General features: G+C 54.2%; 57 protein-coding genes and 2 pseudogenes (2 of these 59 only partly in view). 25 read left to right on the top strand and 34 right to left on the bottom strand.

The features are described 5' to 3' along the window. The 4 genes and pseudogenes from GOV89_RS18085 to GOV89_RS18070 all read left to right on the top strand — a co-directional run. Positions 1 to 697, top strand: partial view of an FMN-binding glutamate synthase family protein gene (locus GOV89_RS18085; protein WP_171238773.1) — the 3' portion only. Its footprint begins 632 nt before the window's first position; only the last 697 of its 1329 coding nucleotides appear in the window; its start codon lies beyond the left edge, outside the window; it ends in the stop codon at positions 695 to 697. A gap of 78 nt (positions 698 to 775) precedes the next feature. Then, on the top strand, positions 776 to 2104 hold the full coding sequence (gene glnT, locus GOV89_RS18080) for a type III glutamate--ammonia ligase (protein WP_171238762.1): 1329 nt from the start codon (positions 776 to 778) through the stop codon (positions 2102 to 2104). Positions 2105 to 2107: 3 nt separating this feature from the next. Further along, positions 2108 to 2254: pseudogene (locus GOV89_RS18075) on the top strand (IS6 family transposase); the annotation flags it as partial. 140 nt (positions 2255 to 2394) lie between these two features. After that, the gene (locus GOV89_RS18070) at positions 2395 to 3045 is read left to right on the top strand and encodes a hemerythrin domain-containing protein (protein WP_256368557.1); all 651 of its coding nucleotides are present in this window, start codon (positions 2395 to 2397) and stop codon (positions 3043 to 3045) included. Between the two features lie 89 nt (positions 3046 to 3134). Here GOV89_RS18070 and tcuB read toward each other — a convergent pair whose 3' ends face one another. Genes tcuB through GOV89_RS18055 form a run of 3 tightly spaced genes read right to left on the bottom strand, consistent with a single transcriptional unit; the run spans position 3135 to position 6290 of the window. Continuing rightward, a complete protein-coding gene (gene tcuB / locus GOV89_RS18065; RefSeq protein ID WP_171180446.1) occupies positions 3135 to 4214 on the bottom strand; it encodes a tricarballylate utilization 4Fe-4S protein TcuB in 1080 nt (359 codons plus the stop codon). After that, positions 4204 to 5598, bottom strand: a complete 1395-nt coding sequence (tcuA, locus tag GOV89_RS18060) for an FAD-dependent tricarballylate dehydrogenase TcuA (RefSeq protein WP_171238760.1) — start codon at positions 5596 to 5598, stop codon at positions 4204 to 4206. The genes tcuB and tcuA overlap by 11 nt, the downstream gene beginning before the upstream one ends. A gap of 11 nt (positions 5599 to 5609) precedes the next feature. After that, positions 5610 to 6290 carry a GntR family transcriptional regulator gene (locus GOV89_RS18055; RefSeq protein ID WP_171180450.1) on the bottom strand — a complete coding sequence of 227 codons (681 nt, stop codon included), beginning with the start codon at positions 6288 to 6290 and terminating at the stop codon, positions 5610 to 5612. A 78-nt stretch (positions 6291 to 6368) separates the two neighbouring features. Here GOV89_RS18055 and GOV89_RS18050 point away from each other — a divergent pair, with 78 nt between their 5' ends. After that, positions 6369 to 7433 (top strand): AbrB family transcriptional regulator, encoded by a 1065-nt coding sequence (locus GOV89_RS18050; RefSeq protein ID WP_216599091.1) that lies wholly within the window; start codon positions 6369 to 6371, stop codon positions 7431 to 7433. On the opposite strand, the gene GOV89_RS18045 is transcribed toward GOV89_RS18050, so the two are convergent. The 5 genes from GOV89_RS18045 to GOV89_RS18025 form a co-directional block, all read right to left on the bottom strand. Beyond that, positions 7402 to 8382 carry a D-2-hydroxyacid dehydrogenase family protein gene (locus GOV89_RS18045; protein WP_171180452.1) on the bottom strand — a complete coding sequence of 327 codons (981 nt, stop codon included), beginning with the start codon at positions 8380 to 8382 and terminating at the stop codon, positions 7402 to 7404. The genes GOV89_RS18050 and GOV89_RS18045 overlap by 32 nt on opposite strands. Beyond that, positions 8379 to 8615 carry a hypothetical protein gene (locus tag GOV89_RS18040; RefSeq protein WP_171180454.1) on the bottom strand — a complete coding sequence of 79 codons (237 nt, stop codon included), beginning with the start codon at positions 8613 to 8615 and terminating at the stop codon, positions 8379 to 8381. The genes GOV89_RS18045 and GOV89_RS18040 overlap by 4 nt, the downstream gene beginning before the upstream one ends. Positions 8616 to 8666: 51 nt before the next feature. Further along, complete coding sequence (locus GOV89_RS18035) at positions 8667 to 9755, bottom strand: 4-oxalomesaconate tautomerase (RefSeq protein ID WP_171180456.1); 1089 nt, start codon at positions 9753 to 9755, stop codon at positions 8667 to 8669. Positions 9756 to 9843: 88 nt separating this feature from the next. After that, positions 9844 to 11874, bottom strand: a complete 2031-nt coding sequence (locus GOV89_RS18030) for a tripartite tricarboxylate transporter permease (RefSeq protein WP_171180458.1) — start codon at positions 11872 to 11874, stop codon at positions 9844 to 9846. A 79-nt stretch (positions 11875 to 11953) separates the two neighbouring features. Next, positions 11954 to 13042 (bottom strand): tricarboxylate transporter, encoded by a 1089-nt coding sequence (locus GOV89_RS18025; RefSeq protein ID WP_171238759.1) that lies wholly within the window; start codon positions 13040 to 13042, stop codon positions 11954 to 11956. A gap of 139 nt (positions 13043 to 13181) precedes the next feature. On the opposite strand from GOV89_RS18025, the gene GOV89_RS18020 reads away from it, so the two are divergent. Further along, entirely contained in the window at positions 13182 to 13850 is a 669-nt protein-coding gene (locus GOV89_RS18020; RefSeq protein WP_171180462.1) for a response regulator transcription factor, read from the top strand. Next, complete coding sequence (locus GOV89_RS18015; RefSeq protein ID WP_348540124.1) at positions 13847 to 15214, top strand: sensor histidine kinase; 1368 nt, start codon at positions 13847 to 13849, stop codon at positions 15212 to 15214. Before GOV89_RS18020 ends, GOV89_RS18015 begins: the two co-directional genes overlap by 4 nt. 370 nt (positions 15215 to 15584) lie before the next feature. Here the strand turns inward: GOV89_RS18015 and GOV89_RS18010 are convergent, their stop codons facing one another. From GOV89_RS18010 to GOV89_RS17965, 10 genes are all read right to left on the bottom strand, one after another. After that, a complete protein-coding gene (locus tag GOV89_RS18010; protein WP_171180464.1) occupies positions 15585 to 16739 on the bottom strand; it encodes a Gfo/Idh/MocA family protein in 1155 nt (384 codons plus the stop codon). Continuing rightward, positions 16739 to 17794 (bottom strand): sugar phosphate isomerase/epimerase, encoded by a 1056-nt coding sequence (locus GOV89_RS18005; RefSeq protein ID WP_171180466.1) that lies wholly within the window; start codon positions 17792 to 17794, stop codon positions 16739 to 16741. Before GOV89_RS18005 ends, GOV89_RS18010 begins: the two co-directional genes overlap by 1 nt. Positions 17795 to 17821: 27 nt before the next feature. Further along, complete coding sequence (locus GOV89_RS18000) at positions 17822 to 18850, bottom strand: LacI family DNA-binding transcriptional regulator (RefSeq protein WP_348540123.1); 1029 nt, start codon at positions 18848 to 18850, stop codon at positions 17822 to 17824. 37 nt (positions 18851 to 18887) lie between these two features. Continuing rightward, the gene (locus GOV89_RS17995; RefSeq protein ID WP_171180470.1) at positions 18888 to 20510 is read right to left on the bottom strand and encodes a dihydroxyacetone kinase subunit DhaK; all 1623 of its coding nucleotides are present in this window, start codon (positions 20508 to 20510) and stop codon (positions 18888 to 18890) included. A gap of 11 nt (positions 20511 to 20521) precedes the next feature. Further along, entirely contained in the window at positions 20522 to 21514 is a 993-nt protein-coding gene (locus tag GOV89_RS17990) for an ABC transporter ATP-binding protein (protein ID WP_171238758.1), read from the bottom strand. Next, positions 21507 to 22604, bottom strand: coding sequence for an ABC transporter ATP-binding protein (locus GOV89_RS17985; RefSeq protein ID WP_171180474.1), 1098 nt, complete (start codon positions 22602 to 22604; stop codon positions 21507 to 21509). Before GOV89_RS17985 ends, GOV89_RS17990 begins: the two co-directional genes overlap by 8 nt. A 2-nt stretch (positions 22605 to 22606) precedes the next feature. Next, on the bottom strand, positions 22607 to 22795 hold the full coding sequence (locus GOV89_RS17980) for a hypothetical protein (RefSeq protein WP_171180476.1): 189 nt from the start codon (positions 22793 to 22795) through the stop codon (positions 22607 to 22609). Beyond that, the gene (locus tag GOV89_RS17975; protein WP_171180478.1) at positions 22792 to 23730 is read right to left on the bottom strand and encodes a carbohydrate ABC transporter permease; all 939 of its coding nucleotides are present in this window, start codon (positions 23728 to 23730) and stop codon (positions 22792 to 22794) included. The genes GOV89_RS17980 and GOV89_RS17975 overlap by 4 nt, the downstream gene beginning before the upstream one ends. Further along, on the bottom strand, positions 23727 to 24674 hold the full coding sequence (locus GOV89_RS17970) for a carbohydrate ABC transporter permease (protein WP_171180480.1): 948 nt from the start codon (positions 24672 to 24674) through the stop codon (positions 23727 to 23729). The genes GOV89_RS17975 and GOV89_RS17970 overlap by 4 nt, the downstream gene beginning before the upstream one ends. A 79-nt stretch (positions 24675 to 24753) precedes the next feature. After that, the gene (locus GOV89_RS17965; RefSeq protein WP_171180483.1) at positions 24754 to 26073 is read right to left on the bottom strand and encodes an ABC transporter substrate-binding protein; all 1320 of its coding nucleotides are present in this window, start codon (positions 26071 to 26073) and stop codon (positions 24754 to 24756) included. Between the two features lie 399 nt (positions 26074 to 26472). Between GOV89_RS17965 and GOV89_RS17960 the strand changes: the two genes are divergently transcribed. After that, the gene (locus GOV89_RS17960) at positions 26473 to 27252 is read left to right on the top strand and encodes an MOSC domain-containing protein (protein WP_171180484.1); all 780 of its coding nucleotides are present in this window, start codon (positions 26473 to 26475) and stop codon (positions 27250 to 27252) included. A 228-nt stretch (positions 27253 to 27480) separates the two neighbouring features. Beyond that, positions 27481 to 28239 (top strand): DMT family transporter, encoded by a 759-nt coding sequence (locus GOV89_RS17955; RefSeq protein ID WP_245223252.1) that lies wholly within the window; start codon positions 27481 to 27483, stop codon positions 28237 to 28239. Here GOV89_RS17955 and GOV89_RS17950 read toward each other — a convergent pair. Continuing rightward, complete coding sequence (locus GOV89_RS17950; RefSeq protein ID WP_171180486.1) at positions 28221 to 28928, bottom strand: IS6 family transposase; 708 nt, start codon at positions 28926 to 28928, stop codon at positions 28221 to 28223. The two genes, GOV89_RS17955 and GOV89_RS17950, sit on opposite strands and share 19 nt — an antisense overlap. A gap of 326 nt (positions 28929 to 29254) precedes the next feature. Beyond that, positions 29255 to 30928: an alkaline phosphatase family protein gene (locus GOV89_RS17945; RefSeq protein WP_171176824.1), complete on the bottom strand. Its 1674-nt coding sequence runs from the start codon at positions 30926 to 30928 to the stop codon at positions 29255 to 29257. Between the two features lie 488 nt (positions 30929 to 31416). On the opposite strand from GOV89_RS17945, the pseudogene GOV89_RS23120 reads away from it, so the two are divergent. Continuing rightward, a pseudogene (locus GOV89_RS23120) lies at positions 31417 to 32364 on the top strand (formylglycine-generating enzyme family protein). A gap of 45 nt (positions 32365 to 32409) precedes the next feature. Here the strand turns inward: GOV89_RS23120 and GOV89_RS17935 are convergent. Continuing rightward, a complete protein-coding gene (locus GOV89_RS17935; RefSeq protein WP_171238757.1) occupies positions 32410 to 33768 on the bottom strand; it encodes a tetratricopeptide repeat protein in 1359 nt (452 codons plus the stop codon). 138 nt (positions 33769 to 33906) lie between these two features. Here GOV89_RS17935 and GOV89_RS17930 point away from each other — a divergent pair, with 138 nt between their 5' ends. The 7 genes from GOV89_RS17930 (at position 33907) to GOV89_RS17900 (ending at position 39114) form a co-directional block, all read left to right on the top strand. Beyond that, the gene (locus GOV89_RS17930; protein ID WP_171176828.1) at positions 33907 to 34158 is read left to right on the top strand and encodes a hypothetical protein; all 252 of its coding nucleotides are present in this window, start codon (positions 33907 to 33909) and stop codon (positions 34156 to 34158) included. A gap of 20 nt (positions 34159 to 34178) precedes the next feature. Then, positions 34179 to 35945: a sulfatase-like hydrolase/transferase gene (locus GOV89_RS17925; protein WP_171238756.1), complete on the top strand. Its 1767-nt coding sequence runs from the start codon at positions 34179 to 34181 to the stop codon at positions 35943 to 35945. 55 nt (positions 35946 to 36000) lie between these two features. Next, on the top strand, positions 36001 to 36192 hold the full coding sequence (locus tag GOV89_RS17920; protein ID WP_171176832.1) for a hypothetical protein: 192 nt from the start codon (positions 36001 to 36003) through the stop codon (positions 36190 to 36192). After that, on the top strand, positions 36189 to 37037 hold the full coding sequence (locus tag GOV89_RS17915; protein WP_171238755.1) for an ABC transporter substrate-binding protein: 849 nt from the start codon (positions 36189 to 36191) through the stop codon (positions 37035 to 37037). Before GOV89_RS17920 ends, GOV89_RS17915 begins: the two co-directional genes overlap by 4 nt. Positions 37038 to 37214: 177 nt before the next feature. Beyond that, the gene (locus GOV89_RS17910; RefSeq protein WP_254451546.1) at positions 37215 to 37970 is read left to right on the top strand and encodes a transporter; all 756 of its coding nucleotides are present in this window, start codon (positions 37215 to 37217) and stop codon (positions 37968 to 37970) included. Positions 37971 to 38005: 35 nt separating this feature from the next. Further along, the gene (locus GOV89_RS17905; RefSeq protein ID WP_171238754.1) at positions 38006 to 38830 is read left to right on the top strand and encodes an HlyD family secretion protein; all 825 of its coding nucleotides are present in this window, start codon (positions 38006 to 38008) and stop codon (positions 38828 to 38830) included. A gap of 134 nt (positions 38831 to 38964) precedes the next feature. Beyond that, complete coding sequence (locus GOV89_RS17900; protein ID WP_171238753.1) at positions 38965 to 39114, top strand: hypothetical protein; 150 nt, start codon at positions 38965 to 38967, stop codon at positions 39112 to 39114. Between the two features lie 202 nt (positions 39115 to 39316). Here GOV89_RS17900 and GOV89_RS22705 read toward each other — a convergent pair whose 3' ends face one another. From GOV89_RS22705 to GOV89_RS17885, 4 genes are all read right to left on the bottom strand, one after another. Beyond that, a complete protein-coding gene (locus tag GOV89_RS22705; RefSeq protein WP_371809147.1) occupies positions 39317 to 39559 on the bottom strand; it encodes a DUF1214 domain-containing protein in 243 nt (80 codons plus the stop codon). Then, positions 39490 to 40353, bottom strand: a complete 864-nt coding sequence (locus tag GOV89_RS17895) for a DUF1254 domain-containing protein (RefSeq protein WP_217352179.1) — start codon at positions 40351 to 40353, stop codon at positions 39490 to 39492. The genes GOV89_RS22705 and GOV89_RS17895 overlap by 70 nt, the downstream gene beginning before the upstream one ends. Positions 40354 to 40682: 329 nt before the next feature. Next, positions 40683 to 40865: an SH3 domain-containing protein gene (locus tag GOV89_RS23115; protein WP_371809170.1), complete on the bottom strand. Its 183-nt coding sequence runs from the start codon at positions 40863 to 40865 to the stop codon at positions 40683 to 40685. Positions 40866 to 41386: 521 nt separating this feature from the next. After that, a complete protein-coding gene (locus GOV89_RS17885; RefSeq protein WP_171180517.1) occupies positions 41387 to 42289 on the bottom strand; it encodes a LysR substrate-binding domain-containing protein in 903 nt (300 codons plus the stop codon). A gap of 180 nt (positions 42290 to 42469) precedes the next feature. Here GOV89_RS17885 and ugpB point away from each other — a divergent pair, with 180 nt between their 5' ends. From ugpB to GOV89_RS17855, 6 genes are all read left to right on the top strand, one after another. Continuing rightward, on the top strand, positions 42470 to 43780 hold the full coding sequence (gene ugpB, locus GOV89_RS17880; protein ID WP_171180519.1) for a sn-glycerol-3-phosphate ABC transporter substrate-binding protein UgpB: 1311 nt from the start codon (positions 42470 to 42472) through the stop codon (positions 43778 to 43780). A 61-nt stretch (positions 43781 to 43841) separates the two neighbouring features. After that, positions 43842 to 44723, top strand: coding sequence for a sn-glycerol-3-phosphate ABC transporter permease UgpA (gene ugpA, locus GOV89_RS17875; protein ID WP_155150415.1), 882 nt, complete (start codon positions 43842 to 43844; stop codon positions 44721 to 44723). 20 nt (positions 44724 to 44743) lie between these two features. Next, on the top strand, positions 44744 to 45580 hold the full coding sequence (gene ugpE / locus GOV89_RS17870) for a sn-glycerol-3-phosphate ABC transporter permease UgpE (RefSeq protein WP_170353922.1): 837 nt from the start codon (positions 44744 to 44746) through the stop codon (positions 45578 to 45580). A 3-nt stretch (positions 45581 to 45583) separates the two neighbouring features. Further along, entirely contained in the window at positions 45584 to 46639 is a 1056-nt protein-coding gene (gene ugpC / locus GOV89_RS17865) for a sn-glycerol-3-phosphate ABC transporter ATP-binding protein UgpC (RefSeq protein WP_171238751.1), read from the top strand. Next, entirely contained in the window at positions 46639 to 47586 is a 948-nt protein-coding gene (locus GOV89_RS17860) for a glycerophosphodiester phosphodiesterase family protein (protein ID WP_171238750.1), read from the top strand. The genes ugpC and GOV89_RS17860 overlap by 1 nt, the downstream gene beginning before the upstream one ends. Positions 47587 to 47692: 106 nt before the next feature. Then, a complete protein-coding gene (locus GOV89_RS17855) occupies positions 47693 to 48142 on the top strand; it encodes an NUDIX hydrolase (RefSeq protein WP_171238749.1) in 450 nt (149 codons plus the stop codon). 147 nt (positions 48143 to 48289) lie between these two features. Here the strand turns inward: GOV89_RS17855 and GOV89_RS17850 are convergent, their stop codons facing one another. Next, complete coding sequence (locus GOV89_RS17850; protein ID WP_171180525.1) at positions 48290 to 48952, bottom strand: histidine phosphatase family protein; 663 nt, start codon at positions 48950 to 48952, stop codon at positions 48290 to 48292. A 421-nt stretch (positions 48953 to 49373) separates the two neighbouring features. On the opposite strand from GOV89_RS17850, the gene GOV89_RS17845 reads away from it, so the two are divergent. Both GOV89_RS17845 and GOV89_RS17840 read left to right on the top strand, forming a co-directional pair. Beyond that, positions 49374 to 49670: a hypothetical protein gene (locus GOV89_RS17845; RefSeq protein ID WP_171180527.1), complete on the top strand. Its 297-nt coding sequence runs from the start codon at positions 49374 to 49376 to the stop codon at positions 49668 to 49670. Between the two features lie 45 nt (positions 49671 to 49715). Continuing rightward, the gene (locus GOV89_RS17840) at positions 49716 to 50462 is read left to right on the top strand and encodes a sulfite exporter TauE/SafE family protein (protein ID WP_371809148.1); all 747 of its coding nucleotides are present in this window, start codon (positions 49716 to 49718) and stop codon (positions 50460 to 50462) included. A gap of 391 nt (positions 50463 to 50853) precedes the next feature. Here the strand turns inward: GOV89_RS17840 and GOV89_RS17835 are convergent, their stop codons facing one another. The 8 genes from GOV89_RS17835 to GOV89_RS17800 form a co-directional block, all read right to left on the bottom strand. Then, entirely contained in the window at positions 50854 to 51522 is a 669-nt protein-coding gene (locus GOV89_RS17835) for a fumarate hydratase C-terminal domain-containing protein (RefSeq protein ID WP_171180529.1), read from the bottom strand. Continuing rightward, complete coding sequence (locus GOV89_RS17830; protein WP_171180531.1) at positions 51519 to 52475, bottom strand: fumarate hydratase; 957 nt, start codon at positions 52473 to 52475, stop codon at positions 51519 to 51521. The genes GOV89_RS17835 and GOV89_RS17830 overlap by 4 nt, the downstream gene beginning before the upstream one ends. Further along, entirely contained in the window at positions 52472 to 54229 is a 1758-nt protein-coding gene (locus GOV89_RS17825; protein WP_171238748.1) for an L-aspartate oxidase, read from the bottom strand. The genes GOV89_RS17830 and GOV89_RS17825 overlap by 4 nt, the downstream gene beginning before the upstream one ends. Before the next feature lies 1 nt (position 54230). Next, entirely contained in the window at positions 54231 to 54584 is a 354-nt protein-coding gene (locus GOV89_RS17820; protein WP_171209831.1) for a succinate dehydrogenase, read from the bottom strand. Further along, a complete protein-coding gene (locus GOV89_RS17815) occupies positions 54581 to 54928 on the bottom strand; it encodes a succinate dehydrogenase (protein ID WP_171238747.1) in 348 nt (115 codons plus the stop codon). Before GOV89_RS17815 ends, GOV89_RS17820 begins: the two co-directional genes overlap by 4 nt. Then, complete coding sequence (locus GOV89_RS17810) at positions 54928 to 55641, bottom strand: succinate dehydrogenase/fumarate reductase iron-sulfur subunit (RefSeq protein ID WP_171180539.1); 714 nt, start codon at positions 55639 to 55641, stop codon at positions 54928 to 54930. The genes GOV89_RS17815 and GOV89_RS17810 overlap by 1 nt, the downstream gene beginning before the upstream one ends. Then, complete coding sequence (locus GOV89_RS17805; protein ID WP_171238746.1) at positions 55638 to 56672, bottom strand: zinc-binding dehydrogenase; 1035 nt, start codon at positions 56670 to 56672, stop codon at positions 55638 to 55640. Before GOV89_RS17805 ends, GOV89_RS17810 begins: the two co-directional genes overlap by 4 nt. A 69-nt stretch (positions 56673 to 56741) precedes the next feature. Continuing rightward, positions 56742 to 56775 carry the 3' portion of an NAD-dependent succinate-semialdehyde dehydrogenase gene (locus GOV89_RS17800; RefSeq protein WP_171238770.1) on the bottom strand. Its footprint extends 1403 nt past the window's final position, so only the last 34 of its 1437 coding nucleotides appear in the window; the start codon falls outside the window, past its right edge; it ends in the stop codon at positions 56742 to 56744.

Below are 56775 nucleotides of genomic sequence, written 5' to 3'. Positions count from 1 at the left end.
GGAGATCAAGATCCTCGAACTGCGTGAGATCACCGGCTGGCAGGTGCCGATCTATGTGAAGGTCGGCGCGACGCGGCCCTATTATGACACTGCGCTGGCGGTGAAAGCCGGGGCCGATGTCGTGGTGATGGACGGGATGCAGGGCGGCACCGCAGCCACGCAGGACGTGTTCATCGAACATGTCGGCATTCCGACGCTGGCCTGTATCCGCCCTGCTGTTCAGGCGTTGCAGGACCTGGGTGTGCACCGTGAGGTGCAACTGGTGATCTCGGGCGGTATCCGCACCGGGGCCGATGTGGCCAAGGCGATGGCATTGGGCGCGGACGCGGTGGCCATCGGTACTGCAGCCCTGATCGCTTTGGGCGACAATGACCCGAAATGGGAGGCCGAGTATCAGAAGCTGGGCACCACAACCGGGGCCTATGACGATTGGCACGAAGGGAAGGACCCTGCGGGCATCACCACGCAGGATCCGGAACTGGCTGCGCGTCTGGATCCGGTCGAGGCCGGTCGTCGCCTGCGCAACTATCTGAAGGTGATGACCTTGGAGGCGCAGACCATCGCACGCGCCTGCGGTCACAATCACCTGCACAATCTGGAGCCCGAGGACCTCTGCGCCTTGACGATGGAGGCGGCTGCGATGGCCAAAGTGCCGTTGGCGGGCACCGACTGGTATCCGGGCAAAGCTGTGTTCTGAACTGCAAACAATACGAAGGCGCGGCCCAAAAGGGCGGCGCCTTTCTTCTTTGAACCAACTGGGAAAGGGAAGGTGACCATGACAACAGATCTGGCAGCTTTCGCTAAGGAAAAAGGCGTCAAGTATTTCATGATTTCGTTCACCGATCTGTTCGGTGGGCAGCGGGCCAAATTGGTTCCTGCGCAAGCGATTGCCGACATGCAACAGGAAGGGGCGGGTTTCGCGGGCTTCGCCACCTATCTCGACATGACCCCGGCGCATCCCGACATGCTGGCTGTGCCTGACCCGTCTTCGGTCATCCAACTGCCGTGGAAACCCGAGGTCGCCTGGGTTGCGGGCAATTGCGTTATGGAGGGCGAGGATGTCGCCCAAGCACCCCGCAACGTCTTGCGCCGCCTGATCTACGAGGCCGCCGCCGAGGGTATGCATGTGAAAACCGGTATCGAGGCCGAATTCTTCCTACTGACCCCGGATGGTGAACAGATCAGCGACCCGTTCGATACCGCCGAAAAGCCCTGTTACGACCAGCAGGCGGTGATGCGCCGCTATGACGTGGTGCGCGAGATTTGCGACTATATGTTGGAACTGGGCTGGGGTCCGTATCAGAACGACCACGAGGACGCCAACGGTCAGTTCGAGATGAACTGGGAGTTTGATGATGTTCTGAAGACCGCCGACAAACACTCCTTCTTCAAGTTCATGACCAAATCGGTGGCCGAGAAGCACGGCTTCCGCGCTACTTTTATGCCTAAGCCGGTCGAAGGTCTGACGGGCAATGGCTGCCATGCCCATATCTCGGTTTGGGATGCGCCCGGTGCGGATGCCACAACCAATGTGTTTGCCGGTAAAGGTGACGGTCCAACGGGCGAGGTTGGCCTGAGCGAGAAGGGCAAGCATTTCCTCGGCGGGATCATGAAGCACGCCAGTGCGCTGGCGGCGATCACCAACCCGACCGTGAACTCCTACAAACGCATCAACGCGCCGCGCACGATGTCAGGTGCCACGTGGGCTCCGAATACCGTAACATGGACGGGCAACAACCGCACCCATATGGTTCGCGTTCCCGGGCCGGGCCGTTTCGAGCTGCGCCTGGCCGATGGCGCGACTAACCCGTATCTGCTGCAGGCGGTGGTCATTGCGGCAGGTCTGTCGGGCATTCGGTCAAAGGCCGATCCGGGCCGTCGCTATGACATCGACATGTATGCAGAAGGCCACACCGTGGACGATGCACCGAAACTGCCGCTGAACATGCTGGATGCGCTGCGTGAATATGACAAGGATGGCGCATTGAAAGAGGCGATGGGCCTGGAATTCTCCGCAGCCTACCTGAAAATGAAACATCAGGAGTGGAACTCTTTCGTCAGTCATTTCTCACGCTGGGAAAAAGAGCACACGTTGGATGTCTAGGGGCAGGCTCAGAGGATTTTGTCTACGCATGACCAGATCAACAAGATCTTCCGCCCCCGCCATTGTCAACTCACAGCAACTTCATACCGCCACGCCTGTTCCGATGCATTCAGCCTATTGGCCGGCTACACCGATGAAATGGTGGCGTGAACCAGCCTCCGCCAAAGAAGCACAATCTGCCGCCAACAACTTGGCAATACCCTCTAAACTGACTGACTGTAGAATAGAGAGAGTATCCCCGCAAAGGCTGGGAAGAACATCCAGGCTTTGAAGGACTCGTCCGCTTTTGGCTGGACCGCCACATGATGTTCCGTCGGCTTTTGGAAATGCTGACGACTGAAACCAAGAAACATTTGGACCAAAAAACGGACCGGATGGTCTTCAAGGCGCACGTAGCAAAGCTTGGCTCGATGTTGGTTGGAGAACTGAACGGTCATCACAATATAGAGGACGCACACTACTTCCCTTTATTGGCGAAGAAAGACTTCCGGATTAAGCGCGGCTTCGAAATCCTTGACCGTGATAACCACGCTTTGGATGATGTCTTGCATCGGTACGTTAAAGCGGCGAACGCCGCGATAAATGCAAAACTCCAATCTTCTCGAGAGATCCGCAAGTTTCTCGAAGAGACGAATAGACTTGAGAGTATGTTGTCTCTCCATTTGATTGACGAGGAAGAACTTGTAGTTCCGGTGATCCTTAAGCATGGCGCGGGCGGTTATGCCAACGCTCACCACCAACTTCTGATTGAGCATCCAGCAACTGTATATTGGAAACTTATGGCCGCAAACAACGCTGCTTTTGGTCAGCTAGGATTAACGCCCGCAAAGGGCTCAGAGCAGCCGTTTGCTGGGCTCTGTTCGAGTGACCCCTACGCGGACAAAGCTGCCTTTCGTGTCGATGTTGTCAATCACAGTAAACAGACCCAATCCGGAAGTTGACCGCCACCCGGGGTGCTGGAACGAAGCGAGAAAGGGCATCAAAATGCGCTTGAATTGCGACTTTTTACTCCCTCGGCGTTGGACGTTTGCTAGCAACCAACTGACAATTCTCTCTTACGCTGCGCGTCTCTGATCAAAGCTGCAAGTCGATAGAAGCCATGAACCATCTTGGTGTATGGCATGAGCAGGAAGAACGTCAGAACCGATCCAAGGTGGATGGCAAGCAGCGCGGGCATCAGATCAGTTGAACCGAGGACGTAAAGGACCAGCCCGCTCAGCCCGACAAATCCGAGCAACAGGACAAACCCGATTTCGCCGCCCCATGCGGACGGGTCACCAAGCTCGCGATCAGACTTTTGCTTGAGAAAAACCATAGCTCCGCAACCCACTGTCAGCAGAATACCGCCTGAAACCCCAAAGAGTTTTGGCAGGGACCAGAACCCGTAGGGCGCGTGTAACGCGAACCCATAGTGCATAATCGTCGCCACCGAGGTCGAGGCAAAGCACAGCAGGAAGCCGTACATGATGGCGTGGTGAATGTGGCGTCGGCCCTGACTGAACCGGTCTTCGTCCTCGAAGTTGCAACCCTCGCCGTGGCCTGCGGCCAAGTCCTGCATCTTGCCAGCGCGTTTGAACGCAGCAGTCAGATCAGACAATTGGATGGGTTTGCCACCTACCTCCGCCCAATAGCGCCTCAGGCTGATAGCCAAGCTAAAGAGTGGCAACAAGAATGCCGGCGCGAAAATTGCGACCATCGCATTATGGGACAGGACGGCATAGAACCCTTCACCTCCGCTGGAACCAACAGCGCGAATTGCCCAGAACATCACGGCAAAACCGATGACGAGGGCCAGCGCGATCGCGCCACCGTGAGTATGGAACCGCCGCGCCAGAGGTTGGGGCCAGGCGAAGCTCTCCCAAGTGTCCCGCCGCACTTCGGCCAGAGCTTTCGGCAGGTTCAGATCGAACTCGTGCGGTGCCGTGTACTGACACGCATAGTAGCAACCTCGACAGTTGTGGCACAAATTAGCCAGTTGCGTGATGTCTCCATCCGAGAACGCGCGTTCCGCGTGCAGCGACGGGAAGACTGAGCAGTAGCCCTCGCAGTACCGGCAGGCGTTGCATATCTCAGCCTGTCGGCGAGCTTCTTGAAAAAGATCAGTTTGCATAGGCTGCAGCCTCACGTCCTGCGATGCGTCCAAAAACGGTCCCGATGGTCATGCCGAAACCGGCCAGATACCCCTGCCCAAGGATCGAACCCGCCATCGTCTCGCCCGCGGCCCACAGGTTTTTGATCTTGCCGTCTGGTGTCGAACACTGGGCCGTATCGTCGACCTTTAGCCCCAGATAGGTGAAGGTCACGCCAGTACGCAGCGAGTAGCCATAGAAGGGCGGATCGGTGATCGGACGAGCCCAGTTGGTTTTGGGTGGCGTCAGACCCGAGGTTGTGACCCCGTCCAACTCGGTTGGATGAAATCCGCTGGTGTCGCCGCAAGCTTCGTTGAATTCACTAACGGTTGCCTTCAACTTGTCGGCGGGTAGGTCCATCATGCCAGCCAGTTCCTCCAAGGTGTCCGCCTTTAGCGGAGGGAACACCGAGGGCATGAACAGGTTCAGCGACTTCGCATAGATGATCACATAGCCCACCTGATCCGGCTGCGCGGCGACCAGACGCCCCCAAATCGCATAACGTTTGGGCCAGACGTCTTCGCCCTCGTCATAAAACCGCTCGGCATTTTTGTTCACGACGATCGAAAACGGCACGCAATCCAAACGAGTGACGATACCGCCGTCAAACTTCGGCGCGCGCCCGTCGATGGCAACGGCGTGACACTGGGTCGGGTCCCCAACACTTTCGACGCTTTGATCCAGCAGATCAGCCAGCACCACGCCCCGGTTATAGGGCGTTCCCCGGATCAGGAAGTTCTTCGCAGGCGCGCCCCATGCGCGAGTGAGCCAATCGGTATCTGCCTGAAACCCGCCCGCAGCAACGATGACGGCCTTGGGCGTGATGCGATGAGACTGGCCTTCATAGGTATAGTCTACCCACTCAATCTGATCGCCGTTCAGTTCAAGATGCGTCACGGCAGCTTCGTATAGCACGTCAACGCCCAAAGCTGCCGCGGTGCGGTAGTAGGCGTTCACCAGAGACTTCCCGCCCCCCATGAAGAAGGCGTTGGTCCGCGCCAGTGACAGTGTCCCGGACAGGGATGGTTGAAACCTCACGCCGTGTTCTTCCATCCACGTAAGGCATTCCTCGGAGGTTCGGATCGCGAGGCGAGCAAGACGTTCGTCGGTTTTGCCGCCAGTGACCTTGAGCAGATCTTCAAGATACTCATCTTCGCTGTATTTTTCGATCAGCGGACCCAGAGGTGCACCATGCATACAACGAAAATTGCGCGTATGACGGGAGTTTCCACCACGATAGGGTTTTGGCGCTGTCTCGAGAATCAGAACACGGGCGCCTGCCTCGGCAGCAGTCATTGCAGCGCATAGAGCAGCATTCCCGCCGCCGATCACAGCGATGTCATAAGCTTCCTTTTGGGTGGTCATATCCTGTCTACCTAATGGTTTTCGTCGGTTGTCCGGTCGCGTTCTTGCAACGCTCGAATACGCATCCGTTGTGCGGCCTGAATATGCGCGCGCATTTCTTTTTCAGCCGCAGCGCCATCGCGGGCCTTTAAGGCAGCCATGACGCGCTTATGCTCGGCCACTGCTGTCTCGGCCCGGTCACCCTCCAGCAATTGTGATGGCCCAAGGATCAACAGCGCTTTTTGCAAAGACAACATAGACTTGGAAAGAAACCGATTCTTTGCTGCGTCCAAAAGTGTGGCGTGAAAAATCCGGTTGATCCGAGCCGCTTCCGAGCCTGTGCCAGCCTCGGCCAAGCGATCATTCAAAACGCACAGCTCGTCCAATTCGACATCCGACGCTGCACGTGCCGCTAGTCGTGCCGCGGTTCCCTCGAGCACCGCGCGCATCTCATAAAGCTCCATTACTTCGGCATAATCGAGGCTGCGTACGGTTGCGCCCTGCCGTGGCACATGAGTTACCAGCCCGTCGGACTCCAACTGCCGGATAGCTTCGCGCACAGGGGTGCGACTGACGCCTAATCGTTCTGACAACTCAATCTCGCGTAGGCGTTCGCCAGGCTGAAGTGTGCCATCCCGAATCTCATCCAGCAGGTGTTGATACGCTGAATTGCCTTGTGGGCCAGTCTGATAGGGGTCGTCTTGAATGGTCATCGAGCGCTCACTTGTATTCTTGCGTCCACTTGTATACATTTGGATACGATATGAGTCAATATTATCGAAAGCCGTGCCTTGTCCACCCAAAACAAAACACCCTCTTTCCTGACAAAGCGGGCCGTAACACTGGTCCTTGCGCTGCTGGGCACCGGAGTATTTTGGGCGTTGAACCTGCCACTGCCCTTTCTATTCGGCCCAATGAGTGCGTGTCTGATCGCCGCCCTAGCGCATGCCCCTATGGAAGGTTTTGGTCAGATATCGGTTGCAGCGCGCACCATACTCGGCGTTGCAGTTGGGGCTTCGATTACCCCTGCACTTTTTGTCGGATTGCCGAAGATGGCCGCGTCTATAGCACTGGTCCCGTTCTTCATCCTGCTGATCGCGCTGGTAGGCGTACCATTCTTTCGTAAGATTTGGGGTTTTGACTCCACGACCGCGTTTTATGCTGCCATGCCAGGCGGATTGCAGGACATGATCATCTTTGGCGCCGAAGCAGGCGCCAACCCGCGTACGCTATCCCTGATCCACGGTACGCGCGTGCTGATCATCGTGGCACTGGCCCCACTGTTTCTGACAGTGTTCTACGATGCCCAGCTCACCAACCCAATCGGAGAGCCTGCGCGCGACCTGCCAATACATGAGTTGGCGCTGATGGTACTGGCCGCCCTTGTAGGCTGGAAAGGCGGTGAGAGGATCGGCCTGTTCGGAGCATCTATCCTCGGTCCAATGATCCTGACAGCGGCTCTGTCACTGGGTGATTTTATTCATACTCGACCGCCTCGCGAGGCCATACTTGCAGCGCAATTCTTTATTGGTTGCGGGATCGGCGTGAAATTCGTGGGCGTCACTTGGGTCGAACTCCGCCGGGTGGTTGCAGCGGGCTTCGCCTATGTCATCGTCCTTGCGATCCTCGCAGCCGCTTTCACCGCCGTTGTCACTACGTTGGGCTTCGGTCAGCCGGTTGAGGCTTTCTTGGCCTTTGCCCCCGGCGGACAGGCAGAGATGACGGTCTTGGCCATCGTTTCTGGCGCGGATCTGGGCTTTGTGATCACGCACCACCTGACAAGGATCGTGCTGGTAATCATCGGCGCGCCCATAGCAGCCAACCTTATTCTGCGCTGGTCCAAACCTCGGAGTTGATCATGTGAATAGGGGCACCTTCAGCAAAGGCATTCACCTGATCGAAAATGTCTGCAAATTGCAGGTCGAATTCGTCCTCAGTCACAAAACCTATATGTGGTGTCGCAATCAGGTTTGGGTGCGATAGCAAGGGGTCATTCGGGTCGGTGAGCGGCTCGGTATCGAAGACATCAATTGCGGCCTTCCCAGGGCGACCAGCGTTCAGCGCGTCCAACAAAGCACCCGGAGCGATCAGCCCGGCCCGGGAGGTGTTCACAAACATCGCGCCCGGTTGCATCTGCGAAAAATCTGACGCTGTGATGATACCGTTCGTGTTGGGCTTCAGGCGAACATGGACCGAGACAACATCACTGTTGGCAAAGAACGCTTCGCGGCTTGTAGCAATCTGCACGCCGTCGGCCTGCGCGCGTGCCCGACCTTCATCCGAAGACCACCAAACCACATTCATCTTGAATGCCTCGGCATAGCCAGCAACAGCGCGGGCGATACGCCCATATCCATACAGTCCCAACTGTCGCCCTCTCAGAGTCTTGCCAACTCCGGCCTGCCAACGCCCCGTTTTGACCGAAGCCATCTGCGCAGGCAAATCGCGCATCCCGACCATGATCAGTGCCCATGTCAGTTCGGCTGCGGCATATGAAGGCGTCCCACCATGCATGTTCGAACACAGCAGCACGCCATTATCCGAGCATGCCTGCAAATCGACATGCGGATACACGCTGCGCTGACTGATCAATTTCAGGTTTGGAAGTTTTTCAATCAAATCCCGGGTGATCTTGGTGCGCTCGCGAAACAAAACCAGCGCCTCAGCCTCCTGCAAGCGTGCGGCCAATTCGCCGGTATCCTCGACATGATCTGTCCAGACCTTCACGTGATGGTCGGACAGTTTTCCGAAGCAGGGAAGGTCCTGCAGTGTATCGAACCAATCATCCAGAATGTGAACTTTCATCGACTTTCTATACCCTGACTTTTGTTCAGTTTTCTTGGCGTCGGCACAAAATCAAGTTTATCGAGTGCTTCAAGCGCATTGCGAACCCGTTCGCGTTGATCCAACAGATGGTTGAATTGCTCATCGCAACCGGCAATCGGTGTTGGGTATTCCGCGATATCCTTCCGCAGAGCCGACTGCGCCAGCCTGAGTTCCTGACGCGCGATATCAAGGCATTCGGAATAGTCGTCCATCGTGGTATCCTTATTAGGTATACCATAGTATACTTAATGAGGATTGCTACTTCAACTGCCGTTCCACTCAGATTCCGGTACATAAACATGTCCATCTGCCAATTTACGCGCAGTCCTCACCAGACCGGCAGAAATAACGTTGAACTCCCCGACGTTCGAGAAGTCCACCAGAACGTCGATCTTGCCTGAAGCGTGCTCCAACACAACTTCAGCCGGGCTTGAATTCGGGCGATCAAGCAAACCGTCGGCGACGGTACCGGGCGTCAAAGCGCAAGACGCCATGCATTGCGCACCTGTAACGGCCAGTGTCGGGTGAGTTTTCCATGGCATGAAATACCGAACCGCAAGAGTTCCACCCTCTCTGGCGGGTGCGATCAACCCGAATTTCGGAGTTACCGATTTCGAGACGTCCCCCATACCCATCAGTTCTCCGGCTTCGATCCGCACGGCCTCCATCCGATCAAAAAAAGCACGGTTGGCATCCAGCTCTTCGACGCTTTCATATCCTGTCAGTCCGAAATCCTCAGCTCGGGCTATCGCCATCGGCACAGCGACATCCATGCAAGTTAGCTCGACCCCCTGCACTGTATCGCGCAAATTTCCAGTGGGTAGAAATGCACCAGTTGCCGAACCCACAACGCCCATGAAACTCAGCTGCACCGGTGCAGAATGGCCGGGGACTCCGGCGATTTCCACATCGCCGTCGTACACCAACTCACCGCCCGGGGTCTGCACTTTGGTAACGACACGGGCGCCTGTATTGACAGCGCGAATACGGATTTCGGTTTCATCGCCGTTGGGCTGGAACAATCCCATTTCGATCGCAGCTGGACCAACTCCTGAGAGGATGTTCCCGCAGGTGGGTTTGAAATCGACCCGCTTTTCATCAACAGAAACCTGCGCGAAGAAATAGTCGATATCGGCCCATTCGTCCTCGCTGACTGAAAGCATCGCCACTTTGGTCGTCACTGCGTTACCACCACCGATCCCGTCGATGTTGAGCGCTTGTCCAGCCCCGATGGCAGCGACCAGAACATCGGCCAAAGTGTCCAAATCTTCGGGCAGATCAGAGCGTCGAAAATAAGGTCCTCGGGAAGTGCCGCCGCGCATGAAAACATATGGGATTGCTGTCTGGGTCATCGCGAACCCTCCTTTACAAACCGTTGATATTTCGAATTTCAGCGCTGCCCAGCCCGCCAGATTGGCCGGCCGGGCAACCGTGGAGCGCTTAATTGAGCGGCCATGGCAGGTTCACCATGTCTTGCAGCAGACCCGGCGGGAAATCCCTGTTCAAAGCGCCGGCCATGAAGCACATGAAACCGATGCCACAAGCCGTCAGGAGCAGCGTCATCTGCCAGCTGGACCCGGCGCGAATGCGGAAAAATGCGATCAGGAACCCGATCAGGGCTAGGATAAAACCCACTACCCAAGTGGCCGCGATCAAACCTGCAAACCAGGCGAGCGTTGACCAAAGTCCATGTGGCGCGCTCGCATCTTCGCCGGCGAGTTCCTTGTCAGCAAAGATCGCATCCCCCTCGGGTCGCCGCATCATCTGGATCAACAGAATGACGCAGCAGAACAGCGACACGCTGCCGATCACAAGCGGGATGATCTTGTCGGTCATGTTGTAGTCAGGGATCATGTTGGCATTGACCAACGCCACGATCAGATAGGCCATGATCACTAGCAAAAAGATCAGCGGCGCGCGCTTGCTTCCGGATTTGACCTCACCTTCGGCCATGATCATCTTGGCCTGCCGAATGCCCAGAATGACCGAAACCACAGTGACCACGATAAGGACGATCACGATCGGGCTAAAGACATATTCCATGCCTTCTGCAAAGCTTTTGCGGAAGCGGAACGAAGCGATCTGGAACGCCTGGTTGGTGAATTTCTCAACCGGGTTCGACAGAACGAAGCCGATCAGAAAGGCCGGGCGCGACCAGTCAAAGCGGCGCAGGAAGATACCGATCAAGCCGATGACAAACAGGGCCAGAAGGTCTTCGAAGTTTTGTCCGGACTGGAACGCTGCGAAGCTGATCAGCATGAATAGGAATGGCGCCAGATAAGTGAAGCGGATCGTCGTGAGCTTGGCGATACCGCCGGAGGCCGCGATGCATAGGATGGTGCCGACCACGTTGGCCAATGCCAGCAGCCAGACGATCGAATACGTAATATCGAGGTTGTCCTTGAGCATGCTTGGGCCGACCTCGATATCGCCGGACCCCAACAGGGCGACCGCACCGATGAAGATTGCCATAGAGCCGGAACCGGGAATGCCGAACAGCAGGGTTGGAACCAGCCCTCCACCTTCTTTGGCGTTGTTCGAACTTTCCGGTCCAATGACACCCCGCACTTCACCCTTGCCGAAGTTGCTTTTATCTTTAGTCGATTGAACCGAATGGCCATAAGCGATCCAGTCAACAACCGAGCCACCAAGGCCGGGAATGACACCGACAACCACGCCAATGATTGAACAGCGGACTGACAACCAGATGTTTGCAGCCCAGTCTTTGACGCCATCAAGCCAGCCCGCGCCCAGTGAGGCACCCTTAGCAATGGATCGGTCTTGACGCAGCAGCGAGACGATTTCCGGCACCGCAAAAATACCCAAGCCAACGATGACCAACTTCAAACCATCGGTCAGGTAGGGAATGTCATAAGTCGCCATACGCAGCGACCCGCCTGCGTCCGCCTCGCCAATCGTACCGACCATCAAACCCAGCCCTGCGGCCGCGACACCCTTCAGTGGGATACGTCCGGCTAAGATAGCGACCATCGACAAGCCAAGAATGGTGATCATCAGCATCTCGGGCAGACCAAATGCCAGAACGATGGGCCGCGCGACCAGGATGAACATGGTCAAAAAAGTTGCACCGACCAAACCGCCGAAAAGCGATGAAGCAAAGGCCGCTGACAATGCCCGCGCGGCTTCGCCTTTCTTCGCCATCGGGAAACCATCCAACACCGTAGCCTGCGAGGCAGAGCTACCTGGGATGCCCATAAGAACTGACGCGAAGGTGTCAGAGGTCGGCACAACGGCGACCATCCCGATCATCAACGCCAATCCAAGGATCGGGTCCATACCGAACATGAAAGGCAGCAATAGCGACAGACCAGCAATACCGCCAAGCCCAGGGAAAACACCTACGGCCAGTCCCATAACGACACCGAGAACAAGATATCCCAGAACGATAGGTTGCAGGATCAGACCCCACGCGTCACTAAGCGCAGGAACAGCTGTGGCGAAAACCTCCATAGCGGCCGCCTTTCATAAATTGTCTTGTGTTTGGAAAAGCGCGCGCCCGACATTGGGGCACGCGCGGTGGTGTTTGGGCTTAGTTCAGCTCGACACCATAGGCTTCTTTGAGCCAGTTCAGAACGTAGGCTTTGGCGTTGTCGTCGACGTTTGTCGCGGTTTGCAATGCCGCTTTAGAGCCGTCACCTACGAACACTGGGTATTTGCCCACGCGCTTTGAGGAGATGTCGGCAAAGTCGCCGCGCTCCGTCACAGCCTGGAACGCTGCTGTGTATGCGTCGACCACTTCCTGAGGTGTATCACCCGGCAGGAACGCCAGCTTCTGAACCGGGAACCCGGCTACAAAGAACGCTTTCCACGCATCCCATGCCTCACCGCTGGTTTCACAACCATCGGTGGCTTCACATACTTCCTTAAATGTCGGGATATCTGGGAAGGTCGGGTCACGGACGATATTACCATCCGCATCCAGCGCCCCCCAGGTCATCATCGGCACGGCCTGACCGGATTCAACCAGCGGGGCCGATCCACCCAGATAGCCGGACGAGGTCTGATAATCGATGTTGGCTTCACCTCGCTCGAACATCAGACGACCATCGCCACGGCCTTTGATGCCAAAAACAGGCTCAACACTCATGCCCAGCATTTGCCATGCCAGCAGCGGCACAAGGTCAAGGCGTGTCGCGCCCTGCGATCCGTAAATGAAGTTTGTGTCTTTCAGTGCGTTCGCGGAACCATCAAACTTTGCTCCGTCTTCGGCATTCAGATAGGCAACACCACCGGTTCCCGACGCCATAACCGGGATCCAGTCGTTGTATTCATAGCGCACGCGAGGATCGCTCAGCAGATATGGGAATTGAGTTGAACCGGAGGTGCCAAACAGCAGCGTGCCGTCATCATGGCTCTGCTCCTGGAACCAGTTTGCGCCTTTGGTTGAACCAGCGCCCGGCATAAATTTCACAACAACAGTGGGTTGGCCCGGCAGGGCTTCGGACAGAAGTGGCGCAAAGAAGTTGGCCCATTTGGCGGAGCCACCCGTTTCCGAGAACGGGATGACCCATTCAATGGTCTTGCCCGAGAAATCGACCTCGGCAGCGGCAGGTGCGGCGATACCGGCCGCGGCGATCAGCCCCACGACGGCGCGACGGGTGAAGTTGGAAATGGTCATTGGTTCCTCCCTGTTGACCAGACAACCACGCTAGCGCCCTCTGCGCCACCGTGATCGCAAATAGAACTGTGGGGTTGATTCCCCCTCCCATCTGGCAATCATGGAGCGCCAACCTTGCGCGAAACTTGCAGGAGCCCGAATGCGGATCGTCATAATCGAGGATAACGAGACCCTCGCCAACGCTATTGCGTATCGTCTGCGTGACCGCGGTCATGCGGCAGAAGTGCTTGCGGACGGCGACGAGGCTGACTTGTATCTTGCGCAAGAAGGCGCAGACTTGGTTGTTCTGGATATAAATTTGCCCGGACAATCTGGGCTGGAGATCCTGAAATCTCTTCGCAATCGTGGCGATGGCGTACCGGTGATCTTGCTTACAGCACGTGCCGAAACAAGCGACCGGGTTTCAGGTTTGGATATGGGTGCAGATGATTATCTGGTTAAGCCGTTCGAAATGGACGAGCTGGAAGCACGCATCCGGGCGCTTTCTCGACGCAAAGATCTCGACTACGGAGCTAAGGAGAGCATCGGAGGCCTAGAGTTCGACCGCGCCGCACGTCAGGTCAGTGTCCGAGGCGAAGTTATGGATATACCGCGGCGGGAAATCGCGGTGCTTGAATGCCTGTTGGAGCGCAGGGGCAGAATTGTTCCCAAAAGCCAGCTTACAGATTACGTCTATGGCGTGGGTGCCGATGTCGAGGCCTCGGCAGTTGAGCCTCATGTATCTCGGCTGAGAAAACGTCTTCAAGATCTCGGTATTGGAATTAAAACAGCCCGTGGTCTCGGGTATCTGCTTGAGGTGCAGAAGTGATCAATCACGGCTCGCTCAGGTTAAGACTGTTCATTCTTATCCTAACCCCCTTGATACTAATTGCCGCTCTGCTTGGTCTTTGGCGCTTTATGATTGCGCAGAAAACGGCTCAGGAATTGTTCGACGACAGCCTGTTATCTGCTGGTCTCGCAATATCGCGAGATGTTGCGATTTCAGGCGGTGACGCACTGTCACCAACGACACGCAGCATGATCCGTGACGCGTCAGGCGGAGAGATTTTTTACCACGTGACGGGACCCGGCGGCATCTATGTGACAGGCTATGCCTACCCTCCGGCAGCCACCAACCCGACTGCTGAAGAGGTGTACAAGCCGCAGTTTTTCGAAGCACTTTACCGCCAAGAACCGGTCCGCGTTCTTAAGATGACGGAACGAGTGACCATAGAAAATCTAATCGGAGATGCGACAGTTACAGTCTGGCATCGTATGGCGGATCGCAATGCGTTTGCGAATGAACTGTCAATCCGCGCTGGAATTCTCATGGGAATTCTGCTGGCCACGCTCGCCATTGTAGTTTGGTTCGGCGTCGCTCGTGGCCTGAGGCCTTTGCTGGATTTGCAGGACGCAATTGACCTGCGTTCACCAGATGACCTCAGTGAGATTAAGCGCCCTGTCCCGATCGAAGTTCAGGGTGTTGTTAGAACCCTGAACCGGCTTTTTGGTCAGGTGGAAAAAAGTATCAACGCCCATCAAGTGTTTATATCCGAAGCTGCACATCAGCTGCGGAACCCAGCGGCCGCGGTGCAATCGATGGCCGAAGCGCTGCAGGACGCGAAAACGGATGGCGACCGAGAAAAACGCATCTCCGAGCTTGTTGCGGCTGCAAAAAACTCAGCGACAGTGGCGGAACAGCTGTTATCACTTGAAAGGCTCAGGCAGCCGACGCACCAAGACCAAATGGATAAAATTGACTTCCGCTCGGTCGTTGAGGAGGCCTGCGCGGAGATGGGAGTTCACATCCTAGCAAAGGGTATCGAGTTCGACGTCACGATACCTGAAACGGCGGTCCCGGTAACCGGTGACCGGGTCTTTCTGATTGAGGCTCTAAAGAACCTGTTGGACAACGCAATCAAACACGGTGGCACAATGTTGAGCCAAATTTCAGTGGTGCTGCGGTGTGACGGCAAATACGTCAATCTAACCGTGGCCGATGACGGTGCTGGCCTGTCGCCAGACCAAAGCGAAGCGGCATTTAATCGGTTTTCTCAGTTGGAATATTCGGAGGGCAGCGGATTGGGGTTGTCAATCGTATCCGCAGTGGCGGAGCGCCACGGAGGAATGATCGAAATCAACCAAGTCGAAAGAGGAGCGAGCATTACGCTTGAGATTCCCATGGTCCTGTAAGCTGTTTCTAATTTCACTCGGAACCCAAAACCAGTCAAAGTCAACGCGAGTTTCTTCGATTGCTGCTAAATTCAGGTATTCGCCCTGAGCGAAGAACGCAGCTCTCAAAATCTATATCTATGTCGTCTTTGGGCTCGCTGCAGACGTTCGGCAGAATTCATTCAACCTTTGCTGCGCGCACAAAGCGGACATTCCCATCTAGTAGACTCGGATGGAAGTCGATTGGTTCTTCGGGTCACAAAAAACCTCTTCAAAGACGTTCGCGGTTCGTTGTACCGGAGCGTGCACCTATAGGTTGCGCGCGCTTCGGTTTTTTTGCAGATACGCTCGATGCCTCCCAAGATTTCTGCCTTATGCCAACAACCAGATTTTACGTTAAGCTGACCCAAGCTGCATTCCTTGAAGAGCTTTGCACGCACGCGGCAACAAATTTTACGCCATTAAGCCCGTCATGAACCGTTGGATAAACAACGGACGCGTCGGTTGAAATCCCATTTCGGAAAGCTTGGATCGCCTCAGCAGCCTCTCCATAGATATTGGCGAAACCTTCAAGATACCCCTCGGGATGGCCCGGAGGGACCCTGCTCAACCGATTTGCAGCGTCACCAGCTCCAGCTCCATTTCGTGTGATCAGACGCTTGGGTTCGTTGTAGGGCGTGAACCACAGGTAATTGGGATCTTCCTGAGACCACTCCAACCCACCTTTTTCGCCATAGACGCGCAAACGAAGTGCGTTTTCATTGCCGGGGGCCACCTGAGAAGACCACAGCATACCACGCGCTCCGCCTTCGAAGCGAAGCAAGACGTGCGCATTGTCATCGACTTTGCGCCCCGGCACAAAGGCCTGCAAGTCTGCCGCCAGGCTTTCCGCATTAAGCCCGGTTACAAAGCATGCGAGGTTGTAAGCATGGGTTCCGATGTCACCGGTTGATCCACCCGCGCCCGAGCGTTCTGGATCGGTTCGCCACTCCGCCTGTTTGAAATCCTGCTGCTCGGTCAGCCAATCCTGCGGGTACTCAACCTGAACTACGCGGATCTTGCCAATATCGCCGTTGGCAACCATTTCACGCGCCTGCCGAACCATTGAATAACCTGTGTAATTGTGGGTCAAAATGAATAGAGCATTCGCGCTTTCTGCTGCTTTGACCAGCTTTTTTGCATCGGCAAGTGTCGAGGTGAGTGGCTTGTCACAAATGACGTGAATACCGCGTTTCAGGAACTCACGCGCAGCTGCATAGTGAACGTTATTTGGCGTGACAATTGAGACGGCCTCGATCCCAGATTTCAGCCGAGCTTCCCTGATTGCCATTTGTTTGAAGTCTTCATAGACCCGTTCAAGCCCCAATGCTTGCCCACTTTCAAGAGATTTCTCTGGCGTTGAAGACAAAGCACCGGCTACCAGCTCGAACTTGTCGTCCAGTCGCGCGGCTATGCGATGAACGCCGCCTATGAAGGCGTCGTTTCCGCCACCAACCATGCCAAGGCGAATACGACCCGAGGTTTCTTCACTGCGTCCTGTGACCATCACTCAATCCCCAGCATTTTACGATTGGCGGCTTCGTCTGCGCCACCATCAGCGAAATCATCAAAGGCTTTCTCGGTCACACGGATGATGTGATCTGACACAAACTGAGCGCCCTCGCGCGCTCCATCTTCGGGGTGTTTGAGACAGCACTCCCATTCGACCACAGCCCAGCCATCAAAGTCATTCGCGGCCATTTTTGAGAACACAGCCCCGAAATCCACCTGACCATCGCCCAGTGAGCGGAACCGCCCGGCCCGATCTACCCAGCTTTGATACCCGGAATAAACACCCTGCCGGCCGGTTGGATTGAACTCGGCATCTTTGACATGGAACATCCGGATCCGATCTTTGTAGATGTCGATATTGTCCAGATAGTCGAGGCATTGCAGCACGTAATGCGACGGGTCGTATAGCATGCAGGCCCGTGGGTGATTGCCTGTCCGCTCGAGAAACATCTCGTACGTAACACCATCGTGGAGGTCCTCTCCGGGGTGGATTTCATAGCAGACATCGACACCGCATTCATCAGCGTGATTCAGGATGGGCACCCAGCGACGCGCAAGCTCATCAAATGCCGTTTCAATCAAGCCGGCAGGGCGCTGCGGCCAAGGATAGACATATGGCCATGCCAGCGCGCCTGAGAATGTCGCATGTGCCGAAATGCCCAAATTTTTCGAAGCGGACAGCGCTTTTTTGACCTGGTCCACGGCCCATTCTTGTCGGGCTTTCGGGTTCCCCCGGACGCTTTCGGCCGCAAAGCCATCAAACGCACTGTCATAGGCTGGGTGAACAGCCACAAGCTGGCCCTGAAGGTGTGTTGAAAGTTCCGTGACTTCGACACCATTTTCCCTGGCTTTGCCTTTGAAGTCATCGCAATAACCTCTGCTGGAAGCGGCCTGTTCTAAGTCGAACAACCGTCCATCCCAACTGGGAACCTGAACGCCTTTGTATCCACAATCAGCCGCCCATTTTGTGATCGCGTCCCACGAATTGAACGGCGCTTCGTCCCCCGCAAACTGTGCAAGAAACAAAGCTGGACCTTTGATCGTTTTCATAAAATTTCCTCCCCAAAACCTAAGCCTCTATGGCGGTAAATTTTCCTTTAGATAGATATCGATACGGATACGTTCCTGAGCTTTGTTGAACGGGACTTTGTCCGAAGTCGCACGCAACAGGCGAACGGCCGAACGAACAATGTGCCCAGTGTCTTGCGAGATTAAGGCGTCAAATGTGCCAAGCCTAAGCGCCTCACGACTGAGTGGAGTAAGCTCATGAGCTATAATCACCAGATCTTTGCTGAGCTTGTTCTCTGAAAGAAATTGAATCAGGCCTGCGTTGCCCGCTGCTGACGAGTATATTCCGACCAGATCCGGATAGGTTTCAAAGATTTCGGGCATCATCTTGTAAATCAGATCCGGGTCATCCCGGCCCTCGACAGACGCTACGACTTGGAGGTGCGGAAATTCCTCAGCCACAACAAGGTCAAAGCCTTGGCGACGCTCGAGATGGTCACGCGCCAATCGGGATCCTGTGAGAACCAAGACCTTGCCTTCGCGATGGACAAATCTACCCATCAGCTGAGCGGCGGTTCGTCCTGCCGAAACGTTATCAATTCCCACAAAGTGGTCTCGCTCAGAACTGGGCAAGTCAGACACCAAGGCGACCACCGGAACGCCTTTGTCCCTGAGCCTTTTTACGGCATCCCGGACAGAAGGCGTTTCGGGTCCGAAAACTGCGACTCCGTCTACATCCAAACTGTCGACAGCATCCAGAATGTTGACGATATCTTGCGGCTCGAACGGCGCGACCTTCTTTATCGCAATGCGGGTCCGCTCGATAAATTGGTCAGGGGATTGATCTGCGATCTGGCTGCTGATTGCCTCTACAAACTCGTTGTCCGTGTCCGGCAGAACAAAGAGGAAGTTGTAAACTCGGTTTCGTGCAAGGTTGGCCGCAGCGGTATCGCGAACATATCCCAGCTCATCAATTGCCTTTTGCACTTTCTGTACGGTTACGGCCCGAACGCCGGGACGTCTGTTCAAGACCCGGTCAACAGTCGCTAGGCTAACACCCGCAACGCGCGCGATGTCATTAACGGTTGGCTTTTTCACCAATTCTAATCTTTGTTTTTGGTCTTCCACGTGTTCTTCAGCCCTCAATCTCCCGCGCTAAGCCTTCAAACAACAAAGCAACAGCCTCAGCGCCGGGATCGTTATGTCCAACAAGGTTTTCTTCGGGAACATAGGCCGCGCGGCCTGCCTTCGCACGACGAATATTCGCGGTGTTGTTCGCGCCTTCGCGGGCAGCCTCGGCCGCATGCGTCAGACCAGATGGCAGTGCCGCAAGCGCCGGTGCCAGAGCGTCAATCATTGTCCTGTCACCGACCTTGGCGCCCCCAACCTGGCTGACGCGATTCAGACCTTCAACCAGAGACTTCGATACCGAAGCCCCGCTCGCACAGGCATCTCCAGCTGCGTTGAAGAAAATTGCAAGTATCACGCCGGAAGAACCACCCATTGTCTGGCTTAACTCATTGCCCAACGCCGGAAACAGTTGTGTCAAATCGGCAAGCGGCATGCGGTCAAGACTTCCTTGCAATGCTCTTGCGGCAGTCGCCAATGTGCTTCCTGTATCGCCATCCCCAGATTTCGCGTCTAGCTCGTTTAGATTCTTCTCTGCGTTGATGAGCAATTCAGACAGCCGGGTGATCGTTTCCCTTGTGGTGGGATTGTGCGAGGGGATTGGATCGATCGGAGTCAGGCCATCAGGCAATGGTGCAACTTTGATCGGGTCGATGGAATTCACCCCGGGCCACGCGGCCAGATCAACGGGTGCTTCAAGGGCTGACAAATCGTCCTGATCTACAGGCAGAATGGAAACCGAAAACCCGTGCATATCCAGCGATGTCATCATTGGTGCCGGGCCAATTATATGATGGGCAATACCAGTCTCGAACAAGGCATGTGTGAGGACAGCCATTTCCAGCGGAGTTGTAGAGCCTAGGTTGTTGACCAACGCCACACAGTCCCCGGTGCCCACCCTTTGCTTCAGCTTCTCCACTACTGTGGACATAGCCGATACGGCATTTGAGAACTCGACTTGCTGTACACCAGGTTCGCCATGGATGCCCAATCCAAGCTCTGCTTTGCCAGGGGCAATCCGGTCTTCTTTTGGAGAACCCGGAACGGTACAGGTGTCCAAGCTCATTCCGATGCTGACAACCTTTGCTATGGTGTTTCTTGCTGCGGTGGTAACGGTATCTAGGTCAGCACCGCTTTCAGCAAGCGCTCCGGCTATTTTGTGAACGAACAACGTACCCGCCACGCCACGTGGTTGCGGAAGGTCGGGTAGGGCGATGTCATCATCGACAACGACCATTTCAACCTTGCGGCCCAATGCGCGGGCGCGTTCCGCTGCCAGTCCAAAATTCAATCGATCTCCAGTGTAATTCTTGACGATAAGCAGGCACCCTGCCTCACCTGTGACCGCAAGAATACCTGCCAGAACCGCTTCGACTGACGGGGACGCAAACACTTCCCCACATACTGCAGCTGTCAGCATACCGGCGCCAACAAAGCCCGCATGGGCGGGTTCGTGACCAGACCCTCCGCCGGACACCAAAGCGACTTTCGACTTGTCCCAATCTGACCTCAAGACAACCTTGATGTGCGGGTAGCCGTCCAACCGGATAAGTTGTCCTCCGGAGGAGGTCAGAAGGCCGTCTATCGCCTCGGTTACCAGGGTTTCTTTTGTGTTGAGGAACTGGGCCATGCTTTTGCTCCTTAATTCACACGCGCGCCGGACGCGTCAAAATACAACGGGTTGTGGGGGCGGATTTTTATAATCCTTCCAGATGGGTAGTCCTGATGGACATCGATCAGGGTCACCACCGGGTGACCATTCAGATCCAAATGCAGCCGTGTTTGGTCTCCCAGATGCTCGGCGCGTATCACGCGCGCCTCGCTGCCTTCGCCTTCGATGATGTTTTCCGGGCGCAGGCCGATCTGCGGGCCTTTGTGATCGCCTCCGAACAACTCGGACGGCAGGATGTTGATCCGTGGCAGTCCCAACCGGCTGGCGACGTAAACACTGCCCGGGTTTTCATAGATGTCCCGGGGTGTTCCGTATTGAACCAGCCTGCCGTTTTCCAAAACGCCGATATGTGTCGCCATTGTCATGGCTTCGACCTGATCATGCGTCACGTACAGTAAGGTCGACCCCAGATCGGCCTGAATCCTTTTAAGCTCGACCCGCAAATCCGCCCGAAGCTTGGCGTCCAAAGAGCTGAGCGGTTCATCCATCAGGAAAATCTGTGGGTCACGCACAAGCGCACGTCCGATTGAAACGCGCTGCATTTCACCGCCGGACAGTTCAGTGGCTTTGTTGTCCAGCTTGTGCGGAATTTGCAGGATCTCAGCGACTTCGTTAACCTTCCTCGTGATCTCATCCTCTGGTGTCTTCAGGATCGGCGACCGCAAAGGGAAAGACAGGTTCTCGCGCACCGTCATATGCGGGTACAGCGAGTATTGCTGGAAGACCATCGCCACATCGCGCTGGGCAGGTGTATCTATACCGACGTCACGCCCGGCAATGCGTACTGATCCAGAGTCCAGTTTCTCAAGCCCGGATATCAATCTCAGCGTCGTTGTTTTTCCAGCGCCAGTCGGACCCAACAACACCACAAAGGCACCGTTGGGGATCGTCATCGAAATACCGTCCACCGCTTTGACGTTGCCAAATGACTTCGAGATATTCTCCAAAACGACTTCAGCCATTGCTCAGTACCTCGTCGTTCAGAGCGGACCTCAACGCGCGTCCGGTGGATCTTTCAAAAAGGGTTACAGCAGGTGAGCGGAACTCCAATCCAACGGTCTCACCGGGACTGACGACCTCGCGTGCATCAATTCGCGCTTTCAGTTCACCGTTCGGGCTTTGCAGTGTAACGATTTGGGTGGTCCCCAGGTATTCTGCTGCCAGGACTCTGGCCCGGTATTCGCTCCCATCCGACAGAAAAACATGCTCGGGGCGAACGCCAAAAACCAAGTCACCTTCCGCCCCTTCCATCAACCTCGGCACGGCTTCGTCATGGCCATTCAGCCGAACCATTTCCGAACCAGGCTCGACCTTTCCCTCAAACGGCAGGAAATTCATCGAAGGAGACCCGATAAAATCCGCAACGAACATCGTCGCTGGTTTGTCGTAGATTTCCTGGGGTGTACCGAATTGCTCGATCACAGCGTTGTTCATCACAACGATCTTGTCGCCCATTTGCATGGCTTCTAACTGATCGTGTGTGACGTAAACAGTGGTTGCGCCCATGCGATCATGAAGCGCGCGCAATTCTTCGGCCATATGCTCCCGAAACTCGGCATCCAAGGCGCCCAGCGGTTCGTCCATCATGAACGCTTTGGGTTCGCGAACGATCGCGCGGCCCAGCGCCACGCGCTGCCTGTCGCCACCTGACAGTCCACCTACGGGGCTATCGAGAATGTCGTTGATCCCCAGAATTCCCGCGACTTCCTCTACTTTGGCTTTGACCGCAGCACGCGGCATGCCCTGCGATATCAGGGGGTAGCTGATATTTTTGCGCACGTTCATGTGAGGATACAGCGCAAACATCTGGAACACGAATGCAATGTCTCGCTCTGATGGGGGCCGCTGGCTGATCTCCTCACCGTCCAGGTAGATTTCACCTGACGTTGGAAGTTCCAAGCCTGCGATCATCCGCAGTGTCGTCGTTTTTCCGCAGCCAGAGGGCCCTAGCAACATGAAAAACTCACCGTCCTCAATCGTGAACGAGCTTTCGCGAACAGCCGTGAAATCGCCGAACATCTTCTTTACGTTTTTGACTACGATCTGGGCCATTTCTACTCCGGGAAATGGCTGACGATGATGAACATGACGGTTCCGATCAGCGTGACGATGAAAGAGTAGGTGAAGGCCCAAAGGACAAAGGGCTGCATCAGCATAAAGACACCCAGCGCAATAAGGATGGTTGCGACCATCTCCCATGGGCCGCGGCGAAATCGCAACAATCCGTTAAGAAACCCGCTCATTTGCGTACGGCTCCGAATGTGATCCCACGCAGCAAGTGTTTGCGCATCAGGATGGTGAATATCATGACAGGGATCAGGAAGATCGTGGCACCTGCCGCCACAGCAGGCCAATCCAGGCCGCCAATACCGATAATGGTTGGGATGAACGGTGGTGCAGTCTGCGCGTTCGCGGATGTCAGCAGCACGGCAAACGCGTACTCATTCCAGGCGAAGATCAAGCAAAAGATAGCTGTTGAGGCTATGCCGGTCGCGGCTTGCGGCAGCACCACTTTGTAAAACGCCTGAAACCGTGTGTAGCCATCTATGAGCGCGGCTTCTTCGTACTCTCTTGGGATTTCGTCAATGAAGCCTTTTAGCAACCAGACCGCCAAGGAAATATTTACACCCGTATATAGCAGGATCATTCCAAGATGCGTGTCGCTTAATCCAAGGTTTCTGAACATCAGGAAGATTGGGATTGCGACAGCAACTGGTGGCATCATCCTTGTACTCAGGATGAAGAACAGAAGGTCGTCCTTGAGTGGGACCTTGAACCTGCTGAATGCATAGGCGGCCAGAGTGCCTAGGAAGATACTCAAGAACGTCGAGCCAAATCCGATGATAACCGAATTCATAAAGCGCTCGCCGAACTTCGATGGTCCTACAATCACCATGTCGTACTGGCGGACGATTTCATCGGTCCAGTTCTGCGGCGGGTTCGCTTCCAAAAACTCCTGCGTCTGCCGCGTGCGCGTGGTGAATAGATTTACATACCCTTCAAGCGTTGGGTCAAAGACCACTTTGGGCGGGTAGCTGATCGCATCGGCCGGAGATTTGAAACCCGTCAGCAAGATCCATACCAGTGGGATCATCGTAATCATCGCATAGCCGATGACCAGAAAGCCTGCGATCCACTTGGACCGGTTTGAAGGTTCAGTGACGGAAAAACTGCTCATCTCTGTTTCACCTTGTTCAGGGCTTTGACGTAGATCGACGCAAGGCCGAACACGGTGACGAAAAGGATAATCGCATAGGCTGACGCATAGCCCGTACGCCACTTCTCAAAGGCTTCGCGTTTCAGGTTGATCGAAGTGAGTTCCGTAACAGACCCCGGCCCCCCGCCGGTTAGCTGAACCACCAGATCGAACATCTTGAAGTTCTCGATTCCTCGAAACAGCACCGCGAGCATCAGGAACGGTAGCACCATCGGAATGGTGATTGTGAAGAACTGCCGCAGCTTGCTGGCCCTGTCGATCTCAGCCGCCTCGTAGATGTAATCGGGAATGCTGCGCAGCCCGGCCAGACAGATTAGCATCACGAAGGGGGTCCACATCCAGGTGTCGACAATCACGATCGCCCAAGGGGCCAGATTGACGGATCCGAGCATTTCAAAGCTCGATGGGTCTTTGCCTGTAAACCAGGACACGATGTAGTTAAACAGCCCGATTTGAGGTTGATACAGGAACTTCCAGAAGTTCCCGACGACTGCAGGAGACAGCATCATCGGCAGCACGATGATCGTTGTCCAAAGATCGTTGCCCTTGAATTTCTTGTTGAGCAACCAGGCCAGAGTAAACCCGATCAAGACCTGGAAAAAAATCGTCCAGAACAGGAAGTGCGCCGTCGCCTGCATATTTAGCCAGGTGTCCGAGTCTGTCAGAATACGCTCGTAATTCCTGAGCCCGACATCTTTGACTTCGCGCCCGATCCGGTTGGCCTTGTAGTTGGTAAAGCTCAGTTGGATGGTCCAGATCAACGGAAAGATGTTGATCGCCAGCAATAGGAATATCGTTGGGGAGATGAATATCCAGGCGATCGCGCGATCGGATAAACCTCGTATTTTTCGCGCAACTCGCTCGGGCGTTGCCTGCGCAACGCGATCTACGGTCCTGTCAGACATCTCTTTGCCAGTTCTTGTTGGTTTAGGACTCACGGGTGAAGGTGGAGCGGGATAGCACCCGCTCCTGCCTTTGTCCGGACTACAGCTTGCCTTCGTCTTCGAAGACTTCCGTCCAATCTTCAATCAGAAGATCAAGCGCTTCTTGAGCTGTACCTTGATCAGCAACCACGTAGTCGTGGATGCGTTTCTGCATGGCCAGCAGGAGTTCCGCGTAGGCAGGCTCTTGCCAGAAATCCTGAACTCCAGCCATTGCTTCAAGGAAGTCACCGGCAAACGGTTGGCTGTCCACGAAACCAGGATCTTGCAGCACGGAGTTATGTGCCGAATAGCCGCCTAGCTCCCACCATTTGGCCTGCACTTCTGGCTGTGCGAACCACTTGATGTATTCAAGGGCGGCGTCCTGTTTGTCAGAGTAGCTGACAACAGAAATGCCTTGTCCGCCAAGCGTTGAACCTGCCTGATTTTGTGGCGGGTTTACAAAGAAGTCGATCTTGTCACCGCCGGTATTGGGGTCGGCATAGAGACCTGGGAAGAACGCAAACCAGTTCATCGCCATGGCGACCTGACCGGACTTAAAGGCATCCAGGCTCTCACCCATGTAAGAGTTGGTATATCCCGGAGGTGTCGCCGTTTTGTAGAATTCCTTGTAAAATTCTAGAGCTTCAACAGCTTCCGGTGAGTTTACAGCACCTTCCATGTCATATGAGCCCGGGGTGTTTTCGTATTTGAAACCCCATGGATACAGCGCTCCGGTCACACCCATGGTGATCCCTTCCGAGCCGCGTTCGGTAAAGATTGCTGCACCGTAGACAGTCTTGCCGTCGATTTCACGACCCTGAAAGAACTGGGCGATCTGCAACAACTCTTTCTGAGACTGAGGTTCACGTAGGTCCTGACCAGTCGCCTCCTTGTATGCAGCTTGGATTTCGGGATTTTCGAACCAGTCCTTGCGATAGAACCAGCCGTTTGCATCGCCCATCGCAGGCAGCGCGTAGTAGTTTGGTGTACCTTTGGGCCAGGTCGAGTAAGCGTAAACAGTGGCCGGTGCGAAATCGTCCATGCTGATGCCTTCAGCATCGAAGAAGTCGTTCAGCTGGACGTAATGACCATTCTCAGCGCCGCCGCCGATCCATTGGCTGTCACCGATCAGTAGGTCGCAGAGCTTACCCCCAGAGTTCAGCTCGTTCAGCATACGGTCCGCAAAATTTGGCCACGGAACAAATTCGAAGTTCATCGTGTGGCCGGATTCTGCTTCGAATTCCTTGGATAGTTCGACAAGCGCGTTGGCCGGATCCCATGCAGCCCAACATAGCGTCAGATCTTCAGCATTTGCCTTGGTAGAAAGAGTAGTAGCGGCAAGGACTATTGCGCTGGCCGAAGCCAGTTTTGTGTAAGTCATCCATTCCTCCCTTTTTGCGCCGTCAATCGAGGATGTGCGAATCGCGGCATACTTCCAAGGCTATTTGAGGTACGCACCTCATGTCCAGAAATATTTGAGGTTCGTACCTCAGATGAGCAGGGAAGTTCGTTGAACTTGTTGTCTTAACCTATGATTTTAATAGAAATTGTTTGTTTTCTTTGATGTGCATCTATTTTCGGCAGTAAGGTTTTAAATTGCCATATCGACAAAAACTGGCGCGGCCCACTTTGGCGGCCATCATGGTTCCAACACGTTTAGCGAACCCGCTGCTGAAGCACTCACAGATTATTTAGTCGATACCTAGGAGAATTGGAGATAGCTTCAAAAAGCACGCACCACTCGGGATCGTGCATAACTCGTTTGGTCAGGTGCAAACGTATGAAAACTCTCTCTATCGTAAGATTGAACCGCTACCCAATAAAAGGCTTGAGCGCCGAGCCCATGCAAACTGTAACGCTGCGTTCAGGAGATGGCATTCCAGGTGACCGTCTGTTCGGATTTGCTCGATACAACTCCGGTTTCGACGTACATAACCCGCAGCCGCTCCCGAAAGATCGCTTTGTTGTTTTGTTGAATGAAGCTGCGCTTGCAGGCGTTAAGACAAATTTTAATGTTGAGACCCAATATCTTGAGATCAAAGCGAGCGGCAAAACACGCAGCTTTAATATGCAAGCACCAGAAGATCGGATGAATGCGGTGAGTTTCCTGTCTTCGGAGATCGACCTAAAAGACCCCGAACCACCAAATTTCGTTTCGTCCGCTCCGCATCGGTTTACAGATGTATCTGTCGTGTCACCTAAAATGATGAACGCGATATCCGTTCTAAATCTGGCGTCTGTGGAAAAGTTAGGTGAAAAACTGAACGCGGAAGTCCACCCAGCGCGCTTCCGGGCGAATATCGAGATGGACGGTTTACCCCCGTTTTCTGAGTTGGATGAAGCTGGATCAGTTTTTAGATTTGGCGATGTTGAGTTAAAGATACTCTCACGTACGAAAAGGTGTGCAGCCACTGAAGTGAACCCGGAAACGGCTAAGCGGGACCTGAAGATACCCTATCTAATTCGGAAGTTGATGGGTCATACGGACATGGGTGTCTATGTTGAGGTTGCTGTAGGCGGAACGTTGAGAGTCGGCCAAATTGGGGAGATGTTGAATTGAGTGTTACTCACCCCGCCAGAGTGGCAGTCGCAGGCGATTTGTCCCGCGTTCTCTCAAGTAATTTGTGTCTACGCTTTCGCCAGTCGTTTTCTTGCTCGCCCAGCCTAGCGAATGTGACTCCGTCAAAAAAATGCTCCAGATGAAGCATGTAATTGACCGAACCTGGAAAGTTCACAAAGGTCGTTTTTTGCGGATTTCTCTGACCTCTTCCCAGGCTTGGGAAGAAAGATGGGCTTCGACCGGCTGCCGATTGCGCTCGTTGCAGCCATCGAATTCGTCAGTACCATCGTTATTGCTCTTTTGGGCGTACGTACTGGGCGCAACTATCTTGCCTTTGCCTTCGCAATCATCGGCGTAGCCCTCCTGATTGACGTGCCGTCGCTACTGGCAGCAGATGGACCTGATCTCATTTCTGATCTTCTTGGCCTGTTCTGGGCGGTGCTGAACAGCTCGCTTTTCGTTCTCTACATCATCTTCGGCCACAAGATTTCCGAAGGTGGCGCGTCGGGCGGTGTGGAGCGCCTTGGCGCTGTCTCGACAGCGGCCTTTATATTTGTGATGCCCATAGGTTTCCCGCAAGCCCTCGACGATTTTGGTGCGCCCTCGCTGGTACTGACCGGGATCGGCGTCGGCATCTTTTCCTCGTTAATCTCCTATGTCTGCGATCAGCTCGCGATGGCCCGCTTGCCACGTGCCAGCTTCGCGTTCCTTATGGCTCATCTGCCAGCGACCGCTACGATCATCGTCGCGACGGTCTTGCGTCAGGTTCCGAGCGCTGTGGATGTCCTCGGCGTGCTCCTCGTCATGATTGGCGTAGCCGTTCACAAATCCTGTCGATGCGGTCTGCGGGTGTCGACGGCGACTAGAATCGGCCATTCGCTGCAACCTGACGAACGAGCAGGTTGGGCTCAATGCGGTGCTGTCAGACGAATTCGAACCAGTCTCAGTTTGCCGCGGAAACCGCGAACCTATCCGGAACAAAGTTGACGCCACTCGCTAAGAGCGGCGGCGCGAGTCAGCTTGAAGGTGTCTCGGCTGGCTAGCGATCTTTCCTGGTTGAAGTGGTTGTAGATGGAGGAATGGACGGCGGCGAACTTCTGCAAACTTCGCATGCGCCTGAAACGCTGCATCGCGCGTTCGCGTCGTCGAAACGGCAGGTGCGAGTTCTCGACGCGGTTGTTGAGCCACCTGCCCGTTTGCTGTTTTTCGAATGCACCCAGTTCTCTGAGCGCGGCTCTGTATGAGGCGAAGCGATCCGCGACGACATTTTCCGCTTTTCCGTGTCGCTTCATCAATTTCTTGAGGAATTTCAATGCTGCCTGCTTGTTTCGGCGTTTGGTAACAACGGCTTCCAGCACCTCGCCTTCGTGATCAACAGCCCGCCAAAGATAATTCCGCTTGCCATTTACCCTCACGAAAACCTCGTCCACGTGCCACTTCCATTTCGAGAATGCGTGCTGCTGCTGAACACGCTTTCGTCTGATCTCAGCAGTAAACATCGGGCCAAACCTGTTCCACCAATATCGGACAGTTTCGTGGCTCACGTCGATGCCTCGTGCGTGCAGCAGGTCTTCAACATTCCGAAGCGAGAGAGGGAAACGGATGTACAGCATCACCGCACGGCGGATGATCTCTGGTCTGGTTTTGAAGTACTTGAAAGAGGCCGGATTGGTCATGGGCAAAAACTACGCAACACCCCTGCCCCGCTCAACCAAAGTTCGTCTGACAAGACCCATTTTCTGAATACTAACTGCTAAGAATTTACCTTTGGTTCAAAGGCCGAATGGGCTTCAGGAGAAAAAGATTACGGCGATTTTGAGCGGTAGCTTTGGGCTCGATGCAAACGTTCGCACAGTTTCTGCGAAAGACCGCTTTGCGGACAAACCTGACGTTCGCTGAGGTCGTTCTCCAAATCTCGCCAAACTCGGGAGCCTAGGCCAAAGATCACAGTCAACCATAGCGACACGCTTAACAGACCGGTATCCGAAAAAAACAAGACCACTTATGGATCTGTGACACCAGTCTCGCTCAATGTTTCACCCGAAGCACTGCTAGGTTGGCTGATACCTAAAATAGTGCTTAGAGTGACGGCCACGTCCACCGTGGAGACAGGGCGGCTTACGCGAGTCGGCTTGATGCCTGGACCAGCAAAGATGATTGGAACATGCGTGTCATAGCGCCAAGGCGATCCGTGCATCACGGCAATTGGACCATCCTCAAAGAGAAAAGAATAAGGCGTTTGCACAACATAAATGTCGCCGGAGCGCGTTGGGTGATAATTTCGCCGGATCTGCTCCTCAAGGGTATGCCCTCGCTGTTCAGCAAGCGGTTCGGTTGGCATTGCAAGTTCAATGCCAGATGCAGCCATCAGTTTTTCGGCGATACGTTTTTCGATTACGCGCCGGTCGGTGCCCGATGCTTCAATCGCGACGTTGTCCAGATAAACGTAAGGACGAAAAAAGAATTGTATTGCGGATTCCACTCCGAACTCATCGGCGATCACCGAGTTCACATCCATCATCAATGCTTCGGTGGAGTTTCGGAGTGTCGAAAGCCCGGCTTCGGCCATCTCTTCTGGCGCTTCCGGCATCCCATGATCGGCAGAAAGCACGTAAAGCACATTCGCACGCCCAACCTCTCGATCCATAAACTCAAAGAAATCTGCCAATGTCTCATCCAAACAACGCACCATTTCTTCATTTTCTAGGCTAGATGGTCCGAAGAAATGGTTGGTTGCGTCTACACCTGAAAAACTGACGCTTAGGTAGTCGGGCCATTCGTCATCACCGAGCCCTTCCTCTTTGACCACGGTTTTCGCGAAGTCGGCCGTGATCCGGTCCCCATGCGGCGACAATAAAACCTGCGTGTAATAGAGCCCGTCGTCCGGAGTCCCATAGAAATGGGGGAAGGTGCGACCGAACGTGCCAAGGTTGGTTACAAAGGAGCGTTCCTTTCTTTCCATGAGGTAAGGCGCGTCTGAACACTCGGGCCACCACTCACTTTCGATCTTCGCGTCAGCGGGGCGTTTTGAATTCCAATCGAGAACCCAATCAGGATACGCATCGTAGTAAAATTCACTTGTTTCAAAGGCTCCTGTGGCCGCCGACAGCCAAAAAGCCTTTCCAGAATGTCCCGCCATTGCAACCGCCGAACGGTCTTTACCAGATACGGAAAAAACCTTAGATCGGCCCGCATTTGCTTTCACCAACTCGTCTCCAAACGTCGTCGCCAACAAGTTAACGGGAGAACGGCCCGAAGTCGCAGCAGCGGCTTGTGTCGGATCGACTTGATCAACGTTTCCGCCGAAGCCAGGAACTGGCAACATCGGGTAGTCCGGATCTTCAATATTATAACCCAATCGCTCTTCAGCCCTGTTGAACCAGGCATTGCCTATCATTCCATGTTCAGAGGGATGGGCTCCTGTCGCGAGGGTCGCGTGACCAACAATGGTTTCGGTGTTGGCGTGACGATGATGAGCGTCGGTATACCAGACTCCGCTTTCCATAAGTCTTTTAAAACCGGCTTCGCCGAAGGAGGCCTCATAACGAGAAATCAAGTCTCCGCGCAGCCCATCAACTGTGATTTGCACAACAAGTCTGATGTCTTCCGTCGCACTGGCTGCCGTCGTGGAAATTGATAGGATGATGGTTGAGACTAACGCCAGTGATCGCTGCATTTATTACCTCATAGGACGACCTGATGCTCTGAATACCAGCATCAACGTCCACCGGCTACCTAAGGTCAGAAAAGATGATCTTTTAAACTTCTACTTTCGGACAAAGCAGCCTGAGGCTGATACTGCGAACTTCGCTACAACGCGCCAGCCAGATCGCAGATACGAACGCAGCTATGCAGTGTGATTTACCAAAAAGCAGCCATTAACGAGCTGCTATTCTCTCATCGTCCAAGCCGCGCTTTCGCTGTGCAACCGACTGGCTCCAAAGTCGCCGATACGGGAAAGTGCATAAGTTTTTGGAGACGCCCAGTTGGATAATTGGAATCGTGCACCTTTTGTCCTTGCGCGAGAATACTAGAGGCAGTTGCGAGTTAGTTTGCGCGCAAGCAATTCGATTAATGTCGAAATTGCACAGACCTGAGTATTGTTTCAGACATTGTGCGAAATAGCTTGCGCACACACGGCGCATAGAAAGTAGATTAACACCAATGGAAAATCAGGTGTGTTGCGTTCCGAACTCTAAGGGCACGTACAGTAAGGTTGCGACGCCTAATGTGGCGAAGGCGGAGGTGCCAAGATTTGAAGCGACATCGCTGATACCAAGTGGCATTCCAATAACTGGAACTGTGCGGCCGCTGATGCCTGACGGCGGCGAGGAACTGCGCAAGGGGAAAGCAAAGCCCCTGAGAGAATTTCGGATCGGTGAAACAGCCGTCACGAACGCGCAGTTTCAAGAATTCGTCGAGGACACTGGATATGTGACCGAAGCCGAACGCATTGGTTGGTCCTTTGTTTTTTGGCTCAATGTGCCAAAGGGTATCGACAGCCCGCTTGGTGTGGAAGGCACCTAGTGGTGGCGACATATTGAAGGGGCAAACTGGCGCAATGTGAATGGACCGGGTACCTTTGAAACGGCTTGGTTCCCGGATCACCCTGTGGTTCAAGTTTCATGGAATGATGTGAGAGCGTACGCGCGCTGGGCCGGTGGCAGACTGCCGACAGAAGTCGAATGGGAACATGCGGCCCGTGGCGGCTTACAGGACGTAAAATACCCATGGGGAGACGAAGATCCAAACGATGATAACTTCTTCCCGTGCAATATATGGCAGGGAAAATTTCCGCGCCGAAATACAGTCGCCGATGGCTATGAAACAACAGCCCCAGCAGCCTCCTTTGAACCGAACGGATACGGTCTCTACAACGTCATTGGTAATGTCTGGGAATGGACTGCAGATCCTTTCCGAATTCCTTCCTTGAAGAAAAGCGTGCGCGAGAAAATGAGCCGAAAGAAAGGCTTCCGGCTTTTGAAAGGCGGATCCTTTCTTTGTCACGCGACCTATTGTTGGCGATATAGAATCGCAGCGCGTTCAGGAAACTCGCTAGATAGCGCCACGACCCACCAAGGGTTTCGTGTAGTGTTCGATGCCGGGAATTGAGAGGCAGCCGATCGCCGTTTTTATTCCCAACTGTGCCGGCAACACTTAGCCGTCGTTCGCTTCTCGCCGTTGAGCCTGTTGTTCCGTCCATCCGGCCTCGAGCAAGTGCCTGATGACCCCATTCGAAACGTTCTTATCCGGATAAAGGCGTTGCAATACAGCTCTCACAGGAAAAGCGGGAAAACCATCCCCTAATTCTGTCACATAGTTGTTTGCTTCCGCTTCTTCACCGTTGGCTTGATGCGACACAGCGAGATAAACGAGTGTCAGTGCGCTCACCGGTTCGCCTAGTCGGATGGCATTCTCAAACGCGGCAACTGCTTCTGAGTAGTTGCCATTGTGATAGCTCGCGACACCAAAAACATTAAGGTTTGCATGTTGCAGGCCTTGAGTATCTCTCTCTCGCTCGGGATCGGCGGCGCGGCGCGCTTCTTGATAATCACCTGCAAAGATTGAAATGACCCCGTGAAAATCCAGAACATTTCCGTCGTTTGGGCTCAACTCGGCCGACAGCCGCGATAGCTCGAACGCTTTTTTTATATCGCCGTCTGCAACTGCAACCCAAGCTAATCCTGACACGACCCAACCGTCTGTCGGGCTGATGGCCTGCGCTTTATCCGCCATCTGTTGAGCTTCCAAGAGCAAGTTTCTCTTTGCCGCACTATCGCCAACCAACATGGACTGCGTGGCAAGGCTGTGCGCAGCTCCTGCGTAACCGCACGCATAACCCGCATCCAAATCGACCGCCCGGTAGAACAGGCCGGTGGCCAAGTTTTGTTGCTCCGCATCCGCGATGGGAAACAGTAAGTTGCGACCCTGACGGCATAGGTTTTCAGCCTGAAGGCTAGCGCCGGAAAGATTGAGTAGCGCAACGCGTTCAGCTTCTGCTGACGAAGGCGGCGGTGATGTGACTTTGATGGCGTTCTGGATCGCATAAATGCCGATGCCCAATGTAACAGCCAAGGCAGCACCAGCCGAACCAAACTTTACGACATCTTTTCGTTGCACGATGCTGCCACCGAGGGTCTCATTGGCCGCAACCGTTGAAGTCTTATAATACTCGAATTTCGGTGCGTAACTGCCGGTGGGCATCTTAATGCGGATTTCGGCACCTGAACCTTCACCGGAATAATACTCCTCCAACAATCGTCGCAGTCGTCGGGCATCCACACGAACGACGTTTTCGCTGTAATCCTTGCTGGAGGGATCGCGCCCGTAGACATCCTGGGCGATCGTTTTTGCGCGTATGTCTTGGCCCCTACCGGAAAGTGTTTCCAAGGTGACATAGGACAGAAACGCGCTCAGCCGCTCAGATCGGCTCATTCGATCCGTTTTTAAGAATGTGGCAACCGCTCTGTTGATATCGCGGTCATCTACTGTTCTTGGGTCAGCCTTTGCCGCCATACCTTCCACCAAGCACTGGTTGACTTCCGTTTGACAGTCTCACGTTTCACCCCGTTTCACCGTGTAATGCGTAGAGTTCAATATTACTCTGTGTGAATGTGTGGCTGTCACTGCTATTGTCGTTTGAAAGGTAACTTAGTGAGCCACGACGTTATTGCAAAAACATTCTCGTTGGCCTCCGATGAATTGGCTCGGTTACGTCATGTTCATCCAGGTTTGGATGCGGCCTGCCACGACTTTGAAGAACTGACTGAACTTCAGACCTGCGCCATGAAAGACAGCGACACATGGGCAGCCAAACAAGCTCAACAAAGCCTTGAAGAGGTGAGGTTGGAAATTGAGCAAAAGCTGCGTGGGGTGAATACCTTCAACTCTACGACCAATAACTGATCCAAAATGGGAGAAAATCTTTGATATTCAAGCGAAATGTAAATCAGTGGAGCCGCACTGCGCTGCGATCGAGTGCAGCACTGACCGTCGGTGCCGCAATGGCCTTTCCCACCGTTGCGCAAGAAGCTGCAGGCGAGATCGTGCATGATGCGGAGTTTTATGTTCTTGAGGCACAAAATGGTGAGCGTTGGGCTGCCGAAGACGAGCAACTGCAAGCGCGCCTTGCAGAACTTGAACAGCGCTTTGGCACGAAGCCCAACCTTATCCATATCATGTGGGACGATACAGCTTACGGCGATCTTGGCATCCCGGCAATTCAAGCCGTGAGGGGCTTAGACACGCCGAACATCAACGCACTTGCCGAAGAAGGCATGATGTTCACGCGCATGTACACCGAAGTGGGCTGCACACCCAGTCGGGCTGCTGCCGCCACAGGCCGGATGGCAATCCGGTCAGGTATGTACAACATCGGGATGCTGCAGGAGAGCCACGGTTTGCATGCTGATGAAGTGACGATGGCCGAAGTGCTTGGCGACGCCGGCTACAAAACTGCTTTCTACGGCAAGTGGCACCTTGGAGACATTGAGCAAAGCTACCCGCACAATCAAGGCTTCGACGAGGCGCTCTTCACTGGCTACAACCAAATCTTGTCGCTCAACACTCGTGAGGCAGAGCAGGGCAACGCCTCCATCGGCTTGTTTGAGGACATGCTGGTAGAAAACCCCTACAAACTTGACGATACCTTCGTCACCAAGGACTGGGTGATGGTCGCCGAGGGCACCAAAGGTGGGGAAACTCTTCAATGGCGGGATAATACCACCGAAACCTACGAAATGATCGATGCCGAAGGGCTCGATCGTATGTTTGCCTTTATGGAAAGCAGTGTAGAAGATGGGGAACCGTTCTATGTGGCGAATTGGCCGATTATGGCGAACTTCATGCCGATCCGCCGCAAGTGCACACGCGCGCGCGCACTTTTGCAAAACGGGTTGCAATGCACAGTCGATCCGATGATCGCTGATATTCGTTCTAAGCTCGAAGAGTTGGGGATCGCCGAAAACACGCTGATTGTCGCGATGGCCGACAACGGGCCAATGTCGCACAACCCGCCTCCGGGCACCGGCTTCGCCGAAACAATCTTCCGTGGCGGCAAGGGTGATTTCCTCGAGGGTGGTGTTCGGGTTCCGGCTTTTGCAGTCTGGCCCGGCATGATCGAACCGGGTTCCTTGCCCGGCGACATGATCCATATCACTGATCTCTTCACAACCTTCGCAAGCCTTGGCGGCGCGATGGACAACATCCCAACGGATCGCGTGATCGATGGGTTGGATCAGACATCCCTGTTGCTGAATGGGGATGGCCACAGTCGGCGCGACTACACCTTCACCTATGCCGGGCCAATGCTGGGTGCGATTGTGAAAGGCGACTACAAGCGGCACTTCATTTCGCCCGACCCGGTTGGGGACGCCAGTGGCATTCCAGCGGCCTTCTACTTCCTGCCGTCCGATCCGCGCGAAGTGCAGCCGATGCTGACCAATCTGATCCACCTCAAGCGACCGTTCAACCGGATGCGTCTACGCCACGATCTGTGGAAAGAACGTTATCCTGATCGTCCGGAAACGCACGGTATTCCGTGGACCGGTATCGCAAATGCGTCCGAGCAGTTGAAGCGCGAGCAGGACCCGCAATTGGTTCTCGGAGATCTGCCATTCGATCCGCTCGAGTACATCGAGCACTTGGACGAACTGCCCTTCGACCCGGCAGGTGATCCCAACTTGGGTGAATAAAAGGTACCCGCCCCGGCGCATTGGTGCGTCGGGGCTCCAGACGAAGTTACCTGAAATGTATCGACGCAAGTTTTTGCAATACGGCGCGACTGCGCTCGCGACACCTTGGATTGCGAAGGCACAAGCTGCCGATCTGCCAATCACAGTGTCCAGCTATCTGCTGGATCGCACGGCGGCACTCTTCGACGGACGAGTGCAAATCGAAGGCGTGAAAGCGACGTTTGTTCAGGATGGATTGGTGACATGAACACGCGAGCGTTTTCCGGACAAGGTGATCGCGCAGTTACCGAGTTGGGACTGCACCCCTTTATGCTGGCACATGCGAATGATGACTTCAGGGGCTACGCGCTTTTGCCTATTCCTCTACTGAGCCAGTTCAGACACAAGAGTATTTTCGTCCGTGCAAGTGAAGGTATTGAAAAGCCGGAAGATCTCAAAGGTCGGCGCGTTGGAACGCCCGGATACTCTTCGACATCACTTACCTGGATCCGTGGAATCCTAGAAGACGAATACGGCATAGCACCATCAGACATGACTTGGGTGATCGCCAACAAGGACAGTTCTGCCGCTGAAGCCGGTGCAATTTCGGCGCAGGAGCAAGTCAATCCTGAAGGTGTTTCAATCGAGTCAGGCACCGCTGGGTTAGATGAATCCGAGTTACTGCTTGCCGGCGAGGTGGATGCTTTGATCCATGCGGCAGCACCTGCGGCATTTATTGAAGGCGACCCGCGGGTCGTTCGACTCTTTGACGACACACGTGCCGTGGAACAGGACTACTTCCAACGCACAGGCATTTTCCCGATCATGCATGTGCTTGCGATCAGGCGGGATGTGGCAATTGAGCATCCGTGGCTCCCAAAGGCAGTATTCGACGCCTATGTCGAAGCGAAGCAAGTTGCATATCGTAAGCAAGATCGTCTCACATGGGTCACGGATATGCTTCCCTGGTACGCAGCCGAGGTCGAAGACACGCGGGCACTGATGGGACGCAACTATTATCCTTATGGGTTTGAGGCGAACCGCAAAACGTTCGAGACGATGTTTGCCTATTCGCATCGACAAGGGTTGGCGTCACGGGTACTCACGTCATAGGAGGTGTTTCTCGGTTCTTCGCTGGGGTTTAACGATGTCTGAGCCGACGCCGCACAAGCAGACGCAGTGCTGGCAGACGAAAGGGTACCGTACTGCAGCCATTTCATCAGGCTCCCGAAACATCAAATAATAAAGGGCAAAATGAGATTTCATGGTATCCGTACGGGATCGATTTTGTTGATCTTTTCCGCAACGGCATCTGTATCAGAAACGGACGAGGAACTGGCGAAGCAACTAGCTAACCCTGTTGCCGCTTTGATTTCCGTACCATTCGAATACAAGTATGATGAAAACTTGGGATCAGATGGTCAAGGTACGCGAGACACATTCACCATAAAGCCCGTCATTCCATTCAGTCTGAACAATGAATGGAACCTTATCACGCGCACAATTATTCCGTACGTTGGTCTAGACGATGTCGCTCCTGGAGGCTCTGACAGAGGGGTTAGCGATATCCAAGCGAGTTTCTTTTTTTCTCCAAAGGAACCGACCCCTGCCGGGATCATCTGGGGGCTGGGCCCAATTTTACAAATACCGACTTCTTCCTCTAACGGCATCGGGCGAAACGAATGGGGGGCTGGCATTACAGGCCTCGCGCTCAAACAACCTGGTCCGTGGACAATTGGGTTACTCGCCAGTCACACATGGGACATCGCAAATGCGGAGACGGAGCAAAGCGATACGTTCCTCCAACCCTTTCTAAACTATACAACCCCAAATGCGTGGACTTTCGTAATTAACACTGAAAGTACGTACGATTGGGAAGAAGACGAATGGTCGGTCCCGATCAATCTACAAGTCAAAAAGGTGGTCGCATTCGGCGTGCGACGGATCAGTTTTTCGGCTGGCGTGAGAAAATGGGTTACTGCGCCTGACAACGGTCCTGAGGACTGGGGCGCCACAATTGGTGCAACGTTTGTCTTCCCAAAATGATCGGTGTAATACCTGCTAGTGTGAGGAACTCGTAAATGCTAATCGTACTTGGACTGTACTTCGGCCTGGCCTGGCTTGTGTTTTCCAAGCTCAAGCTCCTGCCGTGGAACGGATTTTTCAAAACCATCATTTATGGCGGCGCACTTATTATCGCCCTTGTAGTGATTGGAGCATTGAACCATACAACCCCCTCGGGTCCTGTCTCGGTTCAGAGCCCGGTCATCAACATTGCTCCGAATGTGGCGGGTCCGGTTGTCGAAGTCGCGGTCGAAGCCAACCAAAGCGTATCAGAAGGTGATGTGCTTTTCCGTATCGATGACACCACGCAGGCCGCAGAGGTTGCGCGCCTAAAGGCGTCTTTGGCCTCTGCTGAAGCGTCTGCTGATCAGCTCATTACCGATCTGCAAGCTTCGACGGCCGAGATCGCCTCGCTCAACGCTCAACTGGCTTTCGGAATACAACGACGCGATGACATAATTGAACTCACAACACGCGGCGCTTCGGCTGAATTTCAATTGCAAGAAGCGGTCTCTACGATCGAGCAATTAGAAGCGAATCTCCGCGCGGCCGAAGCCCGGAAAGCCAGTCTAGAGCGACGGATTGCAGCTCAGATTGATGGAGTGGATGTTGGCATTGTCGAAGTTCGAGAAGCCCTTGCGCAGGCGGAATGGGCGCTTAAACAAACCGTCGTCCGTGCGCCAGCCGATGGTATTGTAACGGGTTTGTCGCTGCGCGTGGGTAATCGCGTCACCACACTTCAGGGCGCGATTAACTTTGTCATCCCTGACGATCGGATATTAGTTGCTCGACTACCACAAGCAGTATTGGCAATGTTGTTGCAGGCGATACTGTTCGCGTAGCTTTAGGAACGCTGCCTGGGCACGAGTTTGATGCAGTTATTCTTTCCATTCCACCAGGAACGCGCGAGGGCTCTGTCGACGCAAGAGGCGGACTACCCAATCTGCGAGACTTGAGTGGCATATCGGATTACGTCGTGACCATGCGTGTACCGGAAAGTGTTCCGACGCAGAATGCCCGGCTCGGAGCTTCGGGCACAGCGCTTATCATCACCGAACAAGCGGGCGCCATTTCAGCCTTGGCTGAGATTCTGTTCTGGATCACAAAGCAGCTGAACTACATCTGAAAAGACTCTTATGTTTGAGACGCGCGGATGTCGAAGCACACCAGTTGAATAGCGGCATTGCTGGCTGGTTTAGCCTTGGCTTGTCTCGAAATCACTACAGCAGATGCGTCTGCGCGAGAGCTAGCTAGCACTTATAGATGTGAAGAAAAAGACAAGACGACTAGAGGCGTTCTACCTTCACTCAGTGCATTGCTGCCCTTCGCTACTGAACCAACTCAGGGGCCGGGAATACCCAGTCGCCATCGATCACGGCGCGTTTTGGCGAGTAAACACGTGCCGTGTAGTTCCAGCCGTCATATAGCGGCAAGTAATTGATCGCCTCTGGGTCACCACCGAAATGGATTGTGTAGCTACCGTCTTCATTGGGATCGGCTGTCACATTGCTGAACGTGTAGGCGTCGTATTCATTCTTCTCGAAGAAGCCGTCTTTGTTGTAGACCGACACCGACCAGAAGCCCTGCTCGTTGATTGGGGAACATCTTTAACGTTGAGAACATAGACTGTCTCACCGTCGTTCTTTTCCGGTGTCACACTCCAGTACATCGCGCCCCGTTCCGGATTGCCTCCCCAACCATAAGCCGCCCCAAGCAAGTGTTTGATCGGGTCGAGCTGCTCGACGCGACCAAAGTAACCCCGGAAGTCAGTGATTGATATGTTGCCCAACTCGTTGATCAGGCCGCGCACGGTCTCCCGACTTTGCTGATCCCAGTTCGGCAATTCGAGCGTTCCGGGATCATCCTGCCGTAAAGTAATTTGGTCTTGTAGCGCATGGGCTTTCTTCATGTCTTCCGGATCGCTCATGTTCGCGAAGGTGCGCACACAAACCCAAACATAGCGGGTCCCAGCCTTCTCCATGGTGATCAGGTAGTCACCGGGTTCTGTGACCGGATCGGCGATGGAGTGGTCCTGATTGACAACAAGGATCGATTGAAACCGATCAGGGCTTTCTGGATTAGTGATTATCACCGGCGCGGTCAGGTCGAACACAGCGAAGGAGTAGAGAGTATCGCGGTTCACTCGGATTGTGACCTGTTCGCTCAGTTCGACCGGATACGGATCACGGTTGTGAGTAAACGTCCCGAACGCGCCTTTGTCGGCATAGCCGAGCATCTGATTGTCGCTTTCGGCTCGGACGAAGTTGAATACATCCACTTTGGTGACGTCTTCCGCAATCGCTGGCGCCACACCGGTAATGAAAATACCAGTGATTGCTGCAAGTTGTTGAAAGCGAGCATGCATGTTCTGAACCTCACGAGTGCTTTGGAATAAGCAAAGAATGAGCGATCAACAGTTGGCTTTGATTCATCGCAAACCTTAAAATAATTTTGAAACCGACACCTGACATCTGAGCAAATCCTTGGGATGTCGGCAATTTCGGCATTCCGCCAGTTTGTCGAGCGGACAGCATTGGTCAATATGAGCTCCATGCAGTTACTCGCTGCGCTTTGGTTGAATGGCTACTATGTGTGCAAAATTCGCCGAAGTTAGGACAATACCTTAACCAACTCAATTTTTGGTTCTTCTGACAAAACCTGGGCATCTAAGATGGCACTGGAACAAAGCTTTACTTATAGCTTTCGTAAATATGCCCAAGAGACAAATCCTTTTAGACCACGCGCACGTTGCACGGACACGCGGCACCAACGGGTGCCGCCGTTCTGCTCGCAACTGTGAACTCTTAAAGCGGTTCCATTTGGAAGGCCCACTATCACGTTGAACCCTATTCCCGGTCCTGCACGCAATTTCAGCATGTCTCCGTCTTCAACGCCAAAAACCTCGTATTGCCCAAGAGAAGCTGCCGTTGCGGATTGAATTAATAAAATGGTGCCTAGGAAAAATGCCACTAAGGGTAAGAGTATTGCACTTCGCATAACGTTAACCTGCCTGTTTCCACAACTGCAATCTTAGCGCCTCTGATCATCAAGCGTAACTCCCTGACCAAAGAATGCGCACGTTTGAACAAACCATTGAACTAAGATTCTTAAGTATGCCGAAGGTCAGGTTTGGGCTCAAAGCAGTCTTTCGCCGCGTAATGCATCAATGACCGCTGTGCGGACAAAGCTGTCACTAGGTGTCCTAGGATAAGGAGCTAGATCATCCAAGCTCAACTGTAAAACTAATCTGTGTTTCCCCGCTTTTGCCTATTAGGGCAAGGTCGATCTCCTGGGTTATTCCAAATGCTCAAGCATTGGCTTCAAGTTATGAAGATAGAAAAAGTACGGCTTGCTGACAGCGAACATTGGCGTTTTCCGCCATAAAATCAGTGATTTAGTTAGCTTGCCTTGAACGGGGCTAGGCTCTCTTGAAACTGTTCGATGAACTCTAGCGTCACCAGTGACGGTTGCTTCAAAATCGGACGCACAAGGGAAAGCGTATGTGACAAGAGCGGTTTGAACGGTCGGTAGCTCAATCCGTTGTCTGCATATTGGACGGCATCCAACTCGCTGACCACGGAAATCCCAACACCTTTTACAGCCAATTCACAAGCTGCCGTAAACTGCCTGACTTCGATGTGGGAGTTGAGTTTGACGTTGGCGCTTTGAAACGCTTTTGAAAGTTTTCCAAAAAAGTCGCTGTCGCGCCTTGTGTGAATAATCTTGGCATTCGCAAGATCCGTAGGTGACACCTCGGAGAGTTCTTCCAATTCATGTCCGGTAGGAAACACGCAAACTGTACGGACATCGATGTCTCTGCTTTCGACGGCCGGATGCCCGTTAAAGCTGTCTGTGATTCCGAAATCATATTGCTCACCGATCATCCACTCGAGAATGCGTTCTGGTCTGTCAGGCTCGATCGTCATGGTCACACCTGGCCGATTTTGTAAAAAGGTGGCGATGACGTTGGGAAGGTGACTGGTGGCGAACCCGGGCAAACATGCGATTCGGATGTGTCCCGCTTTGCGTTGGGTTATGTCCTGACTAACGTCCGAGATCTGCTTCATCAATTCCAAAACGCGCTCTACGCTGGGTTGCAGATAACGCACCTCCTGCGAAGGAACTAAGCGACCTTCGCGGCGATCAAAAAGTTGAAAGCCAAGCGATTTTTCCAGATCAGAAAGCAGTCGGCTGACCGCAGGCTGGCTTATCCCAAGATCCTTAGCTGCAGCAGTGACCGACCCGTTTGAGGAAACTGCCATGAGCGCTTCCAATTGGCGGATTCTAAAAGTTTGACTCATGCTTTGAACCTGGTTCGTTGTTTGCTTAGTAATTTCATAACGTAGTGTTATGTTTTTTTCAAAAATTTAATGCTTGAATTATAAATTTGTAACGTTAACGTCGTGAAATCGTCATGTGTGCTGATTACGCGTTGCGGTCGGTATTCAACGAAGCATCAACACTGATGCATGGGAGGAATCATGAATAAGCAATTTCTCGGCGCTCTCGCCGTAACTACTGCGTTGTCCCCCGTGGCGGCGATGGCGCAAACTGAAGTTCAGTTCTGGCACGCTTTCACCGGTCGATTGGGTGAGCTTGTTAAAGCGCAAGTTGATGAGTTCAACGCCAGCCAGGATGAGTTCGTCGTGGTCGAAAGCCACAAAGGCAATTACTCGGAAACTCTGAACGCAGGTATTGCGGCTTTCCGCGCCGGCGAGCAACCCCACATTCTGATGGTTTTCGAAGTGGGTACGGCAACGATGATGTCGGCCGAAGGTGCGATCAAACCCGTCTATGAAGTGATGGCTGAAAGCGGTGCGTCGTTTGATCCTGACGCGTACATTGGCGCTGTCAAAGGTTACTACACTACAACGGACGGTGAAATGCTCTCTCTGCCTTTCAACTCGTCCACACCGGTTCTGTGGGTCAATCGCGATGCCTTCGAAGCGGCGGGTGTTGATCCGGACACAGATCTATCGACTTGGGAAAAGGTTGGCGACGTACTTGAGCAGCTTAAGGCTGGCGGCGAGGACTGCCCGCTGGTGACCGCATGGCAAAGCTGGATTCACCTCGAGAACCTGTCGGCCTATCACGACGTTCCGTTCGCATCGCAGGACAACGGTTTTGCCGGTCTGGATACCGAACTGATGCTGAACGGTCCAGCGCAGGTTGCACACCTGACAGCAATGGGTGACTGGGCCAAGGATGGCAAGTTCATCTACACCGGGCGCAGAAACGAAGGTGGTGCAAATTTCCGGGCCGGTGAATGCGCGTTGTTCACGGAAAGCTCGGCCGGTTACGCCGGTATCAGCTCTGAAGCTGAGTTTGAGTTCGACGTAAGGCCGCTGCCCTATTGGGAAGCAGTCACCAGTGAGCCGCAGAATACCATTATCGGCGGTGCATCCCTTTGGGTTATGGAAGGCCATGATCCCGAGGAATACAAGGGCGTTGGAGAGTTCCTAAGCTTCCTTTCCTCGTCGGACGTTCAGGCTGCTTGGCACCAAAATACCGGTTATCTTCCAATCACGGCCGAAGCGGGTGAAGCTACTCGTGCTGCAGGTTTTTATGATGAAAACCCGGGCACCGACATCGCGGTAATCCAGATGACTGCGAAGGAACCAACCGCAAACTCGAAAGGTCTGCGTCTGGGCTCGTTCGACCAAATTCGCGGCATCATCGACGAAGAGCTTGAGGCCGTCTGGTCCGGTGAAAAGACCGCTCAGGAAGCGATGGATAGCGCAAAAGAGCGCGGTGACGCACTGCTGCGCCGGTTCGAATCCGCCAATCAATAAGTCGTAAACTGATGCGGGCCTATTAAGGGCCCGCATTTTCTTTCTTCGGTGGATTATCAAGATGGAAAAACGCGTCACCTTCCGCGGCTGGCTTTTGCCATTGGCGCTGATCGCCCCTCAGGTCATCATTTCCGCCGTTTTCTTCTTTTACCCCGCAGGCCAGGCCGTTTGGCAGTCTCTGTTCATACCTGATCCCTTTGGGTTGTCGTCCCAATTCGTCGGGCTCGGCAACTTTGAGTTCCTTCTGAGCGACAAGTTCTACCGCGCCTCTTTTGTGACAACAGCGGTGTTTTCAACGCTCGTAACGCTGTGTTCAATGATCCCGGCCTTGTTTCTGGCGGTCATCGCAGATCGTCTAATCAAGGGATCGGGCGTCTACCGGACATTGCTGATTTGGCCCTACGCCGTCGCCCCCGCCGTGGCTGGTGTACTGTGGCTGTTCATGTTCAACACGCGCGTTGGTGTCGTGTCTTGGTACCTCGGCCAGCTTGGCTATGACTGGAACCACGTTCTGAACGGCACCGAGGCCATGGGGTTGGTGGTTGTAGCATCGGCTTGGGGGCGCATCAGTTATAACTTCCTGTTTTTTTTCGCAGCTCTGCAATCGGTTCCGCGGTCGGTGATCGAGGCTGCCGCGATCGACGGAGCGCGCTTCTGGCGCCGGTTCTTCACAATTGTACTGCCGCTGCTATCTCCGACGGCGTTTTTCCTGCTGGTGGTGAATGTCGTTTACGCTTTCTTTGAAACCTTTGGCGTTATCCACACCATCACAGGCGGAGGCCCACAACAGGCGACGACCATTCTGGTCTACAAGGTCTTCTCAGACGGCTTCGTCGGGCAGGATCTAGGTTCATCCTCGGCGCAGTCAGTCATTCTACTAATCGTGGTCGGCCTATTGACCGTCATCCAGTTCAAATATGTGGAAAAAAGGGTGCACTACTGATGGCCGCCCAACAACACGGTATGGTCGAAAAACGCGGGATGGGGATCTGGTTGACCCATGCGCTAATGATACTTGGCGTTCTGATCATCTTCTTTCCGATCTGGCTGGCATTTGTGGCCTCGACCGTTACCCAGCCGGAAATCGTGTCACCGCCGATGCCGTTGGTTCCGGGTGATCAGTTCTGGGAAAACTACAAGGCTGCATTGTTTTCTGGCGTGAATGTGCCTGTCGCCACGATGTTGTTCAACAGCCTCGTGATGGCCATTGGTATTGCGGTGGGTAAGATCATCATTTCATTGCTGTCAGCCTTTGCGATTGTCTATTTTCGATTTCCCGGTCGAACGACGTTCTTTTGGCTAATTTTCCTGACGCTGATGCTACCGGTCGAGGTTCGCATTGTTCCAACTTTTGAAGTTGTCGCCGGGTTCGGCATGCTTAACAGCTACTATGGGTTGATCTTCCCACTTATCGCCTCGGCCACGGCAACGTTCCTGTTCCGGCAATTCTTTCTGACAATTCCAGATGAACTGGCCGAAGCAGCTCGAGTCGACGGTGCCCGCCCGATGCGGTTTTTCATTGATATCGTTGTGCCCATGAGCAGGACCAATATCGCGGCGCTGTTCGTGATCCTGTTCATCTATGGCTGGAACCAATACCTTTGGCCGCTGCTCATCACCACCGACCCTGAAATGAACACCATTGTGATGGGCATCAAACAGATGTTCCCGTCCGGCGATGATGTGGCCGAGTGGCCGGTCATCATGGCTACATCAATTCTAGCAATGATCCCACCGGTCATAGTGGTGGTATCGATGCAAAAGCTCTTTGTCCGCGGCCTTGTCGATAGCGAGAAGTAAGAAATGGCAACAGTAACCCTAGAGAACGTCAAAAAGAGCTTTGGCCCAACGGACGTCATCCACGGCATCGATATCGATATTGCTGATGGTGAGTTCATCGTGATCGTCGGACCCTCGGGCTGCGGCAAGTCCACGCTGTTGCGGATGGTTGCGGGTCTAGAAACCGTGACCGATGGCGAAATCCGAATTGGAGAAGAACGAGCCAACGACAAAGAGCCGATGGATCGCGACATCGCGATGGTGTTCCAGAACTATGCACTCTATCCACACATGTCTGTGCGCCAGAATATGGGGTACGGCCTAAAGATCGCCGGTCTGCCCAAGAGCCAGATCGACGAGAAGGTGACTGAGGCTGCCAAGCTGTTGCAACTGGAACCCTTACTGGATCGCAAACCAAGACAACTTTCCGGCGGCCAGCGTCAGAGGGTGGCAATGGGTCGGGCTATTGTCCGCGAACCAGCAGTATTCCTGTTTGATGAACCGCTGTCGAACCTAGACGCTAAACTGCGTGTTCAGATGCGTCTGGAAATTCGTGAGCTTCAGGAGAAGCTGGGCATCACCTCGCTTTACGTAACCCACGATCAGGTCGAGGCGATGACGATGGCAGACAGGATGATCGTCATGAACGGCGGTATCGCCGAACAGATTGGAACTCCGCTGGAGGTGTACGAAACACCGAGAACATTGTTCGCGGCACAGTTCATTGGCAGCCCGGCGATGAATGTGTTTGATGCCCGGCGTGAGAACGGGACAGTCAAGATCGGTGAAATAGAAGTTGGCCCATCTGCGGGTCCCGATAACGCGTTGAAGCTGGGGATCCGCCCAGAGCACCTGTTGTTGGATGATAGTGGTCCGCTAGAAGCGGCGATCCAGATGGCGGAACCGTTAGGGGCCAACACTCTGTTACACGGTCAACTCGCGAGAGGCGGCGGAGCGATCACCATAAGCCTTCCGGGAGTTCATCCGATCGAGGACCGACATCCGAATATGCGGTTTTCGGTCGCCTCTGAGCACATGCATCTGTTTGACCAATCAACCGGGGAAAGGCTGGAAAGCTAATGGGGTTTCCGCAGGTCGAAGCATTTCGTGGTGGAAACAACCTGATCCGTGTTGTGGGACATCGAGGAGCAAGAGGCGTTTTGCCTGAAAACAGCATGATTGGTTTTGATTTCTCGCTGTCCATCGGCGTACCGCTTCTTGAATTTGATGTCGTTCTAACAGCTGATGACGTTCCGGTCATAACCCACAATCATCGTCTGCACGCATCTGGCTTTCGCCACACCAATGGCCTGTTTCTGACCGGTGAAGAGCCGAAAGTCTCATCTCTGACTTTCGAGCAAATCCAACAATTCGATATTGGACGGTTAGACGGGCATTCTGACTATGGCCAACGTTTCCCGGATCAGGCGCAACTGGACGGCGTTCGTGTTCCAAGGCTGATAGACTTGCTCGATTTGGTAGCCGAAGCAAAATACGGCGATGCCTATCTGATGCTCGAACTGAAATCGGATCCTGACCTGGCTCACGATGCGATTTTTCGAGAGAACTTTGTTGGGCGAGTTCTTCAGGAGGTTCGCGCCAAAGGTCTATCTACGCGCGCGGTTTTACACAGTTTTGACTGGAACCTTTTGGAAGAATGCCAGCGGCAGGCTCCGGACATGCCGTCTTCTTACCTTACGCAGCTTCCGGAAAACGAGGACGAAGTGGGCGAAGATTCCTCGAAAGCGGTTTGCCCAGACTTTCGCGGTCGCTGCGACGAAATCCCATTTTTGGTCAAGCAAGCCGGTGGTTCGCTTTGGTGCCCATATTATGCGGATGTGACAGCAGAAAATGTGGCCCTTGCAAAAGAGCTGGGCTTATGTGTCGCCGTTTGGACTGTCAATGAGCACGAAGAAATAAGCAGGATGATCGACCTGCGCGTGGATGCAATTGTATCTGACTACCCTGGGCGGGTTCAAAGGCATCTGTCGGATTTGGGCATGGGGTGGCATATCGACAACCAGTGAATTCTGCGTCGCTAATTGGTGACGTTTTTTTGTGTTTCTACCAGTCATAATCGGAAAGGATCGGTCACATCATCACTTCAACCTGCTGTGGAGGGCGAGAAGCATAGTGGCTCAGCGTACTAAACAAGTTGCAGCATTGCCTCTGCAGTTGTTCGTCGACCGCCTCAAGGTACTCCTTATCACGTCGCGTGACACAGGGCGCTGGATCATGCCCAAGGGCTGGCCGATGGTCGGCGAGCAAGACTGGCGCGCGGCAGAAATTGAAGCGTTGGAGGAGGCTGGGGTGGAAGGTACAATTTCCCGCAAGCCGATCGGTGAGTTTGAGTACGCTAAGATTTTTAACGACGGTACCAGTGTCCTAGTGAAGGCCACCGTCTACCCGCTCTACGTCGATAAGGTGAAGCGCCGTTGGAAGGAAAGGCACGAAAGAAAAAGGCACTGGTTTTCACCGAAAGGAGCTGCGAAAGCACTCAAACAGCCAGAGCTGGAAGACTTGCTCTTAGACCTAAAAGACGACCCTAAAAAGAACAAATCAATTCGCGAATTGCTACCTTGAACCGATGCGTTGCAGTTTTTCCAGACTTAGGTCGATAGCTACTTTGCTCTGAAAAAACGGCTTAACCCTTTCATTCAGAAGTTGTTTTCTAGGCTTATAGCCAGCGGAAATCCTATATCATGGGATTAAGTGCCAAACTTCGACACCTCAGTGCTGCACGAAGGTTGATTGTCCGCATCGCAACTCGATGAAACCATCTTGAGGTTCATTCAATTCAAAAACTTCTTCTGGGGACAAGTTCAAGTAGATCCCTCGAAACACGCGCAGGGTTAAGCCGTGGCCAACAACTATGACAGCCCCCTCAAACGACTTGCCGGAATACCAAGCAAAAACCCGGTTATGTACGTCAGCATAGGATTCTCCGCCCGGCACAGGATAGTTCCAACGGTCAGAACTGCGCGCGTCCCATTCCAGGGGAAACCGCCTTATGATCTCGTTTTCCGTCAAGCCCTCCCATTGTCCAAAACTGCATTCCACCAAACGATTCTCATATTCGATGGTTTCTGGTGGTAGGCCAAGCTCTTCAAGGACGATGGAAGCCGTTTGTGCCGCTCGACCAAGTGGGCTTGAAATTACCGTCAGAGGGTGACGGCTGGATAGGCGGTGCCCCAGTCTTTTTGCACTCGCCAATGCCTGAGCGACCCCTCGCTTAGTCAAGAGCGAGTTCTGCCGACCTTGACGTCGTTTCTGCAAATTCCATTCGGTTTCACCATGGCGAAGCAAGAAAATGGTGGGGCTGAGTTTTTGGTTCAAAACGTATCTAAGCCATCCTGCACTGAAGCAAACCGAATTACCTGATTTCTCTTCCACGTAGTGCGCAGTTTAAACGGATGCCCCAGAATTCGATAGAGGCTTCGGATTTGTGCGGTTAAGTCTAGGGCGATAGAAAAAGTGGTCATACAACCTTCGCGCCAAGTGCTTTGTCGCTTCACTTGGACTGCTTTGGGCTCAGAGCAGCCGTTTTCTGGGCTCTGTTCGAGTTACCCCTACGCGGACTTTCTCTACATTCGTTTTTCGTGCCTTGCTGACGCAGCATTTGTTCGCGGCTGCGGCACACGTGCTGATGCAACGCAGCGCTTGTCGTCAATCCGGTCATTCACGAGTGTTGTTCTAGTTGGAACTGAGACTGAGCTTTCTCCGAACCGTGTTTAGAATCGAAAGACGACGACAATACGGACTTTTTTTCGCCAATGGGAATTGCGTGGCCATGGGAAGCGTTCAGATCAAAATCATGTTCGTTATTGACCGCTACAGCAACACTAAGATCGCGATTTGGCACCGAGGCAAATTGGCTGAGTGCGCTGTACGGAATCAGCCCGAACAAAATGAACTACAAGGGGAAGCGTTTGAAAATCACCCAAAGTTTGGGGCTACCGGCCAGCTTCGGTGGGAGGATGAAGATTCTGAGAGAAATACGGGGTGTCAAGAATTTTTGTCGGTTGCAACGAAAACCGCAATCGCCGTCGATTGGGCTTGGAATTGGTTGCGAAAGCGCGCAAAATTGTTGGGCTTCTTCGTAGTCAAGTAAGACTACGTATTATCTCGCTGGGCGTTGAATTTAAGGACATTGCAATTGCCAACCGAGCTCTATGTTTACCTGCTTATGGGGGCGGCAGCTGGTGGGCTCATCAACGGATTGGCGGGATTCGGCACAGCTCTTTTTGCACTTGGCTTCTGGCTAAATGTCATGCCGCCGGTTCAGGCGGTTTCAGTGGTTGTTGTGATGTCCGTCGCCAGCGGTTTGCAAGGCGTTTGGTTGGTACGAAGGTCCATTGCAAATCAGCCAAGGCGCCTCGCGCGCTTCCTGCTGCCCGCTCTTCCAGGGATACCGATGGGCGTAGCCGCTCTTTCGTACATTCCGGTGGAGACACTTAAGATGATCATCGCAGGTTTCATGCTGCTCTATGGCGGATTTTTCACTTTCCGCACCACGTTGCCAAAACTCGAACGCCCCGCACCAATAATCGAATGCATCGTCGGATTCTTTGGTGGCTTACTTGGAGGTGCCGCATCGTTGTCGGGCGCATTGCCGACGATGTGGTGCGCCATGTGTCCTTGGCCTAAGGCTGAAACCCGTGCTGTGCTTCAGCCTTTTAACGTGGCTGTCTTGGCGCTCGCGTGTATCATGTTTGCGGTCAACGGAGCCTATTCGTGGGATACGCTGATACTCATCGGCTTAGCGCTTCCTGTTACTATTGTCTTTGCCCAGATCGGGATCTCGCTGTTCAAGCGGCTGGACGATGATCAATTTCGTCGCTTGATCATCGCAATGATGTTTCTGTCGGGCATTATACTGATGCTGCGCGCGCTGATTACTTAATTCGAGGTGCCTTAAGGAAAAGTGTTCGCGCGAATGTGAGAAATTGCGGGTACTCTGGACATCGCGGAATACTCTGACTGTACTTCACTTGCCAGTTGCCTGAAGGCCAGCGCCCTAAGTGAGATCACCGGTTCCTAACGCCGCACAAAGCATCACCAATCTACGACCAAAAATAGAGAAGCTCGGCAATCCAGAACTCTGGATGAACTCTTGCTCTTCCAATGCCTCGAAATGCGGTTGCAGCACCGCTGTCTCTATTTCCAAGGATTAACCCGTGTCAGCCACGGACATCGGTCGATCTGACTTCACCAATGTCTCCAGGATAAACAATGGTATGAGGCACTCCGATTCCCGTGCGACTTCATCTTTATGCGCATCGATAGGCATACCTTCAAATGACCTCATCCGTGCGGTCGTCACTTTCGCCATAGCGTTTAAGGGTTGCAGGCCTGGTGCCCTCGTAGACCCGTGCTACGTTCTTAGCGATTTTGGCGTTTTCCCGTTCAAAAAGACAGTCACCGTACATGTCGGAGGCGACGATGAAGGGGCCCATGCGGTTGCATTTGAGAACCCACATCGCCTGCGCGAGGCCGAGTTCCTCGTTCCAGTGCACAGCCTCGACATTCTCAACGCCGCGCCCAAGAAGCGCACCCGTGCCGTATCCGACGGTCGACAGGTAGACTGCGCCATTAGGCACGAAGTATTCCTTGTAGTCCTTCGATGTCATGCCGCCCTTGCCGACGATTAACTTTGCCCCGGTCTTGGCCATCCATTCAGGCAACCATTTGGCAAAGCGGAAAGATGCCGTCGCCGTCACAGCGCCCATGTCAAAAGACCCATCCGGGTTGATTCGAGCGGCGGGTGAGCAGTGGAAGTTGGCGGCGGATTGGGAGGGCAACTCCATCGGGATATTCGCCTTTTCCTCTAGAGCGCGCATATAGACGCCTTCTCGAGCTGTGTACATCAGGCCATCAAGGTAGACGACATCGCCCAGGCGCAGATCTGCGATCTCTTCGTCGGCGGGGGTGGTGGACAGGATGATTTCACGCGGTGCGCTCATTCTGCTGCCTCCCGCATAGGTTCCCAGTCAATGGTTTCACGACGCTGATAGTCGGTGAACCAGTCTGGGTCCGTGCGATGTTCGACTTGCCCGTCCGCGTGGATGCGGGCGACGGCGCGGCGCGAGCTTAGACAGAACGCATGCACCGACATGGGCATTCCGCCCGTGTGGCAATACCCAACTTCGATATTACAATCGATTACCATGTTCTTGCCGACAAACCCCATGGCACCCATGCCGATAGAGTTGCCAAGTTCTTTGAATTCATCCTCCATCTTGGCGATTTCTGGATCGCTGTTACGCGATCCGACGATCCGCAACGTCGAGGCGCGTTTGCCCAGTGTCATGCAGATATCCTTGGATCCCCCCAACCCGATGCCGATGATGGCAGGCTGGCAGGCAAGGCCGCGTTTGCCGAAAGCCATAAGGCTGTCGAGGTAGAAACGCTTGATCCCCTGAATACCATCAGACGGGAACAGCATCCGGTAATCCGAACCAAAAAGCCCGCCCTTGTGGACGGTGATCAGATCTACCCATGCGCCCTCGGGCTCATAGCCATATTCGATCTCCGGCGCGCCGATGCCCACGTTGTTGTTGTGATCCGTCCGCCACAATGGATGCACTCGGTTCGGTCGTAGCGGAACACCGTTGGTGGCATTCGCCGTTGCGCGGCGCAGAGCGGCTTCAAGTGCGACCATACCGCCTTCAACCTGCGCTTCGTTGCCCATCTTGACGAACCAGCGCGGCACGCCAGTATCACCGCACATCGCGCGTCGGTCTTCCTTGGCGGCCTCGTAATTTTCCAGCATCGCCTTGAGAACAAACGACGACAGATCGCCGTCTTCTGTCCTAGCGGCCTCTTGCAAGCCATCGAGGTAGTCTTGCGGGATTTCAATAGCGGCCTTGTCCATCAGGGTTTCGGCGGTGGATTGGATCAGGTTTATGGGTATCATTGTGCTGCAACCAATGTTTCAGGCGCACCTTCGGGCAAGACAGTCTCGCCCGGACGCACGATGGTGAATTTAACGGGTTCATTGTTCACAGCCACCCTGCCGTTTTGCAGTGTTGCGACAGTAAATGCGCTGTCTTCCATCGCACCAGGCTCTGGATAGTCTTCACGGAAATGCGCCCCGCGGGAGTTTTCACGAGCAATCCCGGCTTTGGCAATGACCTCGGATACATCGCACAGTGAACGTAGATTTAGCCAGTCATGCCAAGTCAGGTTAAACGCTAGATTACTGTCCTCAACACCTACATCCATCAAGGCCTCAGAGACGCTTGCTATCCCTTTCAACCCGCGCTTCATGCCAGCCTCGGTGCGCATGACACCCACGTCGTCCCACATGATATTCTGCAACTGCTTTCGCAGCGGTAGGACAAGATCCGGCTTGCGGCTCAGCGGATAGATGGCGCGCTCGAACTCTGCCGCCAGCACATCTTCGTCTGGGTCACGCAGGCTCATGCCTGCCACATCGCGCCCCATCGTGTCGCCTGCGATACCGCCATAGACGGTGGAATTGGCCACACCATTCCCGCCTAAGCGGTTGGACCCATGGGCGCCGCCGGCGTCCTCGCCGGCGACATAAAGACCCTCCATCTCCGTGCGCGTGTCGACATCGACGACGACGCCGCCCATGAAGTAATGCGCCGTTGGCACAACTTCGACCTTACCGGCGGCCAGATCGAAGCCGCTGTCAGCGCAGCGGTTGACCATGCCTTTAAACTTCTTACGCACGTTATCCGGCCCAAGATGTGCCATTGAGATGAAGACGCCCTCTTGTTCGGGATTGTTGTTCTTGCGCATCTCGGCATAGATACCCCTACTGACCACATCACGGGTGGCACGTTCGCCTCTGTCGTCATAATCGAACATGAACCGCTGACCAGTGTGGCTGATGAGCTGTCCACCAGCGCCGCGCAGGCCTTCTTCCAGAACGGTGCCGGTCATGCGGGTATGATCCCCGGCAAGCAGCCCTGTTGGGTGAAACTGCACCATTTCCATGTCCCGCAAAGTTAGCCCCGCACGCAAAGCCATGGCCAGACCATCCATGGTCTTGTCACCGGATGGAGTGTGGTATTTGTACATGGTCGGCCCGCCGCCCGTGCCCATCATCACCGTTTTGGCACGCACCAGACGGAACTTGCCAGTCCGCATGTCGATCATCAGAACGCCCGCCAGCGCACGGCTGTCTTTGGTCGGGATTAGACCCACCGCGCGGTGTTCTTGCAGTTTCTCAACACCGGAGGCGAGGACCTTTTCCATCAACCGATTGATGATCTCGATCCCCGTCAGATCACCCTTGTGAACCGTCCGGTCCGCCGTTTGCCCGGCAAATGCCTTTTGGTGTAGCGACCCGTCCGCGTTGCGGTCAAAGAAACACCCGACCTCGTTTTCCAGCTCGCGAATGCGGATCACGGCCTGCTCACACAAGCGCCACGCCATGTCCTGATTGGGCAGCCATTTGCCGCCATTGATCGTGTCCATGAAGTGCCGTTCAACCGTATCGCCGCCCCCAAGGGCCACGTTGTACCCGCCCTGAACCATTCGAGTGCAGCCGCATTTTCCGATCAAGCCTTTCACCGCGATGGTGATTTTCGCCCCCTCTGGTGCTGTCTGCTGGGCGTGAAGTGCAGCGAACAAGCCAGCGCCTCCGGTGCCGAGGATAAGAATGTCGGTGTCGTGGCGTTCAATGTCAGAAACTTTCATGTCAAATCGCTTTCATGAAAAAGAGAATCGCAATGCAAAAAGATCCCGCCGTTGCACCTGCCGCTAGTGTCTTTTGGGGTGCGCTCCACGGCAGCCATTCCATCGCTATCAGACGCAAACCGCCAAACATGTGAATAGCCAGAAGGAAAACGAGACCAAACTCTGCGATCTTCACCGCGGCCGCTTCGGTGAGATGAAGGAAGCCGTCCAGCCTAACGGGGTCTGTCATCGCCATGGCCAGCACCCAGAAGTGTAGGGGCAGGAACAAGGCCAGCGCGAGCCCGGACAGGCGGTGCAGGATATAGGCAAGCCACAGGGGATGCGCGCGGGATGTGATGCCTTTTGCCGCCTTCATACGCCCACTCCTTGCGAAAAGGTCACCGCCCAAACGGCGCGCGCGCCAAGCGCTAACAAACCCAGTCCAACAAGCCACATGAACCCTTCCAACGCAGCGCCTTTCAATCCGCCCCATTCCAACGCGATAGCACGCAAGCCAATGGCGCCATGGATGGAAACCGCGACTACGAAGATGCCATAGAACAGAAACCAGAGCACAGACCCTTGGGTACGCTCCAAGATCTCAGCAGCACTCAACCCACCCTGAATGGCATAGATCATCACCGCCAGATGCCCGACCACAAAGGGGGCCATCAGCAGCGCGCTTAGCCGTTGAAACATGTAAAGCCGCAAACTCAGCATCAGCGCCCCCTCTTGAAGAAGTTTTTTGCGGTTTCTCGTTTCAGCCCCGCGATAGCTGACATCGGGTTCAGCTCATTCGGACAATACATCGTGCATGACCCCATCGAGTGACAGTTGTGACATCCACCACTGCCGGAAACAGCATCCAAAATCGCGACGCGCCCTTCGTCCTTCGCATCGTTCAGGAGGGTCCAGGCCCGCTGTAAAGCAGCCGGACCGAGGTAGTCGGGGTTGCTCGCCACTGTGTCACAAGCGGCGTAACACACAGAACAATTGATGCATTCAATTCCGGCATTCGCTTCGACCCTCGTGGCGCTTGTCTCATGCACCGGGGCAATCTCGTCATCTCGTGTGAGAGCGCCGTGATGCACACCTTCGGCGGCAACCCATTTGTCAAAAAACGGATCCATATCAACGGCCAGATCCTTGATGACGGGCAAGTTGCGCAACGGTCCGATCATCACCGCATTGCCATCAACAACCTTGGAGATGTGTGTGCGACAAGTCCAGCGCGGGACACCGTTGACCATCATCGCACAGCTGCCGCACATGCCGACACGACAGGCAAACCGATAACTCAAGGTCGGGTCCGCGTTTTGCTGCACCCAGGACACTACATCCAATACAGTCTGGTTCTCATAGGCGGGCACATCGAAAGTTTCGACGCGGTCTGCATCGCGCTGAATGGTGACTTTCAGAACCTCTGCCGTCATTTGGAGAAATCCGTAATCACTGCTGTTCCGGGACGCGTCGGGCCCTTCATCGAGCGCAATTCAGCACTTGCCCCAGATAGGGTGACTTCGCGATCCAACATGGGGGTAAGATCCACGTCGCCCCGTTCGATCATCTCCAACAAAGACGGGTATTTCCATGCAGGCATGCCGCGGGTCCCGAAAAAGGCCAATTGTTTGGAATAGATGGCACGCATGTTAACCTCCATTATGCCATCACTGGCGGGCATGCCCACATGCACGTGCCGACCAAGGGTGGCGAGACATTCAACAGATGCGTTCGTCGTCTGCGCGATGCCAAGCGCCTCAAGTGAGACCTGCGCACCGCCCTTGGTGATCTCGCGGATGGCGTCGGGAACATCCTCGGTCGCTGCGTTCACGGTTGCATCTGCGCCCAGCGTCAGCGCATGATCCAGCTTTTCCTGAACGACATCGACGACAACAACCCGCGCCCCCAGCATTTTGGCCAGAAGCAAAGCCGACAGGCCAATGCCGCCCGTGCCATGTACGGCGACCCATTCACCTGCCCGCACATTAGCGCGATCAGTCAATGCGTGCCACGCGGTTGTGACCCGACAGCCAAGACCAGCGGCCAGCGCGTCTGGCATTGTTTCAGGCAAGTGAACTAGGTTGTGGTCAAACGGAACGGCAACAAATTCTGCGTAGGCGCCCGGCGCGCCAAAACCGGGGACAATAGCACTTTCACAGGTGTTCGAGTGACCCGTCTGACACGCCAGGCAATCACCACAGCCCAAAATGAACGGGGCGATCAGTTTGTCGCCGATCTTGTGTTTGGCCTGCGCGCCTGCCTCGACCACTGTTCCGCAGTATTCATGCCCTAGGATTGAACCACTGGTGACTTTGGGATGACTGCCCACCCATCCATGAAAATCAGAACGACACACCCCGCAGGCAGCCACTTCGAGAACAACGCCGTTCTCGGGGCAGCTTGGGTCCTCTACCGTTTCAATGGAAAGATCTTCATTGAAGTCTCTGACAACAGCGGCGCGCATCGTTCATTCCCTTATTTGTCGAGCCAAGCTCTGTGCAGCTCCGTCCCCTCGGGACGCGGTGATTTCTTGTCAGGCGTCCAAACCGGCAACGCACATGTATTTG

This window comes from Ruegeria sp. HKCCA5763 (assembly GCF_013034545.1).
Classification (GTDB): Bacteria; Pseudomonadota; Alphaproteobacteria; order Rhodobacterales; family Rhodobacteraceae; genus Ruegeria.
Note: the sequence above shows the minus strand (reverse complement) of the source record. Positions and strands in the feature narration are given on the sequence as shown.

What these genes read in the sequence shown, in the direction of transcription:
- GOV89_RS17805 (WP_171238746.1), bottom strand. Translation starts at nt 56,672, where the DNA reads ATGCGCGCCGCTGTTGTCAGAGACTTCAATGAAGATCTTTCCATTGAA.
- GOV89_RS18010 (WP_171180464.1), bottom strand. Translation starts at nt 16,739, where the DNA reads ATGGTCACAGGACGCAGTGAAGAAACCTCGGGTCGTATTCGCCTTGGC.
- GOV89_RS17815 (WP_171238747.1), bottom strand. Translation starts at nt 54,928, where the DNA reads ATGCTGAGTTTGCGGCTTTACATGTTTCAACGGCTAAGCGCGCTGCTG.
- ugpE (WP_170353922.1), top strand. Translation starts at nt 44,744, where the DNA reads ATGGTCGAAAAACGCGGGATGGGGATCTGGTTGACCCATGCGCTAATG.
- GOV89_RS17950 (WP_171180486.1), bottom strand. Translation starts at nt 28,928, where the DNA reads ATGACCAATCCGGCCTCTTTCAAGTACTTCAAAACCAGACCAGAGATC.
- GOV89_RS17970 (WP_171180480.1), bottom strand. Translation starts at nt 24,674, where the DNA reads ATGTCTGACAGGACCGTAGATCGCGTTGCGCAGGCAACGCCCGAGCGA.
- GOV89_RS17920 (WP_171176832.1), top strand. Translation starts at nt 36,001, where the DNA reads ATGTATCGACGCAAGTTTTTGCAATACGGCGCGACTGCGCTCGCGACA.
- GOV89_RS17960 (WP_171180484.1), top strand. Translation starts at nt 26,473, where the DNA reads ATGAAAACTCTCTCTATCGTAAGATTGAACCGCTACCCAATAAAAGGC.
- GOV89_RS17830 (WP_171180531.1), bottom strand. Translation starts at nt 52,475, where the DNA reads ATGATACCCATAAACCTGATCCAATCCACCGCCGAAACCCTGATGGAC.
- GOV89_RS18030 (WP_171180458.1), bottom strand. Translation starts at nt 11,874, where the DNA reads ATGGAGGTTTTCGCCACAGCTGTTCCTGCGCTTAGTGACGCGTGGGGT.
- GOV89_RS17995 (WP_171180470.1), bottom strand. Translation starts at nt 20,510, where the DNA reads ATGGCCCAGTTCCTCAACACAAAAGAAACCCTGGTAACCGAGGCGATA.
- GOV89_RS17955 (WP_245223252.1), top strand. Translation starts at nt 27,481, where the DNA reads ATGGGCTTCGACCGGCTGCCGATTGCGCTCGTTGCAGCCATCGAATTC.
- GOV89_RS18040 (WP_171180454.1), bottom strand. Translation starts at nt 8,615, where the DNA reads ATGGACGACTATTCCGAATGCCTTGATATCGCGCGTCAGGAACTCAGG.
- GOV89_RS17985 (WP_171180474.1), bottom strand. Translation starts at nt 22,604, where the DNA reads ATGGCCCAGATCGTAGTCAAAAACGTAAAGAAGATGTTCGGCGATTTC.
- GOV89_RS18045 (WP_171180452.1), bottom strand. Translation starts at nt 8,382, where the DNA reads ATGAAAGTTCACATTCTGGATGATTGGTTCGATACACTGCAGGACCTT.
- GOV89_RS17845 (WP_171180527.1), top strand. Translation starts at nt 49,374, where the DNA reads ATGTTCGTTATTGACCGCTACAGCAACACTAAGATCGCGATTTGGCAC.
- glnT (WP_171238762.1), top strand. Translation starts at nt 776, where the DNA reads ATGACAACAGATCTGGCAGCTTTCGCTAAGGAAAAAGGCGTCAAGTAT.
- GOV89_RS17945 (WP_171176824.1), bottom strand. Translation starts at nt 30,928, where the DNA reads ATGCAGCGATCACTGGCGTTAGTCTCAACCATCATCCTATCAATTTCC.
- tcuA (WP_171238760.1), bottom strand. Translation starts at nt 5,598, where the DNA reads ATGACCACCCAAAAGGAAGCTTATGACATCGCTGTGATCGGCGGCGGG.
- ugpA (WP_155150415.1), top strand. Translation starts at nt 43,842, where the DNA reads ATGGAAAAACGCGTCACCTTCCGCGGCTGGCTTTTGCCATTGGCGCTG.
- GOV89_RS17810 (WP_171180539.1), bottom strand. Translation starts at nt 55,641, where the DNA reads ATGACGGCAGAGGTTCTGAAAGTCACCATTCAGCGCGATGCAGACCGC.
- GOV89_RS17820 (WP_171209831.1), bottom strand. Translation starts at nt 54,584, where the DNA reads ATGAAGGCGGCAAAAGGCATCACATCCCGCGCGCATCCCCTGTGGCTT.
- GOV89_RS18035 (WP_171180456.1), bottom strand. Translation starts at nt 9,755, where the DNA reads ATGACCCAGACAGCAATCCCATATGTTTTCATGCGCGGCGGCACTTCC.
- GOV89_RS17825 (WP_171238748.1), bottom strand. Translation starts at nt 54,229, where the DNA reads ATGAAAGTTTCTGACATTGAACGCCACGACACCGACATTCTTATCCTC.
- GOV89_RS17895 (WP_217352179.1), bottom strand. Translation starts at nt 40,353, where the DNA reads ATGCATGCTCGCTTTCAACAACTTGCAGCAATCACTGGTATTTTCATT.
- GOV89_RS18005 (WP_171180466.1), bottom strand. Translation starts at nt 17,794, where the DNA reads ATGAAAACGATCAAAGGTCCAGCTTTGTTTCTTGCACAGTTTGCGGGG.
- GOV89_RS17835 (WP_171180529.1), bottom strand. Translation starts at nt 51,522, where the DNA reads ATGAGCGCACCGCGTGAAATCATCCTGTCCACCACCCCCGCCGACGAA.
- ugpC (WP_171238751.1), top strand. Translation starts at nt 45,584, where the DNA reads ATGGCAACAGTAACCCTAGAGAACGTCAAAAAGAGCTTTGGCCCAACG.
- GOV89_RS17935 (WP_171238757.1), bottom strand. Translation starts at nt 33,768, where the DNA reads ATGGCGGCAAAGGCTGACCCAAGAACAGTAGATGACCGCGATATCAAC.
- GOV89_RS17980 (WP_171180476.1), bottom strand. Translation starts at nt 22,795, where the DNA reads ATGAGCGGGTTTCTTAACGGATTGTTGCGATTTCGCCGCGGCCCATGG.
- tcuB (WP_171180446.1), bottom strand. Translation starts at nt 4,214, where the DNA reads ATGCAAACTGATCTTTTTCAAGAAGCTCGCCGACAGGCTGAGATATGC.
- GOV89_RS18020 (WP_171180462.1), top strand. Translation starts at nt 13,182, where the DNA reads ATGCGGATCGTCATAATCGAGGATAACGAGACCCTCGCCAACGCTATT.
- GOV89_RS18025 (WP_171238759.1), bottom strand. Translation starts at nt 13,042, where the DNA reads ATGACCATTTCCAACTTCACCCGTCGCGCCGTCGTGGGGCTGATCGCC.
- GOV89_RS17885 (WP_171180517.1), bottom strand. Translation starts at nt 42,289, where the DNA reads ATGAGTCAAACTTTTAGAATCCGCCAATTGGAAGCGCTCATGGCAGTT.
- GOV89_RS17905 (WP_171238754.1), top strand. Translation starts at nt 38,006, where the DNA reads ATGCTAATCGTACTTGGACTGTACTTCGGCCTGGCCTGGCTTGTGTTT.
- GOV89_RS23115 (WP_371809170.1), bottom strand. Translation starts at nt 40,865, where the DNA reads ATGCTGAAATTGCGTGCAGGACCGGGAATAGGGTTCAACGTGATAGTG.
- GOV89_RS17915 (WP_171238755.1), top strand. Translation starts at nt 36,189, where the DNA reads ATGAACACGCGAGCGTTTTCCGGACAAGGTGATCGCGCAGTTACCGAG.
- GOV89_RS17965 (WP_171180483.1), bottom strand. Translation starts at nt 26,073, where the DNA reads ATGACTTACACAAAACTGGCTTCGGCCAGCGCAATAGTCCTTGCCGCT.
- GOV89_RS17990 (WP_171238758.1), bottom strand. Translation starts at nt 21,514, where the DNA reads ATGGCTGAAGTCGTTTTGGAGAATATCTCGAAGTCATTTGGCAACGTC.
- GOV89_RS17975 (WP_171180478.1), bottom strand. Translation starts at nt 23,730, where the DNA reads ATGAGCAGTTTTTCCGTCACTGAACCTTCAAACCGGTCCAAGTGGATC.
- ugpB (WP_171180519.1), top strand. Translation starts at nt 42,470, where the DNA reads ATGAATAAGCAATTTCTCGGCGCTCTCGCCGTAACTACTGCGTTGTCC.
- GOV89_RS18055 (WP_171180450.1), bottom strand. Translation starts at nt 6,290, where the DNA reads ATGACCATTCAAGACGACCCCTATCAGACTGGCCCACAAGGCAATTCA.
- GOV89_RS17860 (WP_171238750.1), top strand. Translation starts at nt 46,639, where the DNA reads ATGGGGTTTCCGCAGGTCGAAGCATTTCGTGGTGGAAACAACCTGATC.